At 67.3% G+C, this 55,126-nt stretch carries 56 protein-coding genes and 1 riboswitch (2 of these 57 running past the window's edge); of the genes, 19 read left to right on the top strand and 37 right to left on the bottom strand.

Features of this window, described 5'->3' with window-relative positions; genetic code table 11:
* Nucleotides 1–38: the 5' end (the start) of a histidine phosphatase family protein gene (locus CR156_RS22335; protein WP_089238474.1), read on the bottom strand. Its footprint begins 541 nt before the window's first position; only the first 38 of its 579 coding nucleotides appear in the window; its start codon is at nucleotides 36–38; its stop codon lies beyond the left edge, outside the window.
* A 176-nt stretch (nucleotides 39–214) separates the two neighbouring features.
* Nucleotides 215–435, top strand: a riboswitch (cobalamin riboswitch).
* A gap of 118 nt (nucleotides 436–553) precedes the next feature.
* Here CR156_RS22335 and btuB point away from each other — a divergent pair.
* Nucleotides 554–2,395 carry a TonB-dependent vitamin B12 receptor gene (btuB, locus tag CR156_RS22330; protein WP_100554642.1) on the top strand — a complete coding sequence of 614 codons (1,842 nt, stop codon included), beginning with the start codon at nucleotides 554–556 and terminating at the stop codon, nucleotides 2,393–2,395.
* Nucleotides 2,396–2,515: 120 nt separating this feature from the next.
* Here the strand turns inward: btuB and gph are convergent, their stop codons facing one another.
* From gph to CR156_RS22315, 3 genes are read right to left on the bottom strand one after another with little or no spacing between them, the layout of a single operon-like run.
* On the bottom strand, nucleotides 2,516–3,184 hold the full coding sequence (gene gph, locus CR156_RS22325; protein WP_100554641.1) for a phosphoglycolate phosphatase: 669 nt from the start codon (nucleotides 3,182–3,184) through the stop codon (nucleotides 2,516–2,518).
* A 50-nt stretch (nucleotides 3,185–3,234) separates the two neighbouring features.
* Entirely contained in the window at nucleotides 3,235–4,026 is a 792-nt protein-coding gene (locus tag CR156_RS22320) for a class I SAM-dependent methyltransferase (RefSeq protein WP_100554640.1), read from the bottom strand.
* Nucleotides 4,023–4,952, bottom strand: a complete 930-nt coding sequence (locus CR156_RS22315) for a LysR family transcriptional regulator (protein WP_100554639.1) — start codon at nucleotides 4,950–4,952, stop codon at nucleotides 4,023–4,025. Before CR156_RS22315 ends, CR156_RS22320 begins: the two co-directional genes overlap by 4 nt.
* A 105-nt stretch (nucleotides 4,953–5,057) precedes the next feature.
* On the opposite strand from CR156_RS22315, the gene CR156_RS22310 reads away from it, so the two are divergent.
* Together CR156_RS22310 and CR156_RS22305 are read left to right on the top strand one after the other, a co-directional pair.
* Nucleotides 5,058–5,696 carry an NAD(P)-dependent oxidoreductase gene (locus CR156_RS22310; protein WP_099821588.1) on the top strand — a complete coding sequence of 213 codons (639 nt, stop codon included), beginning with the start codon at nucleotides 5,058–5,060 and terminating at the stop codon, nucleotides 5,694–5,696.
* 179 nt (nucleotides 5,697–5,875) lie between these two features.
* Nucleotides 5,876–6,787 carry an MBL fold metallo-hydrolase gene (locus CR156_RS22305; RefSeq protein WP_100554638.1) on the top strand — a complete coding sequence of 304 codons (912 nt, stop codon included), beginning with the start codon at nucleotides 5,876–5,878 and terminating at the stop codon, nucleotides 6,785–6,787.
* 286 nt (nucleotides 6,788–7,073) lie between these two features.
* On the opposite strand, the gene dinB is transcribed toward CR156_RS22305, so the two are convergent.
* On the bottom strand, nucleotides 7,074–8,162 hold the full coding sequence (gene dinB / locus CR156_RS22300) for a DNA polymerase IV (RefSeq protein ID WP_100554637.1): 1,089 nt from the start codon (nucleotides 8,160–8,162) through the stop codon (nucleotides 7,074–7,076).
* A gap of 191 nt (nucleotides 8,163–8,353) precedes the next feature.
* On the opposite strand from dinB, the gene fabA reads away from it, so the two are divergent.
* Together fabA and fabB are read left to right on the top strand one after the other, a co-directional pair.
* Nucleotides 8,354–8,869 (top strand): 3-hydroxyacyl-[acyl-carrier-protein] dehydratase FabA, encoded by a 516-nt coding sequence (gene fabA, locus CR156_RS22295; protein WP_025878420.1) that lies wholly within the window; start codon nucleotides 8,354–8,356, stop codon nucleotides 8,867–8,869.
* Entirely contained in the window at nucleotides 8,869–10,077 is a 1,209-nt protein-coding gene (gene fabB / locus CR156_RS22290; RefSeq protein WP_025878419.1) for a beta-ketoacyl-ACP synthase I, read from the top strand. Before fabA ends, fabB begins: the two co-directional genes overlap by 1 nt.
* Before the next feature lie 99 nt (nucleotides 10,078–10,176).
* On the opposite strand, the gene CR156_RS22285 is transcribed toward fabB, so the two are convergent.
* From CR156_RS22285 to CR156_RS22275, 3 genes are read right to left on the bottom strand one after another with little or no spacing between them, the layout of a single operon-like run.
* On the bottom strand, nucleotides 10,177–10,860 hold the full coding sequence (locus CR156_RS22285; protein WP_100554636.1) for an HAD family hydrolase: 684 nt from the start codon (nucleotides 10,858–10,860) through the stop codon (nucleotides 10,177–10,179).
* Entirely contained in the window at nucleotides 10,857–11,558 is a 702-nt protein-coding gene (locus CR156_RS22280; protein WP_100554635.1) for a pseudouridine synthase, read from the bottom strand. Before CR156_RS22280 ends, CR156_RS22285 begins: the two co-directional genes overlap by 4 nt.
* A complete protein-coding gene (locus tag CR156_RS22275) occupies nucleotides 11,555–12,625 on the bottom strand; it encodes a class I SAM-dependent methyltransferase (RefSeq protein WP_100462787.1) in 1,071 nt (356 codons plus the stop codon). Before CR156_RS22275 ends, CR156_RS22280 begins: the two co-directional genes overlap by 4 nt.
* 156 nt (nucleotides 12,626–12,781) lie before the next feature.
* On the opposite strand from CR156_RS22275, the gene CR156_RS22270 reads away from it, so the two are divergent.
* Entirely contained in the window at nucleotides 12,782–13,045 is a 264-nt protein-coding gene (locus CR156_RS22270; RefSeq protein WP_025878415.1) for a hypothetical protein, read from the top strand.
* Between the two features lie 85 nt (nucleotides 13,046–13,130).
* Here CR156_RS22270 and CR156_RS22265 read toward each other — a convergent pair whose 3' ends face one another.
* Nucleotides 13,131–13,424 carry a DUF3247 family protein gene (locus CR156_RS22265; RefSeq protein ID WP_100554634.1) on the bottom strand — a complete coding sequence of 98 codons (294 nt, stop codon included), beginning with the start codon at nucleotides 13,422–13,424 and terminating at the stop codon, nucleotides 13,131–13,133.
* A gap of 51 nt (nucleotides 13,425–13,475) precedes the next feature.
* On the bottom strand, nucleotides 13,476–15,461 hold the full coding sequence (locus CR156_RS22260; protein ID WP_243382191.1) for an ATP-binding protein: 1,986 nt from the start codon (nucleotides 15,459–15,461) through the stop codon (nucleotides 13,476–13,478).
* A 250-nt stretch (nucleotides 15,462–15,711) separates the two neighbouring features.
* On the opposite strand from CR156_RS22260, the gene CR156_RS22255 reads away from it, so the two are divergent.
* Nucleotides 15,712–16,278: a DUF3016 domain-containing protein gene (locus CR156_RS22255; RefSeq protein WP_089238446.1), complete on the top strand. Its 567-nt coding sequence runs from the start codon at nucleotides 15,712–15,714 to the stop codon at nucleotides 16,276–16,278.
* Between the two features lie 151 nt (nucleotides 16,279–16,429).
* On the opposite strand, the gene alr is transcribed toward CR156_RS22255, so the two are convergent.
* Nucleotides 16,430–17,500, bottom strand: a complete 1,071-nt coding sequence (alr, locus tag CR156_RS22250) for an alanine racemase (protein ID WP_100554632.1) — start codon at nucleotides 17,498–17,500, stop codon at nucleotides 16,430–16,432.
* Complete coding sequence (locus CR156_RS22245) at nucleotides 17,479–18,783, bottom strand: D-amino acid dehydrogenase (protein ID WP_099821579.1); 1,305 nt, start codon at nucleotides 18,781–18,783, stop codon at nucleotides 17,479–17,481. Before CR156_RS22245 ends, alr begins: the two co-directional genes overlap by 22 nt.
* A 149-nt stretch (nucleotides 18,784–18,932) precedes the next feature.
* Here CR156_RS22245 and CR156_RS22240 point away from each other — a divergent pair, with 149 nt between their 5' ends.
* On the top strand, nucleotides 18,933–19,412 hold the full coding sequence (locus tag CR156_RS22240; protein WP_089241164.1) for an Lrp/AsnC ligand binding domain-containing protein: 480 nt from the start codon (nucleotides 18,933–18,935) through the stop codon (nucleotides 19,410–19,412).
* 57 nt (nucleotides 19,413–19,469) lie between these two features.
* On the opposite strand, the gene CR156_RS22235 is transcribed toward CR156_RS22240, so the two are convergent.
* Nucleotides 19,470–19,622, bottom strand: a complete 153-nt coding sequence (locus CR156_RS22235; RefSeq protein ID WP_025878408.1) for a hypothetical protein — start codon at nucleotides 19,620–19,622, stop codon at nucleotides 19,470–19,472.
* Between the two features lie 408 nt (nucleotides 19,623–20,030).
* Nucleotides 20,031–20,405 carry a classical arabinogalactan protein 4 gene (locus tag CR156_RS22230; RefSeq protein WP_100554685.1) on the bottom strand — a complete coding sequence of 125 codons (375 nt, stop codon included), beginning with the start codon at nucleotides 20,403–20,405 and terminating at the stop codon, nucleotides 20,031–20,033.
* A 137-nt stretch (nucleotides 20,406–20,542) separates the two neighbouring features.
* Here CR156_RS22230 and msrB point away from each other — a divergent pair, with 137 nt between their 5' ends.
* From msrB to CR156_RS22205, 5 genes are all read left to right on the top strand, one after another.
* Entirely contained in the window at nucleotides 20,543–21,010 is a 468-nt protein-coding gene (gene msrB / locus CR156_RS22225) for a peptide-methionine (R)-S-oxide reductase MsrB (RefSeq protein WP_089238439.1), read from the top strand.
* Between the two features lie 101 nt (nucleotides 21,011–21,111).
* Nucleotides 21,112–21,966 carry a flagellar motor stator protein MotA gene (gene motA / locus CR156_RS22220; protein WP_012509934.1) on the top strand — a complete coding sequence of 285 codons (855 nt, stop codon included), beginning with the start codon at nucleotides 21,112–21,114 and terminating at the stop codon, nucleotides 21,964–21,966.
* A gap of 3 nt (nucleotides 21,967–21,969) precedes the next feature.
* Nucleotides 21,970–22,944 carry a flagellar motor protein MotB gene (motB, locus tag CR156_RS22215; protein ID WP_100554631.1) on the top strand — a complete coding sequence of 325 codons (975 nt, stop codon included), beginning with the start codon at nucleotides 21,970–21,972 and terminating at the stop codon, nucleotides 22,942–22,944.
* A gap of 133 nt (nucleotides 22,945–23,077) precedes the next feature.
* A complete protein-coding gene (locus CR156_RS22210; RefSeq protein WP_100554630.1) occupies nucleotides 23,078–23,602 on the top strand; it encodes a hypothetical protein in 525 nt (174 codons plus the stop codon).
* Nucleotides 23,603–23,615: 13 nt separating this feature from the next.
* Nucleotides 23,616–23,891, top strand: a complete 276-nt coding sequence (locus CR156_RS22205) for a DUF4031 domain-containing protein (protein WP_059065859.1) — start codon at nucleotides 23,616–23,618, stop codon at nucleotides 23,889–23,891.
* Nucleotides 23,892–23,907: 16 nt separating this feature from the next.
* Here CR156_RS22205 and CR156_RS22200 read toward each other — a convergent pair whose 3' ends face one another.
* Complete coding sequence (locus tag CR156_RS22200) at nucleotides 23,908–24,450, bottom strand: DUF6630 family protein (protein WP_089238429.1); 543 nt, start codon at nucleotides 24,448–24,450, stop codon at nucleotides 23,908–23,910.
* Between the two features lie 90 nt (nucleotides 24,451–24,540).
* Here CR156_RS22200 and CR156_RS22195 point away from each other — a divergent pair, with 90 nt between their 5' ends.
* Complete coding sequence (locus tag CR156_RS22195; RefSeq protein WP_025878401.1) at nucleotides 24,541–24,789, top strand: DUF3297 family protein; 249 nt, start codon at nucleotides 24,541–24,543, stop codon at nucleotides 24,787–24,789.
* A 49-nt stretch (nucleotides 24,790–24,838) separates the two neighbouring features.
* Here CR156_RS22195 and CR156_RS22190 read toward each other — a convergent pair whose 3' ends face one another.
* The 4 genes from CR156_RS22190 to CR156_RS22175 form a co-directional block, all read right to left on the bottom strand.
* On the bottom strand, nucleotides 24,839–26,482 hold the full coding sequence (locus tag CR156_RS22190) for a Na+/H+ antiporter (protein ID WP_100554629.1): 1,644 nt from the start codon (nucleotides 26,480–26,482) through the stop codon (nucleotides 24,839–24,841).
* A gap of 110 nt (nucleotides 26,483–26,592) precedes the next feature.
* Nucleotides 26,593–27,249 (bottom strand): alpha/beta hydrolase, encoded by a 657-nt coding sequence (locus tag CR156_RS22185; protein ID WP_100554628.1) that lies wholly within the window; start codon nucleotides 27,247–27,249, stop codon nucleotides 26,593–26,595.
* Nucleotides 27,246–28,055 carry a dioxygenase family protein gene (locus CR156_RS22180; protein ID WP_100554627.1) on the bottom strand — a complete coding sequence of 270 codons (810 nt, stop codon included), beginning with the start codon at nucleotides 28,053–28,055 and terminating at the stop codon, nucleotides 27,246–27,248. The genes CR156_RS22185 and CR156_RS22180 overlap by 4 nt, the downstream gene beginning before the upstream one ends.
* Before the next feature lie 43 nt (nucleotides 28,056–28,098).
* Nucleotides 28,099–28,509: a DoxX family protein gene (locus CR156_RS22175; protein WP_100554626.1), complete on the bottom strand. Its 411-nt coding sequence runs from the start codon at nucleotides 28,507–28,509 to the stop codon at nucleotides 28,099–28,101.
* A gap of 94 nt (nucleotides 28,510–28,603) precedes the next feature.
* Here CR156_RS22175 and CR156_RS22170 point away from each other — a divergent pair, with 94 nt between their 5' ends.
* Nucleotides 28,604–29,485, top strand: a complete 882-nt coding sequence (locus CR156_RS22170) for a LysR family transcriptional regulator (RefSeq protein ID WP_100554625.1) — start codon at nucleotides 28,604–28,606, stop codon at nucleotides 29,483–29,485.
* Nucleotides 29,486–29,553: 68 nt separating this feature from the next.
* Here the strand turns inward: CR156_RS22170 and CR156_RS22165 are convergent, their stop codons facing one another.
* Nucleotides 29,554–32,616, bottom strand: coding sequence for a bifunctional diguanylate cyclase/phosphodiesterase (locus CR156_RS22165; RefSeq protein ID WP_100554624.1), 3,063 nt, complete (start codon nucleotides 32,614–32,616; stop codon nucleotides 29,554–29,556).
* Nucleotides 32,617–32,790: 174 nt separating this feature from the next.
* Between CR156_RS22165 and CR156_RS22160 the strand changes: the two genes are divergently transcribed.
* Nucleotides 32,791–34,902: a M13 family metallopeptidase gene (locus tag CR156_RS22160; protein WP_100554623.1), complete on the top strand. Its 2,112-nt coding sequence runs from the start codon at nucleotides 32,791–32,793 to the stop codon at nucleotides 34,900–34,902.
* A gap of 97 nt (nucleotides 34,903–34,999) precedes the next feature.
* Here CR156_RS22160 and CR156_RS22155 read toward each other — a convergent pair whose 3' ends face one another.
* Together CR156_RS22155 and CR156_RS22150 are read right to left on the bottom strand one after the other, a co-directional pair.
* On the bottom strand, nucleotides 35,000–36,175 hold the full coding sequence (locus tag CR156_RS22155) for an MFS transporter (RefSeq protein ID WP_100554622.1): 1,176 nt from the start codon (nucleotides 36,173–36,175) through the stop codon (nucleotides 35,000–35,002).
* Complete coding sequence (locus CR156_RS22150) at nucleotides 36,172–37,386, bottom strand: MFS transporter (RefSeq protein ID WP_100554621.1); 1,215 nt, start codon at nucleotides 37,384–37,386, stop codon at nucleotides 36,172–36,174. Before CR156_RS22150 ends, CR156_RS22155 begins: the two co-directional genes overlap by 4 nt.
* A gap of 133 nt (nucleotides 37,387–37,519) precedes the next feature.
* Between CR156_RS22150 and CR156_RS22145 the strand changes: the two genes are divergently transcribed.
* Nucleotides 37,520–38,107, top strand: coding sequence for a TetR/AcrR family transcriptional regulator (locus CR156_RS22145; RefSeq protein WP_100554620.1), 588 nt, complete (start codon nucleotides 37,520–37,522; stop codon nucleotides 38,105–38,107).
* Between the two features lie 181 nt (nucleotides 38,108–38,288).
* Here CR156_RS22145 and CR156_RS22140 read toward each other — a convergent pair whose 3' ends face one another.
* Nucleotides 38,289–39,218 (bottom strand): oxygenase MpaB family protein, encoded by a 930-nt coding sequence (locus tag CR156_RS22140; RefSeq protein ID WP_100554619.1) that lies wholly within the window; start codon nucleotides 39,216–39,218, stop codon nucleotides 38,289–38,291.
* Nucleotides 39,219–39,528: 310 nt separating this feature from the next.
* Between CR156_RS22140 and CR156_RS22135 the strand changes: the two genes are divergently transcribed.
* Nucleotides 39,529–40,143, top strand: coding sequence for a hypothetical protein (locus CR156_RS22135; RefSeq protein ID WP_033832034.1), 615 nt, complete (start codon nucleotides 39,529–39,531; stop codon nucleotides 40,141–40,143).
* Between the two features lie 39 nt (nucleotides 40,144–40,182).
* On the opposite strand, the gene CR156_RS22130 is transcribed toward CR156_RS22135, so the two are convergent.
* The 13 genes from CR156_RS22130 to CR156_RS22070 form a co-directional block, all read right to left on the bottom strand.
* Nucleotides 40,183–40,527, bottom strand: coding sequence for a hypothetical protein (locus tag CR156_RS22130; RefSeq protein WP_100554618.1), 345 nt, complete (start codon nucleotides 40,525–40,527; stop codon nucleotides 40,183–40,185).
* Between the two features lie 32 nt (nucleotides 40,528–40,559).
* Nucleotides 40,560–41,330: a LytR/AlgR family response regulator transcription factor gene (locus tag CR156_RS22125; RefSeq protein ID WP_100554617.1), complete on the bottom strand. Its 771-nt coding sequence runs from the start codon at nucleotides 41,328–41,330 to the stop codon at nucleotides 40,560–40,562.
* A complete protein-coding gene (locus tag CR156_RS22120) occupies nucleotides 41,320–42,579 on the bottom strand; it encodes a histidine kinase (RefSeq protein ID WP_100554616.1) in 1,260 nt (419 codons plus the stop codon). Before CR156_RS22120 ends, CR156_RS22125 begins: the two co-directional genes overlap by 11 nt.
* Nucleotides 42,580–42,790: 211 nt before the next feature.
* On the bottom strand, nucleotides 42,791–44,440 hold the full coding sequence (locus CR156_RS22115; RefSeq protein WP_100554615.1) for a M28 family metallopeptidase: 1,650 nt from the start codon (nucleotides 44,438–44,440) through the stop codon (nucleotides 42,791–42,793).
* A 395-nt stretch (nucleotides 44,441–44,835) separates the two neighbouring features.
* Nucleotides 44,836–46,482: a CsgG/HfaB family protein gene (locus tag CR156_RS22110; RefSeq protein ID WP_025878388.1), complete on the bottom strand. Its 1,647-nt coding sequence runs from the start codon at nucleotides 46,480–46,482 to the stop codon at nucleotides 44,836–44,838.
* Nucleotides 46,483–46,498: 16 nt separating this feature from the next.
* Complete coding sequence (locus tag CR156_RS22105) at nucleotides 46,499–47,173, bottom strand: hypothetical protein (protein WP_100554614.1); 675 nt, start codon at nucleotides 47,171–47,173, stop codon at nucleotides 46,499–46,501.
* A 133-nt stretch (nucleotides 47,174–47,306) separates the two neighbouring features.
* Nucleotides 47,307–48,407: a hypothetical protein gene (locus CR156_RS22100; protein WP_025878386.1), complete on the bottom strand. Its 1,101-nt coding sequence runs from the start codon at nucleotides 48,405–48,407 to the stop codon at nucleotides 47,307–47,309.
* A complete protein-coding gene (locus tag CR156_RS22095; RefSeq protein ID WP_025878385.1) occupies nucleotides 48,398–49,594 on the bottom strand; it encodes a hypothetical protein in 1,197 nt (398 codons plus the stop codon). The genes CR156_RS22100 and CR156_RS22095 overlap by 10 nt, the downstream gene beginning before the upstream one ends.
* Nucleotides 49,595–49,701: 107 nt before the next feature.
* On the bottom strand, nucleotides 49,702–50,964 hold the full coding sequence (locus tag CR156_RS22090) for an RNA polymerase sigma factor (protein ID WP_100554613.1): 1,263 nt from the start codon (nucleotides 50,962–50,964) through the stop codon (nucleotides 49,702–49,704).
* A gap of 45 nt (nucleotides 50,965–51,009) precedes the next feature.
* Complete coding sequence (locus CR156_RS22085; protein ID WP_100554612.1) at nucleotides 51,010–51,366, bottom strand: DUF1428 domain-containing protein; 357 nt, start codon at nucleotides 51,364–51,366, stop codon at nucleotides 51,010–51,012.
* Nucleotides 51,367–51,390: 24 nt separating this feature from the next.
* Complete coding sequence (locus CR156_RS22080) at nucleotides 51,391–51,801, bottom strand: VOC family protein (RefSeq protein WP_100554611.1); 411 nt, start codon at nucleotides 51,799–51,801, stop codon at nucleotides 51,391–51,393.
* A 37-nt stretch (nucleotides 51,802–51,838) separates the two neighbouring features.
* Nucleotides 51,839–52,261 carry a VOC family protein gene (locus CR156_RS22075; RefSeq protein ID WP_049454401.1) on the bottom strand — a complete coding sequence of 141 codons (423 nt, stop codon included), beginning with the start codon at nucleotides 52,259–52,261 and terminating at the stop codon, nucleotides 51,839–51,841.
* A 39-nt stretch (nucleotides 52,262–52,300) separates the two neighbouring features.
* Nucleotides 52,301–52,717: a YciI family protein gene (locus CR156_RS22070; RefSeq protein WP_100554610.1), complete on the bottom strand. Its 417-nt coding sequence runs from the start codon at nucleotides 52,715–52,717 to the stop codon at nucleotides 52,301–52,303.
* 733 nt (nucleotides 52,718–53,450) lie between these two features.
* Between CR156_RS22070 and CR156_RS22065 the strand changes: the two genes are divergently transcribed.
* On the top strand, nucleotides 53,451–53,858 hold the full coding sequence (locus CR156_RS22065; protein ID WP_089238385.1) for a YciI family protein: 408 nt from the start codon (nucleotides 53,451–53,453) through the stop codon (nucleotides 53,856–53,858).
* Here the strand turns inward: CR156_RS22065 and CR156_RS22060 are convergent.
* Nucleotides 53,836–55,126, bottom strand: partial view of an NHL repeat-containing protein gene (locus CR156_RS22060; protein ID WP_100554684.1) — the 3' portion only. 794 nt of this gene lie beyond the right edge of the window; the window shows 1,291 of its 2,085 coding nt (coding positions 795–2,085); the start codon falls outside the window, past its right edge — the gene reads right to left on this strand; it ends in the stop codon at nucleotides 53,836–53,838. The two genes, CR156_RS22065 and CR156_RS22060, sit on opposite strands and share 23 nt — an antisense overlap.

Here is a 55,126-nt window from a genome sequence, read left to right as displayed (position 1 = left end):
CGACCGTTGCCGGCATGGCGGACCAGGTCGAGGATCATGCGCGTGCCCAGTCAGGGCGGCGCGGGAACAGCGGAAAACAGACGGACATCGGCAACGGCACCACGATAATTCGAGCTGCATTCTAGGCGCTGGCGCAGGTCTGCTGCACCGTGCAGGCACATCCGCACCTGATCAGCCGAGCAGGTTCGACGCTACCGGCCGGTCGCGATGCCGTAGACTGCGCGCACTTCCAGGTGACCTGCGGCCCTGCCGGCAGGTTGAAACGGGAAGCCGGTGACGCGTGACAACACGCCATGCCGGCGCTGCCCCCGCAACGGTAAGCACGTCAGTTCCAGGCAACCCGCCACTGTGCCGCAGGCATGGGAAGGCGCCTGGACGGTGGCCTCGGGCCACCCGGCGGCGAGCCCGGAGACCGGCCCGGAAGCCTCAGGTCGCGATGCGGTGGGCATGGCGCTGGATGTCTGTGGCGATGGCCGCGGCATCGGCGCGTGCCTGCCTGTTGTGACTCCTCCCCTTCGCTGCGCGGGCGTGCGCGGCACCTGGAGTCCCCCCGATGAAGCTGCAGTCCCGAATGCTGTCCCTGGCCGTGCTGGCCGCTCTTCCTGCGCTGGCCCTGGCCGAAGATCGCGCCGCCGACCTCGATCAGGTGCTGGTCACCGCCACCCGCACGCCGATCGCCCTGCAGGACAGCATTGCGCCTGCGCAGGTGATCGACCGTGCGCAGATCGAATCCAGCCAGGCCACCTCGCTGCAGGAACTGCTGCAGGGCCGCGCCGGCATCAACCTGACCAATGCCGGTGGCCTGGGCAAGCAGAGCTCGCTGTTCCTGCGTGGCACCAACTCCTCGCACACCGTGGTGCTGGTCGATGGCGTGCGCATCAACAGCGCCGACCTCGGCCTGGCGATGTACCAGGATCTGCCGCTGGCGCAGATCGAGCGCGTGGAAATCGTGCGCGGCCCGCAGTCCAGCCTGTACGGTGCCGACGCCATCGGTGGCGTGATCCAGATCTTCACCCGCCGCAACCAGGGCGACTTCGCTCCGCACTTCCAGCTGGGCGGCGGCAGCAACGGACTGCGTGAAGCCAGTGGCGGCATCGGCGGTGGCACCGAACGCGGCTGGTTCGGCGCCGACATCGCCTACCAGCATTCGGACGGCATCGATGCCTGCCGTGGCTCGGCCACGCTGTTTGCCGGCTGCTTCGCCGATGAACCCGACCGCGACGGCTACCGCAACCTGTCCAAGAGCCTGCGCGGTGGCTACAACCTGAGCGACCAGTGGACCGTGGAAGGCAGCGCCCTGCGCGCCGACGGCAAGAACCACTACGACGGCTACTACAACTACTCCGAGACCCGCCAGCAGGTGCTGGCCGGCAAGGTGCGCTACACCCCGTCCGAGCAGCTGACGCTGACTGCCAATGTCGGCCGCAGCGACAACGAGTCCGACAACTTCGGCGATTTCGGTGCACGCGGCAGCGCACAGACACACCGCGACAGCGCCTCGCTGCAGGCCGACATCGGTGTGGCCGAAGGCCAGCTGCTCAGCGCCGGCGTGGACTGGAGCGAAGACAACCTGGACGGCAGCAGCGCCGGCTACCTGGTCGACAGCCGCCGCAATACCGGCGTGTTCCTGCAGTACCAGGCGCGCTTCGGCCGTCACCAGCTGCACGCCAGCGCGCGTAACGACGACAACCAGCAGTTCGGCAACCACGCCACCGGCAGCCTCGGCTGGGCGATGGAGCTGGGCGATGGCCTGCGCGTCAACGCCAGCTACGGCACCGCGTTCAAGGCGCCGACCTTCAGCGACCTGTACGACCCGTGGAGCGGCGTGCCGACGCTGGACCCGGAGAAGTCCAAGAGTGCCAACCTCGGCATCTCGCAGCAGGGCCAGGGCTGGCGCTGGGGCCTGGATGTGTACGAGACCCGCATCGATGACCTGATCACCTACGACGCGGCCACCTTCCGCATGCAGCAGGTGGAAAAGGCACGCATCCGCGGTGCGGAACTGACCGGCGGCGCCACCCTGGCCGGCTTCGACATCAACGCGCAGCTGAGCTTCACCGATCCGCGCAACCGCACCAGCGGCAGCGCGCAGTTCGACAACTGGCTGGCACGCCGTGCGCAGCAGACCGCGCGCCTGGACATCGACCGCCGCTTCGGCGACTTCCGCACTGGCCTGACCGTGCAGGGCGCGGGCAAGCGCTACGACGATGCCACCAACGCGGTGAAGGTCGGCGGCTACGGCACGCTGGATCTGCGCGCCGAATACGCGCTGACCCCGGCATGGTCGGTGCTGGCGCGGGTGGCCAATGTGTTCGACCGCGAGTACGAGACCGTGGCGTGGTTCAACCAGCCCGGCCGCGAGTACCAGCTGAGCGTGCGTTACCAGCCAAAGTGAAAAGAGGCGCCGGGCATTGCCCGGCGCCCCCTGATGCCATCGACGCATGGCGTCGATCTACTTGTAGAGCCGAGCCCATGCTCGGCTCAGGCATCGAAACAGCCGAGCGCAGGCTCGGCTCTACACCGGAATGCCTGCAGCCAACCCCGGCAGTTCGCGCAGGTCGTCGATCACCGCAACCGCGTGCGCGTTGTCCAGGTCCAGTCCGCGCGGATAGCCGTAACGCACCAGCGCGATCGGCATGCCGGCGTCTTCGGCGGCGCGGTAATCGGTAAGCGAATCGCCCACCATCAGGCATGCATCGACGGGCAGATCGAAGTGCGCGGCGATATGCCGCAACGGCTCACCGCTGGGCTTGCGCTGCGGCAGCGAATCACCGCCCAGCACCAGCGCGAAGGCCTCGGCGATGCCCAGGTGCTGCAGCAACGGCGGCACCAGCGCGGCCGGCTTGTTGGTGCAGATCGCCAGCGGTACGTTCAACGCGCGCAGTTGCGCCAGCGCTTCGACCACGCCATCGAACAGCTGCGGGCTGCGCAGCAGGCATTCGCGGTAGTGGACCATGAAGGTCGGCATCACCGCTGCCAGATCGATCTCGCGCCCGGCAGCCTGCACCGCCTGTTCGACCAGCCGGCGCACGCCGTCGCCGATCCAGCCCAGCACGGTGGCTTCGGGTACGCGTGCCAGGCCGATGTCTTGCAACGTGCGGTTCAGTGCTTCGGCGATATCGGCGGCGCTGTCGACCAGCGTGCCATCGAGGTCGAACACGACCAGCGGATAGGGATACGACAAGGGACGGCTCACTCGTGCAACGTGGGGCCGTCCATTGTACGCCCGCGCCTTCAGCCGACCCGGCGTGCGCGGGTGGCCAGGAAGGTCGGCAGGTAGCGGTCGATCAGGAAGCGCGGCTGCGGTTGCCAGTCTTCCATGAAGCGATCGATGACGAACCCTGCATCCAGCTGCCCGCCGATCAGATCACCCAGGCTGTGGCCGAATGTCAGCGCTTCGCCACGGGCCAGCTTGGCCTCGCGTGCGGCCGGCTCCAGGTCTTCCAGGTCGGAATAGGGAATCGCGTACTGCGGGCGGATCAGGCCCTGCTCGCTCAACTGCGCGTCACGCGCAGCGACGAACACCACCGGATTGTAGAAGCTGGCCATCAGCAGGCCATCGCGCGCCAGCACCCGGCGGCACTCGGTCCACACAGGGCGCACGTCGGGCACGTACAGGTTCGAGATGGGATGGAACACCACGTCGAAGCTGTCGTCGGCAAAGGCCTGCAGATCACGCATGTCACCCTGCACGGTGCGCAGTGACAGACCATCGCGGTCGGCCACAGCGCGGTCCTGCGCCAGCTGCCCGTCGGAAAGATCGAACACGGTCACCTCGGCGCCTGCCGCAGCAAGCACGGGCGCCTGCTGGCCACCGGCCGAGGCCAGGCACAGGATGCGCCTGCCCCGCACATCGCCCAGCCAATCCAGCGGCAGCGCACGCGGCGTCAGGTGCACCTGCCAACGCCCCTCGCGGGCGGCGGCAATCGTTGCGGCATCCACCGGTCGCGACCACTCCCGCACCTCGCTGGCCTGGCGGTCCCAGGCAGCACGGTTGTGGTCGATCAACGCCTGTCCATGGTTCATGTGTTCTCCTTGCCCGAAGGGCGCCAGTCCAGATCCTGGAAGGCCGGGCTCGCGAAGCATTCGGCGAGGAAGTCCAGGAATCGCCGCATGATAGCGGGCTGCTGTCGACGCGACGCGTACACCGCATGGATGCCGAGCTCGTCAAGGCTGTACGCGGGCAGCAGTTCGATCAGTTCGCCACTGCGCAGCAACGGTGCGACCTGGTAGGTCGGCAACATGGCGATGCCGGCATTGGCGCGCACGGCCTCCAGCAGCAGCGACGCTTCATTGGCACTGATGTTGCCGCCCACCGCAACCGACAACGAACGCCCTTCGCGATGCAGCTGCCATAGGCTCTTGCCGACGTAGTGATGGGTCAGGCAGTTGTGCGCGGCGAGATGTTCGGGTGCAGTCGGCGTGCCACGTGCCTGCAGGTAGGCCGGCGTCGCGCACAGCACCGAGCGGCAGATCGCCAAGCGACGTGCGATCAGGCTGGGATCGATCTGCCTTGCGATGCGCACCGCCAGGTCGACGCGCTCCTCCACCAGGTTGACCATGCGGTCGACCAGCAGCAGTTCGATGCGTGCGGCCGGATGGCGCTGCACGAACGCGGCCACCGCGCGCGCCAGATGGCTCTGCCCGAACGACACGCTGGCGGTAATGCGCAGCGTTCCGTGTGGCTCGGGATCGTCGCTGGCCAGCTCGCCCTGCAGTTCCTCGCCGATTGCCAGCATCTGCCGGAAACGCGCCAGCGCGGCTTCACCGGCCCCGGTCAGGCTGACCCGCCGCGTGGTCCGGTGCAGCAGCCGCGCGCCCAGCCAGCCCTCCACCTCGGCGAGGTAGCGGCTGACCATCGCCCGCGACATGTCCAGCACCTCGGCGGCGGCGGTCAGGCTGCCGCGCTCGGCAACTTCGACGAACACGGTCATGGCGGTCAATCGGTCCATCTACTCGATCCATGCAACAAACAAGCGCGTTATACGCTGTTTTTCGAGCGACTGCAGCGGCCTACAGTGGCCTCATTCCCCAGCCCCACCCCACGGAATCCTGCCATGAAGATCGCCCTCGTCGGTGCCACCGGCAATATCGGCCGCCAGATCGCCCGCCACGCGCTGGCCAACGGCCACCAACTGACCGTCATCGTGCGCAGTGCGCAGGACCTGCCGGCCGAGCTGGCCGGCGCCCATCCGGTCATCGCCTCGCTGGACGACCAGGATGCCCTGGTCGCCGCCATTGCCGGCCACGATGTGCTGGCCAGCGCCTACGGCCCGCGCCCGGGCGACGACATCGGCCGCGTCGGCGAAGTTGCCGCGCAGCTTGCAGACGCCGCCCGCAAGGCCAACGTGCCGCGCCTGGTGGTGGTCGGTGGTGCCGGCAGCCTGGAAGTCGCCCCCGGCGTGCAGCTGGTCGACACCCCCACCTTCCCGGAGGCCTACAAGCCCTACGCGCTGGCCCACCGTGAAGCCTTCAACCGCCTGCAGGCAGTGGATGACCTGGACTGGACCTTCTTCTCGCCGGCGGCCGAAATCGGCCCGGGTGAAGAGCGTGGGCAGTATCGCGTGCAGCCCAAGGCCTTCCTCGCCGATGCCAGCGGCCACAGCCGCATCAGCTACGCCGACTACGGCGCCGCGTTCGTCGCCGAACTGGAAGCGCGCAAGTACCCGAAGCAGATCATCACTGCAGCGTATTGATCATGGCGCCCGCCGGCCTGCCCGCCCGCCCGCCGGGCATGGCCCGGCGCTACCCACCTGTAAAGCCGAAGGCAACGGCAGGAGCCGTTGCCAACGTCGCTTGCGACGGCCCGTAGGGGGCCGGGCAAGGACGCCCGGCATAGCCGATGCTCGGCTCGATATCCCAAAGGACACCTCCCATGCGTACCGCTGCCCTGCTGTTCCCCCTCGCGCTGGCTGCAGGTTTCGCCAGCACCCCGCTGCTGGCCGCACCGGCCACGCCTGCGCCTGCCAGCGCCGCGAAATCCCAGCTGCGCCTGCAGACCTTCCATCCCGGCCCGCAGGCGATGTTCTCGGTGTCCTCGGTGCTGATCGAAGGGCGCAACGATGCGATCCTGGTCAACGCGCAGTTCGCTGCCGGCGATGCGCGCCGGCTGGTCGAGCAGATCCGCGCCAGCGGCAAGCAGCTGACCACCATCTACATCAGCCATGGCGATCCGGACTATTACTTCGGCCTGGCCACCGTGCAGGACGCGTTCCCGCAGGCGCGCATCGTCGCCACCGCGCAGACCGTGGCGCATATCCGTGAATCCCAGGCCGGCAAGCTGGCGTACTGGGGGCCGAAGATGGGCGCCGACGTTCCCGCACGCATCGTGGTGCCGGCGGTACTGGAAGGCGATGCACTGCAGCTGGAAGGCCAGCGCCTGCCGTTGATCGGCCTGGATGGACCGACGCCGGACCGCAGCGTGCTGTGGGTGCCGTCACTGCGCGCGATCGTCGGTGGCATTCCGGTGGTGGCCGGCGAGCATGTGTGGATGGCCGATACGCAGACGCCGAAGTCGCATGCCGATTGGCTGCGCACGCTGCAGCAGCTGCAGGCGTTGAAGCCGAAGGTGGTGGTGCCCGGTCATTACGCGGAGGGTGCGGCACTGGATGCCAGTGCGCTGCGCTTCACGGCGGAGTACATCCGTGCCTTCGATGTTGAAACAGCCAAGGCCAAGGACAGTGCGGCGTTGGTGAAGGCGATGCAGGCGCGCTATCCGAAGCTGGCGGGTGTGGCGTCGCTGGAGTTGAGTGCGAAGGTGGCCAAGGGCGAGATGCAGTGGCCGTAAGGTAGGGGTTTTCTTTTGCAGGGCTGCGCCCTGCACCCGCCGAATCGACGGCGACGGCAACAGCAAAAGCGGGCATTCCGTGGGTTGGCGGGGTGGGTCCGGTTGCGGGGGACGCTGCAAGTACGTCCATGTAAGCTCGGTCGCCGCATCCATGCGGCTCACGCCCCCGCAACCGGACCCACCCCGCCTTCGACAGTTTTCCGCAACCTGTCTGGACTGCATGTCCTGCTCTTGGTGGGTGTCGACCTTGGTCGACACGCAGATCCAGACATGCGTGGATGGACGATCAGGGAGGATCGGTCGGGGTGTGCTCGAACAATTCGCCCTGCACCACCGGCTCCTTTTCGCGGAAACCGCCGAGGCCGACGCCGACCAGGCGGTAACGGGTGTCGGCGGGCAGGTCGACGCGGGCGCGCAGTGACAGCGCGATGTCGCGCAGTTCGGCCATCGATTCCGGCGGGCGTTCCGGGGTGAAGCTGCGGGTGAGGAGGCGGAACTGCGCGGTCTTCAGCTTCAACACCACGGTGTGGCCGATGCGTTCGGTCTTGCGCGTGGCATGCCAGGTCTTCTCGGCCAGCTGCACGATCGCTTCAGCGAGGTCTTCCAGCAACAGGTCCTCGGCGAAGGTGTCTTCGGAGGAGATCGACTGCACCTGCTGGTCAGGCTCCACCGGACGCTCGTCGACACCGCGTGCGCGGTTGTACAGGCTGCGGCCGAAGCTGCCGAAGGCTTCTTCCAGGTCCGGCAGCGTCCACTGCCGCAGATCGCCGCAGGTGACGATGCCGCGCGCTGCCAGCTTGCCTTCCATCACCTTGCCGACACCGGGCACGCGGTTCACCGGCAGTGGCAGCAGGAATGCGTCCACCCGCTGCGGCGGAATCACGAACTGGCCGTCAGGCTTGCGCCAGTCCGAGGCGATCTTGGCCAGGAACTTGTTCGGCGCGATCCCGGCTGAAGCAGTCAGATGGGTTTCCTCGCGGATCTGCGCGCGGATGGTGCGGGCGATGTCGGTGGCCAGTTCGATGCCACTCTTCGGCTCGGTCACGTCCAGGTAGGCCTCATCCAAGGACAACGGCTCGACCAGGTCGGTATGGCGCAGGAAGATCTCGCGCACGTGGCGCGACACCGCCTTGTAACGTGCGAAGTCCGGCGGCACGAAGATCGCGTCCGGGCACAGGCGCTCGGCGCGCAGTGCCGGCATCGCCGAACGCACGCCGAACACGCGTGCCTCGTACGAGGCGGCGCACACCACTGAACGCGCGCCGCGCCATGCCACAACCACCGGCTTGCCGCGCAGTGACGGATCGTCGCGCTGCTCCACCGACGCGTAGAAGGCGTCCATGTCGACGTGGATGATCTTGCGCAGTGCGTTCATGGTTGGCCCACATGATACCTGCACCGTACCCGTCCAGACGCCGAAGTATGGTCGTTGTGCATCAACGGGATGCGTGGTTTCAGCTGAAAACACTACGCACGCGTACGGAGACGCGGTTTGATATCCGCCTGATCCGTCGTGCATCCTCGGGAACTCGTTGCCTTGTTTTCGCTTCCAGGATTGCGCTTTCCATGACTCGTCTCCACGCGTTCAACCGCGACCAGCTGCTGGCCAGCGCACGCGGTGAACTGTTCGGCGCTGCCGCCGGCCGGTTGCCCAACGACCCGATGCTGATGTTCGACCGCATCACCGAAATCCGCGAGGACGGCGGACCGCATGGCAAGGGCATGGTACGCGCCGAACTGGATATCCGTCCGGACCTGTGGTTCTTCGGCTGCCACTTCATCGGCGACCCGGTGATGCCCGGCTGCCTGGGCCTGGATGCCATGTGGCAGCTGACCGGCTTCTTCCTCACCTGGCTGGGTGCGCCCGGCAAGGGCCGCGCCCTGGGCTGCGGCGAAGTGAAGTTCACCGGCCAGGTGCTGCCCGATGCCAAGCTGGTGCGCTACGAGATCGACATCAGCCGCGTCATCAACCGCAAGCTGGTGATGGCCCAGTCCGACGCGCGCATGTACGTGGACGACCGCGAGATCTACAACGCCCGCGACCTGCGCGTGGGCCTGTTCACTGAAACCGGGAGCTTCTGATGCGTCGCGTCGTCATCACCGGCATGGGCATCACGTCCTGCCTCGGCAATGATCTGGATACCGTTTCGGCCGCCCTGCGCGAGAGCCGCGCCGGCATCACCGCGCTGGCCGACCACGCCGAAGCCGGCCTGCGCAGCCAGGTCGGCGGTCGCGTCGACCTCGACCTGGACGCGCTGATCGACCGCAAGCAGAAGCGCTTCATGAGCGATGCCGCCGCCTTCGCCTACCTGGCGATGGCCGATGCCATCACCGATGCGGGCCTGACCCCGGAACAGGTCAGTGGCCTGCGCACCGGCCTGATCGCCGGTTCCGGTGGTGGCTCCAGCGAATGGCAGGTGGGTGCGGTCGATCTGCTGCGCAGCCGCGGCGTGCGCAAGGTCGGTCCGTACATGGTGCCGCGCACGATGTGCTCGACCGTGTCGGCCTGCCTGGCCACCGCATTCCAGATCAAGGGCGTCAGCTACTCGCTGTCGGCCGCCTGCGCGACCTCCGCACACTGCATCGGCGCGGCTGCCGACCTCATCCGCCACGGCGCGCAGGACATCATGTTCGCCGGTGGCGGTGAAGACCTGCACTGGTCGATGAGCGTGATGTTCGATGCGATGGGTGCACTGTCCACCAGCTTCAACGACACCCCCGCCAGCGCCTCGCGCCCGTATGACAAGGACCGCGATGGCTTCGTCATCGCCGGTGGTGGCGGCATGCTGGTGTTGGAGGATTACGACCACGCCGTGGCACGTGGCGCGCATATCCATGCCGAGCTGATCGGTTATGGCGTGACCTCCGATGGCGCCGACATGGTCGCCCCGTCCGGTGAAGGTGCCGTGCGCTGCATGAAGATGGCGCTGCAGAACGTCGACCGTCCGCTGGATTATCTCAACACCCACGGCACCTCCACCCCGCTGGGTGATGTGACCGAGCTGGGTGCGATCCGCGAGGTGTTCGGTGATGCGATTCCGCCGCTGTCCTCGACCAAGGCGCTGTCGGGCCATTCGCTGGGTGCTGCCAGCGTGCATGAAGCGATCTACTGCCTGCTGATGATGCGCGACGGCTTCGTGGCCGGTTCGGCCAACATCGGCGAGCTGGACCCGAGGGTGGAAGGCTTCCCGATCCTGCGCGAAAGCCGCGAGCAGAAGCTGGACACGGTGATGTCCAACAGCTTCGGCTTCGGTGGCACCAACGCGGCGCTGGTGTTCGGCAGGGTGTGATCTGAAAGCGTGCCGACCAACGGTCGGCACCCACCAGAGGGGTTGCCATGGATGTAGAGCCGAGCCCATGCTCGGCTCAGTGCCAACCAAGGTTGGCAGCTACCTCGGCAACAGCGGCAGCAGCAGCGCGTGGGCGTCCACCAGCGAGCCGACGATGCGGTGGCCCAGCGCGCGCAGTTCTTCATCGGGATGCACCAGGTCCGGCACCTGGATCACGGTCATGCCCGCAGCCAGTGCGGCACGCGTGCCGGCCGGGGAATCCTCCAGCGCCAGGCAGCGTTCCGGTGCCTTGCCCAGCCGCTGCGCGGCCAGCAGGTAGATGTCCGGTGCCGGCTTGGCCCGCGCCACGTCGCCACCGGCGATCACCGCATCGAAGTACGGCAGCAGCCCGGTCGCCGCCAGCTTGCGGTTGGCCCGCGGCTGTCGGGTCGAGGTCGCCACCGCACGCGGCACCGCGTGCGACTTCAACAACTCAAGCAGTTCCAGGATGCCCGGGCGCAGCGGCAACCCTGTCTGCGTGCGTTCCTCGTACAGATCATGGCAACGCGCGGCCAAGGCCTCGATCATGCTGTCTTCGATGCCCTGCTGGCGCAGCAGCGCCTGGCTGTCGCGGTCGCCAAGACCGACCATGCGCACGAAGAAGCTGGCATCCAGCGGCAGGCCAAATTCCTCCGCCGCTTCGCTCCAGCAGGCAAGCGACACGCGCTCGCTGTCGATCATCAGGCCGTCCATGTCGAAGATGACGGCGTCGGGCAGGAACGGCAGCGCAGCGATGGAGGTCATGGAGCGAACAACGTATCCAGGTCGGTGGAGGTCAGCAGCCGCCATTGCCCTTCGGCCAGTCCCTGCAGGTCCAGGCCACCAACACGGCTGCGATGCAGTGCCTGCACGTGGTTGCCTGCGGCAGCGAACATGCGGCGTACCTGATGGTAGCGGCCTTCGTGCAGTATCAGGCGCGCCTTGCGCGGCCCGAGCACCTGCAGTTCAGCCGGCAGCAGGGGCGTCTTCTCCGCTTCCAGCATCAGCGTGCCGCTGGCAAACAGCGCCACCTCGTCACCACGCAGGTCGTCGGCCAGCTCCACTTCGTAGACCTTGGGCAGCTTCGACTTCGGCGAAATGATCCGGTGCAGCAGGTTGCCGTCGTCGGTCAGCAGCAACAGGCCGCTGGTCTCGCGGTCCAGGCGGCCGACGGTGGACAGCACCGGGTCGCGGTCGCGGAAGCGCGGCGGCAGCAGGTCGTAGATCAGGCGGCCCTTGTCCTTGGTCGAACAGGTGTAGCCGGCCGGCTTGTACATCGCCAGCGACAGGCCCACCGGCGGGTCCAGCGGCTCGCCATCGACGCGCACCGCTTCATGCGGCACCTGGTCGTCGGCATACAGCACCTCGCCGTCGGCGTCGGTGACGCGGCCTTCGCGGAACATCCACTGCACCTGCTTGCGGCTACCGTAGCCGAGGTTGGCGATGAGCTTGACCAGTTTCACCGGGCCTTCCCCTTGCCCTTCACTGCCTCGACCAGCTTGAAGCCATCGCGCTCGGCAACCACGCGCACCGCGCCGAAGCTCTCGTTGAGCGTGTACTCGTACGGCAGGTGACGGTTGGCCACCACGTACAGGCGCCCGCCCGGGCGCAGCGCCTGCGCGGCCACGGCGATGAAGCGCTGGCCGATGTCCGGACGGTCCGCACGCGAGGGGGTGTGGAACGGCGGGTTGCTGATGATGACGTCGTAGTCCGGCTCGATACCGGCGGTGACGTCGCGCCACAGGAAGCGCAGCGGTACCGGGCGCGGCGGCGGCGCCAGATTGAGTTCGGCCAGGTCCAGCGCGCGCTTCTCGGCCTCGTACAGGTCCAGCGCGGTGATCTTCGGGCAGCGCTCCAGCAGCTCGCGCGACAGGTAGCCGTAACCGGCACCGAGGTCGGCCGCACGCCCGGCCAGGTCGGCCGGCAGATGTTCGGCAAGCAGCGCCGAGGCCGGGTCGATGCGGTCCCAGGCGAACACGCCCGGGCGGCTGAGGAAACGGCCGCCGACGATCGGCCGCACTGCGTCCAGGCTGCCCCAGCGCTTGGCCACGTCCGCATCGTGCTGGCCCTGCAACGGCGCGGTCCAGAACACGCGGCAGTGGTTCTTGGTCAGGCTGCCGCCGAGGCCGGCCAACTGCTTGAGGTCGCCTTCGCCGGAGCGGGCGCCTTCGTTGTTGTGCTGGCAGGCCACGATGCGGCCACCCTCGGCGACCAGCGCCAGGGCGCGGGCGAACAGCGCGCGGGCTTCCTCGCGCTGGCGCGGCGGCAGCACCAGCACCAGCGGGTAACGGCCGCGGCCGGCAACATCATCCAGCTGGCCGCTGACGGTCCAGCCAGCGGCCTGCTGCAGCGGCTGCGCGAACGGGGCGAAGCTCTGCTCGCAGTCGACCTCGCGGCCGCCGGCCTGCTCGCGCAGGGGCCAGCCGTCACGGGCGCGCAGGAAGGCCACCGGACCCTCCGGCCAGCGCAGGGCGCCGCTGGAGAACGGCAGGAACAAGGTCTGCAGGGGGGCGTCGTCGCTGGATGCCATCGGCGCGGGTACTGGAAGCGTGAGGGCCGTCCATTGTACCGGCTTGTCCGGCCCGGCCCCGGCCGCCGCTTTGCGAAACTTCAACGTTGCCTTGATGCCGCAGCAACATGCCAGCGTTCAGGGTAGAAGCTCCCCCGCAACTCCTGGAGATCCTGCATGCGCGCCTTGTTCGTCGGAGGTGTTGTCGACAACAGTGAAATGGACCTGGAAGGCAGCCATCCCCCCGTGCATTACCCGGAGGACACCGGCGGCGGCCATTCCCGCTACCGCCTGCACCAGGTCGGCCACGGCGCCGATGGCAGCGTGGCCTACGCCGTCTATGGCGCGCCGGACCTGGCAGACGATGAAGTGACCCGGGTAGCCGAGGAGCGCGCCTATGCGCGCAGGTTCGAGGCGACGGCAACGCTGTTCGAGCATTGATAGGCCTGTAGCGCCCGAGCCAATGCTCGGGCGGCGGCGCAGCCGCGCGGACGGCAGCCGAGCATGGGCTCGGCTCTACATCGGATCAAGGCGCCGTGGGCGGCAGCTCGCGGATGCTGGCGATTTCATCCAGCCACACGTGATGCTGCTGCACCGGTGTATCGAGATCGTCCAGCCGCAGCTGGCCGTTGCTGCCTTCGTCGCCGGCCTCGTTGCGGTACTGCTGCAGCGTCGGCTGCACCGCGACCGTGCCCAGTAGGCGGCGGCCGTCGTGCAGGGTCAGCTGCACCTGAGTTTCCCCGTGCAACTGCGGCAGCAGGGCTTCCAGGCGCGCGATCTGCGCGGCATCGGTATGGATCCGGGGAGCAATACGGGACATCGACAACCTCCTGCGTGCAGACGTGCAGGGTCGCCGATTGGCCGTGAATGCTCAGTGCAGCAGGCTGTCCCCGCGCGTGGCCTGCACGCGCCGCACCACACCCACCAACTGGGCCACCGAATACGGCTTGGCCACATGCTCCTGGAAGCCCGAGGCCAACGCACGGCGACGGTCATCAGCACGCGCCAGTGCCGTCACCGCCACCGCAGGCAATGCCGTGGCATCCACGCCCAGGTCCTCGCGCAGCGTGCTCACCAGGCCATAGCCATCCATGCCCGGCATGCCGATGTCGGTCAGCAGCACGTGGTACTGCAGGTGGCCATTGTCGGCCAGCAGCGCCAGTGCCTCGCCCGCAGAGCTGGCCGCGGACACGCTGGCGCCCTGCTCTTCCAGCATGCGCCGCAGGTACTCCAGCACTTCTGGCTGGTCTTCCACGGCCAGCACATGCAGGCCGCGCAACGGGTACGGTTCGACCACCATCGGTTCCAGGATCGGACCGCTGACGACCTCACGCAGCGGACGCCGTTCGGCATCGGGCAGGTGCTGTGGCAGGCGCACGGTGAAGGTGGCGCCGTGACCATGGCCATCGCTGGCCGCACTGACCGTACCGCCGTGCAGTTCTACCAGCTGCTGCACGATCGCCAGGCCCAGGCCCAGACCGCCATGACGGCGGGTGGTGGTGCCGTCGGCCTGGCGGAAGCGGCTGAACAGATGGTTCAGGAACTCCGGTGCGATGCCGTCGCCGATATCACGCACGGTGATCGTCCAATAGTTGCCATCGGCCTGCAGCTGCACATCGATGCGGCCCTCGGCCGGGGTGAACTTGATCGCGTTGGACAGCAGATTCCAGAACACCTGCTGCAGCCGGGTGGCATCGCCCAGCACCTGGCACGCCTGCGGCGGCAGCTGCAGGGTGACGTCCAGCGCCTTGCCCTCGGCCACCAGCTCCTGCGCGCCCATCGCTTCGTTCAACTGGTCGCGCAGATCCAGCACTTCCACTTCCAGCTGCACCTTGCCCAGCAGCATGCTGCTGAGATCGAGCATGTCCGAGATCAACCGCTTCTGCGCGGTGGCGCTGTTGGCGATCACGCCCAGGCCCTTGTACAGCGGACTGGTGGAATCCACGCGCTGCAGCAGCAGTTCGCTCCAGCCCAGGATCGTGGTCAGCGGCGTGCGCAGCTCATGCGACAGCGTGGCCAGGAATTCATCCTTCAGCCGCGCCATGTTCTCCGCGGCACTGCGTGCGGCGCGCTCGGACTGCAGCAGCTCCTCACGCGCCAGTTCGATCTCGCGACGCTCGGTGACGTCCGGGCTGCTACCGGCCAGACCGATGAAACGACCCATCCGCGAGAAGCGCGGACGGGCGTTCATTTCCAGCCAGCGCCACTGCCCATCGGCGCGACGGGCGCGTACCAGAGCATGCATCGAACGCTGCGCTTTCAGCGCTTCCTGCAGTTCGTATTCGAACACCGACGCATCGTCGGGATGCACCAGACCGCGCCAGACATCTTCCGGCACGCGGTTCTCGTCGCCGCCGAAGAACTCGCTGAAGGCACTGTTGACGAAGCGGGCGTGGCCGCGCTCGTCCAGCACCCACACCGGCATCGGCAAACCATCGGCCAGTGCACTGAAACGCGCCTCGCTCTCGCCCAGCTCCACTTCCATCTGCTTGCGCGCGGTCACATCGAAGAACAGCACGCCCACCAGGTCATCGCCCGGCCGGCCGACACGCACCGCATCCACCGCGAACGAACGCCCGAGGGCACGGGCGTCCATCTCGAACTGCGCCGGTCGCCCGGTCCGCGCCACTTCGCCGTAGATCCGGAACCAGTCGCCTTCGTGCTGTGGCTCCAGCGCGCTCATGCGCTTGCCGCAGGCATCCTTCAGGCCGGTATGGCGCTCGAAGGCGTCGTTGACCTCGAGGAAGCGGTAATCGATCGCCTCGTCGCCGTCGAACAGCACCTGGATCACACAGAAACCTGCGTGGATGCGCTCAAGCACGCCATGGTGCAGGTCGGGTTCGGGCGTCGGCACCATCAAGGGTGAGCGCTCCACGAGGGGCGGCAATGTGGACAAGGGCGTGGGGAAGAAAAGACCGGATGGAGGTACAGCATCTTCCAGAGCGCGTATTCACAGCGTCAAGCGCCGTCAGTCAGGGTTGACGACCATGAATTGGCGGCAACTGCTGACGCATTTGACGCTCTTGGCCATTGCTGCGGCCCTGCGGCGGGATCACACTCGATCCGAGATCATCATCCTCCCCGCTTCGGGGACGCAGGAGACTGCCATGAAAGGTTCGCTTTCAACCGCCCTGCTGCTGGCCGGCATGCTTGCCGTGGGCAGCGTGGCCGCCGCGCCGCGGACGGTAACAGCGCCCGACGCGCCGCGCGCGCTGCAGGCCGATGGCCCGGTCAGCGTGAAGTGGGACGATCCGGCAAAATTCACCGAGCTCCGCCAGAGCAGCAACCGCTTCGAGGCTGAACGCGGTGACTGGGTGCAGCAGCTGGCACGCTACGTACAGACCAGCGCCGCCAAGCCGCTGCAGGCCGGGCAGACGCTGGACGTGACCCTGGTCGATATCAAGCGCGCGGGCGACTACGAGCCGTGGCACGGCCCGCGTGGCAGCGATATCCGGATCATGCGCGACATCTACCCGCCGCGGATCACCCTGCAGTACACGCTGAAGGACGCCAGCGGGCGCATCATCGATGAAGGCGACGCCCGCCTGAGCGACAGCGGCTACCTGCACAACATCGGCCTGAAGAGCGATACCGATCCGTTGCGCTATGAGAAGCGCCTGATCGACGACTGGGTGAAGCGTCAGCTGACCTCGCGCGTCACCGCTGCCCGGTAACCCCGCGCAGCGCGACGACCCACCGGTAGGTGTCGACCTTGGTCGACACACATTCACGGCGCCGACCAAGGTTTGATCGATCCGGTAGGTGTCGACCTTGGTCGACACACATTCACGGCGCCGACCAAGGTCGGCCGCTACCAGCGGCCGGTCAATCCTGGTAGACACGTGCCACGCGTTTGACGCCACACGGCAGCTGGTAGGCACTGACACCGCAGCGCGGGGCCAGCTCGGACAGCGTCGGCGCTGTGCCCCACAGTTCCACCACGCTGCCGACGCCGGCCTGCGCATGTGCGGTCAGGTCCACGGTCAGCATGTCCATCGACACGCGGCCGATCAGCCCACCGGGTTGGCCATCGATCAGCACCGGGGTGCCATTGGGCGCGAACTGCGGATAGCCATCGGCATAGCCCAGTGCGACCACGCCCACGCGTGTGCGTGCCTTGGCCACGAAGCGCGCACCGTAGCCGACCGGCTCACCGGCCTCGATCCAGCGCTCGGCGATCACCTTGGACTGCATCGTCATCACCGGGCGCAGGCGCGCGGTCAGCTCGCTGTTGTCCGGCAGCGGGTTTGCCCCGTACAGCATCAGGCCCGGGCGTACCCAGTCACTACGTACGTCCGGCCAGCCCAGCAGTGCTGGCGAATTGCAGACGCTGGTCTCACCTTGCAGGCCTTCGATGGCCTCGACGAAGGTGGCGGCCTGCTCATGGGTACGCTCGCTGTCCAGCTCGTCGGCGCGTGCCAGGTGGGTCATCAGTACGATGCGCGCCACCTGCGGCAATGCAGACAGACGTGCGTGCGCGGCGCGGAAACCGGCGACGTCCAGGCCCAGCCGGTGCATGCCACTGTCCAGCTTCAGCCACACCGTCAGCGGACGCGGGCTGTCGAACGCGGCCAGTGCTTCCAGCTGCCACGGCGAACCCACCGAGAACCACAGGTCATGCTCGGCCACCAGCGCCATTTCGCTGGCCTCGAAGATGCCTTCCAGCAGCAGGATCGGTGCACGGATACCGGCTTGGCGCAGCTCCAGTGCCTCTTCGATCGTGGCCACGCCGAAGCCGTCGGCCTCGCCTTCCAGTGCCTGCGCGCAGCGCACTGCACCGTGGCCATAGGCATCGGCCTTGATGATCGCCAGCGCCTTGCCACCGCCCAGTTCACGGGCCAGGCGGTAGTTGCTGCGCAGTGCGCCCAGATCGATCAGCGCGCGGGCAGGACGCATGTGCGGTTCTCATGTTGCGGGGCGTGGCGGTACTGGCCGTAGCGGAAGATATCCAGGCCTTCGGTGCTGATCTGCGGCTGACGCGCGCTCATCAGGTCGGCCAGGTAGCGGCCCGAGCCGCAGGCCATGGTCCAGCCCAGCGTGCCATGGCCGGTGTTGAGGAACAGGTTGCGGAACGGCGTGGCGCCGATCACCGGCGTACCGTCGGGCGTGGCCGGGCGCAGGCCGGTCCAGAACTCGGCCTTGGCCAGGTCACCGCCCTTCGGGTACAGATCGCGCACCACCAGCTCCAGCGTCTCGCGGCGGCGCGGCGACAGTGACAGGTCGAAACCAGCCACTTCGGCCATGCCGCCGACGCGGATGCGGTTGTCGAAGCGGGTCACCGCAACCTTGTAGCTCTCATCGAGGATGGTCGAGGTCGGCGCCATCGCCGGGTCGGTGATCGGCAGGGTCAACGAGTAGCCCTTCAGCGGATACACCGGCAGGCGCATGCCCAGCGGCGCAACCAGCGCCGGCGAATAGCTGCCCAGTGCGACCACGAAGCGGTCCGCGGTTTCCAGCTTGCCGCCGATGCGTACGCCGGTGATGCGGTCACCGTCGAATTCCACGCCGGTGATGTCCTGGTCGTAGCGGAACTCGACACCCGCTTCGGCCGCCATCTGCGCCAGGCGGCGGGTGAACAGCTGGCAATCGCCGGTCTGGTCGCGCGGCAGGCGCAGCGCGCCCACCAGGCCATCGACGTGGGCCAGCGCGGGCTCGGCCTTGATGATGCCGGCGCGATCCAGCACTTCGTACGGCACGCCGTACTGGGCCAGGATCTCGATGTCCTGCGCCGAGGCATCCAGCTGCTGCTGGGTGCGGAACAGCTGGGTGGTGCCCAGGTCGCGCCCTTCGAAATCGATGCCGATCTGCGCACGCAGCTCGTTCAGGCAGTCGCGGCTGTACTCGGACATGCGCACCATGCGCGCCTTGTTGATCGCGTAGCGCTCGTGGGTGCAGTTGCGCAGCATCTGCCACAGCCAGCGGTACTGGGCCAGGTCCATGCCCGGCTTGATCGCCAGCGGCGCGTGCTTTTCGAACAGCCAGCCGATGGCCTTCTTCGGTACGCCCGGGGCGGCCCACGGCGAGGTGTAGCCGAAGGACAGCTGGCCGGCATTGGCGAAGCTGGTTTCCAGCGCGGGACCGGGCTGGCGGTCGACGACCGTGACTTCAAACCCGGCCTGTCGCAGGTACCAGGCACTGGTGGTGCCGATCACGCCGCTGCCGAGAACTAGGACTCGCATGGAAATTCTCCAACCCGATCATTCCCTGCATTTGGGTGCGCAGGGGCCATAATCGGGGAAGTATATTCTTCCGTTCCTAGGTGATTTGCCTGATTTTAGGAATGCAGGCAGGATATTTTCCTCTGATTCATTCCCCAAGGTTGACGGCCATGACCACCCGCCCCCGCGAACTGGACAAGATCGACCGCAAGATCCTGCGCATCCTGCAGGGCGAAGGCCGCATTTCCTTCACCGAGCTGGGCGAACGGGTCGGCCTGTCGACCACCCCGTGCACCGAGCGCGTGCGCCGGCTGGAGCGCGAAGCGGTGATCACCGGCTATCACGCCCACCTGGACCCGTCGGCGCTGAAAGCCAGCCTGCTGGTGTTCGTGGAGATCAGCCTGGCCTACAAATCCGGTGACATCTTCGAGGAGTTCCGGCGGGCGGCGCTGAAGCTGCCCAACGTACTGGAATGCCATCTGGTGTCGGGCGATTTCGATTACCTGCTGAAGGCACGGATCAGCGAGATGGCCTCCTATCGCAAGCTGCTTGGCAGCACCCTGCTGACCCTGCCGCATGTGCGTGAATCGAAGAGCTACATCGTGATGGAAGAGGTCAAGGAGACCTGGTCGCTGCCGATTCCCGATTGAGTCGGCGGGCGGCAGCGGGGCCAGACCCCGTAGCACGGACTCTGGCCCCTGGCTGCATCAGCGCTGCTGCGGGTTCTTCATGGAACCCTGTTGCGGGTTCTTCTTCTGCTGCTCGTTCGGCTGCTGTTGCTGTTGCTGCTGGCGCTGCTGTTCCTGCGGTGTTTTGCCCTGCTGTTCCTTGCCGGGATGACGGTTCTGCTGGTTGGCCATGATCGTATTCCAAGGGGACGAGGGAAGCGCGGCGGCGGGGATGCCGGCGCAGGTCCACCGTGGTCCTGGCACGGTTAATCGCAGGCGAAAAACGGGTGATGCGGGGCGTGCAGGGTGGGGGGCTGTTTTCCGGCGTTCATGTGGGTTTCCTGCCAACGGCTGAGCCCCTCGTGGCTGGGGCCTGGTGCGGCGCTGCGCGTTGGCCGGGCGGGTGGAGTCAGGCGGGGACGCCGTGAACCCGTCCTTGGGGGCTTGGCCGCGGCATCCATGCCGCGGACACCCCGCCTGCCCCCACCCGCCCGGCCTCTGACAGGTTCACGCGGGCTCCAGCCACGGAAAGAAGAAAAAAGAGCGACAGCGGGTCGCTGCGCTCTCTTTGGGTTGCGCGATTGGTTGCGGGCGCTGGGGTCAGCGCTTGATCTGCTGGCCGTCGCCGGTGGGTACGCTGTCGTAGTAGCGGCCGGTGCGCGAGTCGAACACGCGGTTGGGGCCGACCGGTTTGACGCCGGGAACGATGCGGCCGTTGCGGTCGTAGACCTTGTCCGGCAGTGCCGGTGCGGGCGTGGGGGTCACCTGGGCCGGGCCGGTCGAGCGGATCGGCTGGGCCGGCTGCGGCGAGGGCAGCACCTGCGGCTGCGGGCGCGATGCCTGCGGTGGCGGGGCTACAGGCGGCGGTGCCACCGTCGAGCTGCTGCGGGTAGTGGTCGGATTGCCGGTGGGAACCTGCGCCTGGGCGAGCAGAGGCAGCAGGGCCGACAACAGCAGGACAAGGCGGGGTTTCATGGCGCGCTCCGGGGTGGTCCACATGCACCCTGCGCCTGCCCCTGTGTGCCGGCCATGAACGGCCATCACACTTGCAAGCGCGTGCCGACACCCCCACGTCTGCGGCATCCCAGGCCACAACCCCACGGAGAGCCGGCATGAGCGCTTTCGATCTGACGCCCCCCACCGCCACGCAGACCGAAGCACTGGTCGCCGGGCTCAGCGCCGAGGAGCGCCGCGTGCTGCTGCAGCACGGCACCGAGGCGCCCTTCTGCGGGGTGTTCCTCGACAACAAGCGTGAGGGCGTCTACTGCTGCCGGCTGTGCGCGCTGCCGCTGTTCCGCTCCAGCACCAAGTTCGATTCGGGCACCGGCTGGCCCAGTTTCTTCGCTCCGTTCGACCCGGCACATGTGCGCGAGATCCGCGACAGCAGCCACGGCATGGTCCGCACCGAGATCACCTGCGCCCGCTGCGGCAGCCACCTGGGCCACGTATTCCCGGACGGTCCGCCGCCCACCTACGAGCGCCACTGCCTGAACTCGGTCTCACTTTCATTCACCGGCAACGGCGAGCCGTGGCCCGATCCGCTGCAGCGTGGCGGCGCGGAAGCCGGCGTGGCGGGCTGACACGCGCCGGAATGGCCCGCTGACCGACTTCACAGAATTCCCTCTTCAGAAACACCGGTGTCAGGCCGACAAGGAGATATCCCCCCTCCTTGCGTCGCGCCATGCTCATCATCGTTGGATTCCTGGTCGTCATCATCAGCGTGCTGGGCGGCTACCTCGGCGCACACGGCCGCCTTGGGGCGCTGTGGCAGCCTTACGAACTGGTCATCATCGGCGGTGCCGCGCTGGGTGCGTTCCTGGTCGGCACCCCGGCCAAGACGGTCAAGCAGACGCTGCAGGCCATGGTCGGCGTGTTCAAGGGCCCGCGCTACAAGCAGCAGGACTACATCGATGTCCTCAGCCTGGTGTACGAACTGCTCAACAAGGCCCGCCGTGAAGGCTTCATGGCGCTGGAAGACCACGTCGAGCGTCCGGCCGAAAGCGCGCTGTTCGGCAACTACCCGAAGGTGCAGGCCGACCACCACCTGATCGACTTCATCACCGACTGCCTGCGCCTGATGATCGGCAGCAACATCGAGCCGCACGAGCTGGAGCCGCTGCTGGAGCTGGAGCTGGAAAAGCACCACGCCGAAGCGATGGCGCCGTCGCAGGTACTGACCAAGGTTGCCGACGGCCTGCCCGGTTTCGGCATCGTGGCGGCGGTGCTGGGCATCGTCATCACCATGGGCTCGATCGGCGGCGACATCGTCGAAGTGGGTGGCCATGTGGCCGGCGCGCTGGTCGGCACCTTCCTCGGCATCCTGCTGGGCTACGGCTTCGTCGGCCCGATGGCGTCGGCGATGGAAGCCCGCGCCGAGCAGGACAGCCGCATCTACGAGTCGGTGAAGACCGCCCTGCTGGCCTGCCTGCGCGGCTACAACCCGAAGATCGCGCTGGAGTTCGCCCGCAAGACGCTGCCGTCGAACGTGCGCCCGGCGTTCTCCGACTTCGAGCAGCACCTGAAGACGGTCAAGTAAGCCATGGCCGAGACCAAGCCCACCGTCATCGTCCGCCGGGTCAAGAAGGCCGGCCACGCCGCCCACCACGGCGGTTCGTGGAAGGTGGCCTATGCCGACTTCGTGACCGCGATGATGGCCTTCTTCCTGGTGCTGTGGCTGATGGCCAGCACCAGCAAGCCCGAGCGCGCGGCCATTTCCGAATACTTCCGCAACCCCAGCCCGCTGGTCGGCTCCAGCGCGACGCCTGCACCGGGCATGGCCGGACCGGGCGGCGCCAGTACCTCGATGATCAAGCTGGGCGGCGCCACCGACGTCTCGCGCGGCAACAGCAACGATCCCTTCCAGAACCAGCAGAAGGCGATACCGCAGCCGGTGGACGAACAGCAGCGCGACAAGCAGCAGCTGGAAGCGCTGATGAAGGAGCTGCAGGAGGCGATCAGCCGCAGCCAGGCGCTGGAACCGTTCAAGGACCAGCTGCTGCTGGACCTGACCCCGGAAGGCCTGCGCATCCAGATCGTGGACAAGCAGAACCGGCCGATGTTCGACCTCGGCAGCGCCACCCTGAAGCCGTACACACAGCAGATCCTGCACGAGCTGGCCGAGTACCTGAACCACGTGCCGAACCGGATCAGCCTGACCGGCCACACCGACATCACCGCCTATTCGGCCGCACGCGGCTACGGCAACTGGGAACTGAGCGCCGACCGCGCCAATGCCGCGCGCCGCGCGCTGATCGATGGCGGCATGGACGACAGCAAGATCACCCGCGTGGTCGGCCTGTCTTCGTCGGTGCTGTTCGACAGGACCGACCCGCAGAACCCGATCAACCGCCGCATCAGCATCGTGGTGATGACCAAGGCCGCCGAGGAAGCCGCACTGGCCGGTGCCGGGCCGCAGGTGGGCCTGTCGGCGCCCACCGTGGATCCGGACGTGCAGGCCGCGCAGGGGCAGGCCGGGGTCGGATCCCTTTCTGCTGGAAAGGGCTCTGCCCCCTGACCGGTTTCTGCCGGGCATGGCCCGGCGCTACCGGATCCCAACGCCCAAAGGTAGCGCCGGGCCATGCCCGGCGAGCGCGCAGCGCGGCACCCAGTACAATGGCGGTCTTTCCGATTTCAGGTGATCCCTCCCCATGTCCCAGTCCTCCAAGGCCAAGCGCGACAAGCGCAAGAAGCAGCAGGCCAAGCGCCCGTTCCTCCGTCTGAACGCCCAGCAGCAGGTGCAGAACCATGCCGTGCTGGTCAACGAAGACGGCCAGGCCGTGGCCGCCATCGGCCTGCAGGGCCGCGAGTGGCTGCTGGCAATCGGTGGCCAGACCATGGGCAACGCCGACAACCCGGTGCCGATGCTGGCCATGCTCAAGCACCTGTCCAACGTGCAGGAAGCCGAAGGCCGCAAGGTCACCCTGGAATATTCCGAGCTGATGCAGAAGCTGCTCGACACCCTGGCCGAAGAAGCAGGCCAGACCGGCGAGGAGTACCTGGACAAGCTGGTGGCAGAGTTCGCCAGCGAGCAGGCTGAAGACGCAGCGGCTGAAGACGCAGCGGCCGAAGGCGAAGCTGCCGACGAAGCGGCTGCGGATACTGCCGGCGCCGAAGGCGCTGCCGACGCGGAGGCCGCTACGGCCGCCGACGCCGACGGCAAGCCGCAGGCCTGATCCGGCTGCGGCGGTGTCGGTCTACGTCGATGACGCGGTGCATCCCTGGCGCGGCCAGCGCTGGGCGCACCTGATGGCCGATACCCTGGCCGAGCTGCACGCGATGGCGGCGCAGCTCGGCATTCCCCCACGGGCCTTTCAGAACAAGGCCAGTGGCGCGCACTACGATGTCACCGCTGAGCTGCGTGCGCAGGCGCTCGCGCTGGGCGCGGTGGCCATTTCCCGGCACGTGGATCGCGCGCAGGTGAAAGCGGTGATCGCCAATGCCAGGGCGCAGTACCGGCCGTAGGCGCTACCGGCGACTCTCAGAACGGGTCGCTGCCCAGCCGCACTTCCACGTTCAGCAGCGAGCACAGCGCCAGCAGGGCGTCGTCATCGCGGGTCAGCGCCATCCAGCCACTGAAGCCCTCGTTGCCGGCATCCACGCTCCACAGCGTGTAGTTGTGCTCGCGCAGGCGGTCGAAGGCAGTGCTCATCAGCTGCACGCCGTCCAGGTCTGCGGCGAAATCCTCATCGTCCAGGTCGCCACCCCAATCCAGCTGCAGGTTGAAGCGCGCTGACAGCTCGTTCACCGCCGACTGCAGCGAATCGAAGTCATCACGCTCCACCTCGAAGCCGGACTGCCAGGCGATGGCGGTGAACAGCGCCGGCAGCCAATCGCTGTCGGCTTCCAGCGGCTGGCCGTCCTCGGAGAGATGTTCGCGCCAGCGGTTGAACTGCTGCAGGGCCAGCTCTTCGTCGCCCGGATTGATCAGCACGAGCAGATTCCAGACCCGCGCCTCGAAGTCGTCCTCGTCGAAATCGTGGGCGTCTTCCTCGAAGTCGAAATAGTCGCTGTTGTCAGGCATGGCGGAACATCCTCGGGAGCAGGTGGGCATTCTACGGTTTATCCTGTACCGCTGAAGCCGGCCGTGGTGGCCGTCACTGTGAATGAAGCGATGAGCGATACCCCTCCCGACCACCTGGCGATCAACCCGGCCAGCCCCTTCCACGATGCGCAGGCCCTGGAGCGCGGCGTCGGCGTGCGCTTCAACGATGTCGAGCGCGACAACGTCGAGGAATACTCGGTCAGCGAAGGCTGGATCCGCGTGCAGGCCGGCAAGGCCCGCGACCGTCGCGGCAACCCGATGACCATCAAGGTCAAGGGCAAGGTCGAGGCTTACTTCCTGGAACAGAAGCCGGAATAAGGGCTGAAAGGTGTGCGGACCAAGGTCCGCACCTACCCGAGGTGCACGGTCACTCGCGCTTGCGCGATTCCAGCAGGTCGAGGTTGCGGATCAGCCGCCGTGCGATCTCGTCCGACACCACCCCGCGGCGGGTCAGCCGGAACAGTTCCTCGCGCTCGGCGTTGAGGCCGGCGCTGCGCAGCTGGCGGTAGCCGACCTCCATCCGGTTCACTTTCTCCGGGTCCACGTCGGGGTTGTCGCGGTCCAGATGCCGCTGGTACAGCATGCTCACCCGCGATGCGGCGTCGTTGTACAGCTGCACGTTTTCGGTGTTCTGGTTCAGCACCAGCTGCTGGCGCATGCGCTCCACGCCCGCCAACGCCGCCTTCGAGGACAGCTTGCGGGCCAGATCCTCTTCCTTGCGCTCACCCGAATCGGCCGGCAGCTGCAGGCCCTTCAACAGCTGCGGCAGCGCCACGCTGGCGCCGACCAGCGAGCACAGGATCACCGCGGCAGCCAGGAAGATCACCAGGTCGCGTGCCGGGAACGGGCTGCCATCGGGCAGGAACAACGGCAGCGTCAGCACGCCGGCCAAGGTGATCGCACCGCGCACGCCCGCCACCGAGGTGGCCACCACGATGCGCCAGTTCGGTGCCTCGCCATGCTCCAGGCCGCGGCGTCGCGCGCGCAGCAGGTTCCAGCGCAGCGACAGCCACACCCACAGCAGGCGCAGCGCGATCAGCGTCGCGTTGATCACCAGCACGTACACCAGCAGCCACCATGCGCTCTGGTGGCCGCTCTCGTTCATGGTGGTGGTGGCGCGTTCGACGATGCCCGGCAACTGCTCGCCCAGCAGCACGAACATGATGCCGTTGAAGCTGAACTGCAGCATGTTCCAGACGCCGGCGCGCTGCACGCGCATGCTGCCGGAGACACGGCCGGTCATTTCCACGTAGCTCATGGAAATACCCGCTGCGACCGCAGCGAGGATGCCCGAGGCGTTGATCTCTTCAGCCAGCAGGTACGCCGCGAACGGGATCAGCAGGTTGACCAGCATCGCCGCGCCCGGCTCTTCGCCGAAGCGGCGCCACAGCCAGCGCTGGAACGTGGACACGCCGAGGGTGACCGCCACGCCGACGGCCAGGCCGGCCACCGCCACCCACAGGAAGGTCAGCGAGGCGGTCGCCAACGAGAAGGTGCCGGTCATCACCGCCGCCACCGCGAAGCGGAAGCAGACCAGGCCGGAGGCATCGTTGAGCAGCGACTCGCCTTCCAGGATGTGCATCAGGCGCTTGGGGATCGGCGCCTTCGAAGCGATTGCACCAACCGCCACCGGGTCGGTCGGCGACACGATCGCGGCCAACGCGAAGCACACCGCCAGCGGCATCACCGGAATCATCCAGTGGATCAGCAGGCCGGCGCCGATCACGGTGAACACCACCAGCCCGAACGCCAGTTCGAGGATCGCGCCCTTGTCGCGGAACAGGCCCTGCTTGGGAATGCGCCAGCCATCGAGGAACAACAGTGGCGGCAGGAACAGCAGGAAGAACACTTCCGGTTCCAGCGCGTGGCCGCGGTTGAATACCCCGGCGATTACCGCACCGAGGCCGATCTGCACCAACGGCAGCGGCAACGAGAATGGCAGGACGCGAACCAGGTAACCGCTGGCGACAACGGCCACCAGCATCGCCAGGACGACTTCGATGGTGTGCATGCTTCTTCCACAGGAGCGGCGCGTGGGGCCGGAAAAACCGGAGTGCGCCGGGGGACGGGAAAAAACTTAACACAGCAGGCCGCCACTGCGGCCAGCCATCTGAATGCGCGTCAGGACCGCGACAGCAAGCGCCGCTCGAGCCACGCCAGCGTCTCCCGCTGCATGTCCGCGGACAACGCATGGCCGACCGGGTAGCCACGCAGCTGATGGGCCACGCCCAGTGCCTGCAACCGGTGCGATGCGGCTTCGGCCAGGGTGTAGGGCAGCTTGTCGTCGTCGTAGCCGTGCACCACCAGCGCGTCCAGCCCGGCCTGGCCCACATCAGCCGGGATGCTCGGCGCGATTTCCGGCAGGATGCGCCCGCACAGGATCGCGAAGGATGTCACCCGCTGCGGCTGGGTCAGGGCGACGCTGGCGGCCATGATGCCGCCCTGGCTGAAGCCGGCCAGCGCAGTCTGCCGCGCATCCAGTCCCAACCGCTGCTGTTGGCCAGCCAGCCAATCCGCCAGCAGCAGGCGCGAAGTCTCGGCCTGCGCCGGATCGATCACCGGCCCCTGCGCATCGAAGCGCACCGTGAACCAGCCGAACGCCTGTGGCCCGAAGACCACAGGACCGCGCGGCAGCAGCACGTGCAGGCGCGGGTCGATGGCCGAGGCCAGCGGAAGCAGCGACTGCTCATTGCTGCCCACCCCGTGCAACAGCACCACCAGGCCCTGCGCCGGTCCTTGCGCAGGGCGCTCCAGCACCGGTTGCAGCAGCGGGTTCACGCCGCATCCTGAGCGCGCTCGGCGCCATCGAAGCGGTACAGGTCCATCGCCAGGAAGCCGGCATCGATACCGGCATCGATGCGCTTGGCACCAAAGCCGCCCTCGCCCGCCGCGCCCATCGCGAAGTACAACGGCAGCAGATGCTCGTCGGTGGGGTGCGCACGCTCCGCAAACGGTGCCTGTCGGCGGTAATCGAACAGGGCATCGCGGTCGTTGGCCGCCAGCCGCTGCTCCACCCAGTCGATGAAGGGACGCACGTAAGGCGCTTCCTTGCCGTCGTGGTAGTTGCCCCAGTCGTGCAGGTTGTGGGTGATGCTGCCCGAGCCGATCAACAGCACACCCTGTTCGCGCAGCGGCGCCAGTGCGCGGCCCAGCGCGAACTGATGCTGCGGGCCCAGCATCGGCTGGATCGACACCGGTACCACCGGGATGTCGGCCTGCGGGTGCAGCAGGCGCAGTGGCACCCACGCGCCGTGGTCAAGGCCACGTTGCGGATCGAGTGCCACCGGCAGGCCTGCGGCGGCGATGCGACCCGCCACGTCTTCGGCCAACGCCGGATCACCGGGCGCCGGGTACTGCAGTTCGAACAGTTCGCGTGGGAAGCCCCCGAAATCGTGGATGGTGGGCGGGTGTGGATGGCTGCCGACCAGCGGCTGCCGGGCCAGCCAATGCGCCGAGGCGATGACGATCGCACGCGGTGCCGGCAGGTCGCGGGCCAGCTCGGCCAGGCGCACGCCGACCTGGCCCGGATGCAGGGCGGTCATCGGCGAGCCGTGGGAGATGTACAGCGAAGGCAGGCGGGACATGATCTTCTCCAATGACAGGAACAGGCAGCGGGCCAGGGGACGATCAGCGCGAACGCAGGGTCCAGCGGCCATCGCCAAGCAGGAACAGCACCACCAGGGCCAGCGCCCAGAACGCCGGGTATTCCCAACCGCCGCCCGTGTTGGCGAAGCTGAAACCGTTGGCGCCATGCACCGTCACGATGGTGCCCAGCAGCAGCGGCACACCGAGCAGGCCGATCCAGCGCGCGTAGATGCCGAGCAGCAGCGCTGCGGAAATCGTCAGCTCAACGGCGATGGTGAGGTAGCCCAGGACGCCGGGCAGGCCCAGCGACTCGAAGAAGGCAGCGGTACCTGCCGGGGTGAACACCAGCAGCTTGGTCAGTGCATGGACCAGGAACAACACACCCAGGGCCAGCCGCAGCAGGGTCGCGGCATACGGGGCAAGCGGGGACAGGGGAGTGGCGGTAGCGTTCATGGGGCACCTCGGTGGGGACAGGGCACAGGTTATTGCGCTCTTCCCCACCGATAAATACGATGAATCGACCGTATTTATTTCAAAAGGCGCAACAATGGACACCCTGGATGCCATGCGCGTGTTCGTCGCGGTGGTCGAACGCAACGGCTTCAGCGCCGCCGCACAGGCGCTGGACATGTCCACGGCCGGGGTCACCCGCCAGGTCGCCGCGCTGGAAAAACGCCTGTCCACCCGCCTGCTCCACCGCACCACCCGCCGGGTCAGCCCGACCAGTGCCGGCGCCGCCTATTACGCGCAGTGCGTGCGCCTGCTGGCCGAGTTCGATGCGCTGGAAGCCAGCATCGGCGCACAGGCGCTGGAACCGTCCGGCATGCTGCGCATCAATGCGCCGGTCAGTTGGGGCATCGCCCGCCTCGGCCCCTTGCTGGCCGGCTACCGCGAGCGCTTCCCGCAGGTCGAACTGGACCTGGCACTGTCCGATCGCCTGGTGGACATGGTCGAAGAAGGCTACGACGTGGCCATCCGCATCACCCGCGAGCCGGGCCCGACGTTGATCGCACGGCGCCTGGGCCAATCGCGGATCAGCCTGTGTGCCGCACCGGCCTACCTGTCCGCACACGGAACACCACAGGCACCAGAGGATCTGCAGACGCATGCCTGCCTCGGCTACAGCTACTGGGCAGCCGGCGACCACTGGCCACTGCAGGGACCCGGCGGCGAAGTAAAGGTTGCAGTGACCACCCTGCTGCGCGCCAACAACGGCGATGTCCTGCGCGAAGCGGCGATTGCCGGCATGGGCGTGATCCTGCAACCCGACTTCCTGTTGCACGAGGCCCTCGCCGATGGCCGCCTGGTGCGCATCCTGCCCGAATGGGAAGCCGCGCCGATCGGCATCTTCGCCGTCTACACCAGCCGCAGCCACCTCGCGCCGAAGGTGCGCAGCTTCATCGATTACCTGGTGGAAACCGGGGTGTGAGGGCGCTACCAGAGACGCGCCCATGACACGGTAGCGCCGGGCCATGCCCGGCGAGCGCGCAGCGCGGCCTAGGCGGCCACCTCATCCAGCTGCGCAATGATCTTCTCCAGCGGTGCCGGCCGCCCCAGCAGGTAGCCCTGCACCTGGTCGCAGCCATGCGCGGCCAGCCAGTCCAGCTGCCCCGGCGTCTCCACGCCCTCGGCGATGATCGTCAGCCCCATGCTGTGGCCCAGCGACAGCAGCGCCCGGCAGATCGACGCGTTGCGCGGATTGGTCTCCACGTCGGCGACGAAGCTGCGATCTATCTTGAGGATGTCCAGCGGCAGGTGCTGCAGATAGGACATGCTCGAATAGCCGGTACCGAAATCGTCCAGCGACACGCTGATGCCCTGCTCGTGCAGGCGCTGCATGGTCTGCATCGCCTGTGCCGGCTTGCGCATCAGGCTGCTCTCGGTCAGCTCCACGTGCAGTGCACCGCGGGCCAGGCCGAAATCCTGTTGCGCGCGGGCGAACTCGGCCACCAGATCGCTGTTGAAGAACTGCACCGCCGACACGTTGACCGCGATCGACAGCTCGCCCCACCCCGCTTCCACCAGACGCCGCTGCGCCTGTGCCGCCGCGCGGATCACCCAGCGTCCCAACGCCAGGATCAGGCCGGTGTCCTCGCACAACTGGATGAACTCGCTGGGCGGGATGAAACTGCCGTCGGCCTGCGGCCAGCGCAGCAGGGCCTCCAGTGACGCCGGGCTGCCATCGCTGGCGTGCCGGATCGGCTGGAAGTACAGCTGGAACTCGTTGTCGATGGCCGCGTGGATGCGACCGGCCAGGCGCAGGCGGTCGGCCAGGCGGGTGGTCACCGCCGCATCGAACCAGGCCACGACGTTGCCTTCGGCGCGGGCCGCGTGCGCCGCCTGCGCGGCCATGCCGATCGCCTGTTCCGCACTGTGGCCTGCATTGGCGTCATGTACCGCCACACCAATGCGGGGTTCGAACTGGTGCAGCGAATCCTGGCCGCGCATCGGTGCCGAGACGATCTGCAGCAGATCGTCCAGCACGCGCTGGGTGTTGTGTTCCGGGGCGATCGCCAGCACGAAGTCTTCTGCCGGCTGGAAGGCCAGCAGGCCGAAGCGCGCGCCCAGCCCGCCCAGGCGCGAGGCCATCGACTGCAGAACCGCATCGCCGATCTCGCGGCCCAGCGTATCGGCCACCAGCTGCAGGCCGCGCAGCTGTACATAGGCGATGGTATAGGCGCCGGACTGCTCGTCCAGCTGTTCGCTCAGCGCGCGTACGTTGAGCAGGCCCGTGGCCGGGTTGTGCCGCGCGTGATAGGCCAGGTCGCGTTCGTAGGCCAGGCGCTCGCTGACATCCTCGGCCAGCACCAGGCATGCGGGCTGGCCATCGAAATCCAGCTGCGACAGGTGCACGCGCACTTCAAACACCGTGCCATCCTTGCGCTGGTGCAGGCGCACCGCAGCGTCCTGCAGTTCACCACTGCGCACCTGCGCGATGGCGCCCTTGACCTCGTCCCAACCCTCGCGCGGGCGGATGTCGAGGATGCTCATCTCCAGGAATTCATCGCGGCTGTAGCCGTACTGCTGCACGGCCGCCTCGTTGACCTCGATGAAGCGCAATGTGTCCGGATCGAACACCCAGAACGGCGCGGGGTTGCGATCGAACAGCAGGCGGAAGCGGCGCTCGACCTGGCGCATCTGCTCGCGCGCCTGGTAGCGCTCGCTGAGGTCGGTCAGTGCACCGATCATGCGCCGCTGCCGATCGGCCACCGCCACCCGCTGGCCGCGCGCGGCCACCCAGCGCACGGCACCGCCGGGCAGCACCAGGCGGAATTCTTCGTCGAGTACCGCGGTGCCGGCGAAGGCCTGGTCGAAGGCCTGCTGCATGCGTGCGCTGTCATCGTGGTGCACGCGGGCGAAGAAATCGGCCACCGGCAGCGCATCGGTCTGCACACCGAAGATCTCACGCGCCAGCGGTGACCAGCGCAGCAGCGCAGCGTCTTCGTCGACATACCAGGTACATACGCGGCCCACCTGATGGGCCAGGCGCAGCTCGGCGTGGCCGGTCCGCAGCTCTTCGGCCATCGACTGCTGCCGGTAAGTGCTGCGGCGCACCGCATACAGCAGCACCAGCAGCAGCGCCACGTACGCCAGCACGATCACGATCGCCGCCTGCAGATACGGCCACCAGGGCTTCAGCACATCTTCGTTGGCCAGGCCGACCTGCACCGCCAACGGGCTGCGTTCCAGGGTACTGATGGTGGAGATGCGCGGAATGTGGTCCACCGCGCCGGGAATGCTGCCCAGTTCAACCACGGCCTGCCGGCCCAGCAGCTTGCGTGCCGGCAGCGTGTAACGGCGGCCGACGGTGCCATGCGGATCGGGGACACGGGCCAGCATGTAGCCATCGGCGTCGCTGATCGAGGCCAGGCCACTGGGCCCCACATCCAGACCGCCCACGATCCGCTGCAGTTCGCCGCAGCGCAGCCGCGCCAGCAGCCAGCGATCACCCTCCATCGGCAGCGCCAGCGGCACCACCCAGCCACCGTCGTTGGCACGCTGCGGCGGCCCGATGTACAGCGCGCTTCCCTGCCCGCGTCGCTGCGGATCGGTCCACAGCGGCAGCTGCAGGTCGCCCTTGCCGGCCGTCAGGGCGCGGCCGTAGGTATCGAGCACGACAATGCTGTGCAGTTCGGCGTGCCGGCGCAGCACGCCGGCAATGGCGGCATCCAGCAGCGCGGGTGCCTGCGCAGGCACCGTGCGGAACAACTCGGCCGCATCGGCGGCGATGCCCCCCATCGCCCGCTCCAGGTTGCGCAGTTCCAGTGCCAACAGGCGCTCGCTGCCTACCGCCAACGCCCGGCTCTGCCGCTGCGCGGCTTCCAGCCGACGCTGGTAATCGTTGGCCAGCATCGCGGCCAGGCCGACCGCCAGCAGCACGCCCAGCACCACGCCGCCCCAGGTAATGGCACGCAACGGCCGGGCCAGCGCGTGTCTCAGCGCCGGCATCGGTCGGTCTTCCCTGGGCAGTCGGCTGGCTTCATGCGCGAACGATTCCTCCACGTCCCCGACCTCAACGGCCGGCGGACGCCATTCTTGACGCCTCAACCTGTCCTGCATGCGCCCTCCCCCGGGTGCTGCAGACATCCAGCCCGCAGCATGCACCACGCCGATGACCGCGTGAAGGTCGCTGCTGCGTGTTCAGCCAGATCACGCACAGTGCTGGCCCTGCCGGGCACGTCCAGCCGGCCCGCAGCGGATTAGACTTGGAGTTTTCCGCCGCAAGAGAAGTCCATGTCCAAGCTGCGCCGCCCCACCCTGGCACTGGCCATCGTTGCCAGCCTGTCCCTGGCCGCCTGCGACCGCCCGGCCGATCCCGCCGCCGGCACCGCCGCACCGGCCGAGGCGACACCCGCTGCCGCCAAGCCGATGCTGGGCAGCTTTGGTTTCGATGCCAGTGGCATGGACCGCAGCATCGCCGCCGGTGACGACTTCTTCGGCTTCGCCAACGGCAGCTGGGTGAAGAACACCGAGATCCCGGCCGACCGCTCGCGCTTCGGCAGCTTCAACGTGATCGCCGAGAAGACCCAGGCCGATACCCGCGCGATCCTGGAAGGCGCTGCCGGCAACGCCCAGGCCAGCGGCGAAGACAAGCTGATCGGCGACTACTACGCCGCTTACATGGATGAGGCAGGCATCGAGCAGCGCGGCCTGGCGCCGGTGCAGCCGCAGCTGAAGAACATCGATGCGATCGCCGACAAGGCCGGCCTGGCCCGCGCCCTGGGCGGCGACGTGCGCGCCGATGTCGACCTGCTCAATGCCACCAACTTCTACACCGACCGCCTGTTCGGCCTCTGGGTCTCGGTGGACCTGCTGCAGCCCGACCGCACCGCGCCGTACCTGGTGCAGGGCGGCCTGGGCATGCCGGACCGCGATTTCTACCTGGGGGGTGGCCGCATGGCCGACCTGCGCAAGCAGTACCAGGCCTACATCGCGCAGGTGCTGCAGCTGGCCGGCGTGGCCGACCCGGCCGGCAAGGCGCAGCGCATTCTCGCTCTGGAAACGAAGATCGCGCAGGCGCATGCCACCCAGGAAGAAACCAATGACGTGACCAAGGGTGCCAACCCCTGGACCCAGGCCGACTTCAACGCCAAGGCGCCGGGCATGGACTGGGCCGCGTTCCTGGACGCAGCCGCACTCGGCAAGCAGCAGGACTTCATCGTGTGGCAGCCCAAGGCCGTGGCCGGCCTGTCCAAGCTGGTGGCCACCGAGCCGCTGGATGCCTGGAAGGACTACATGACCTTCCACGCGCTGGACCGTGCCGCCGCCTATCTGCCGAAGAAGTTCGCAGATGCGCGCTTCGCCTTCCATGGCACCGCGCTGAGCGGTACGCCGCAGCAGAGCGATCGCTGGAAGCGCGCTGTGGATGACGCCAACCATGCCGTCGGCGAGGCCATCGGCAAGCGCTACGTCGAAAAGCACTTCGATGCCAAGACCAAGGAACGTGCCGACGAGATGGCGAAGAACATCATCGCCGCCTTCGCCAAGCGCATCGATGCACTGGCCTGGATGTCACCGCAGACCAAGGCCAGCGCCAAGGCCAAGGTCGCCGGCCTGACCGTGGGCATGGGGTATCCGGACAAGTGGCGCGACTACAGCGGCCTGGAAATCCATCGTGATGATCCGCTGGGCAATGCACAGCGCGCCGAACTGTTCGAGTACCAGCGCAACATCGCCAAGCTGGGCAAGCCGGTCGACCACAGCGAGTGGGCGATGCTGCCGCAGACCATCAATGCGATGAACGTGCCGCTGGAAAACCGCCTGGTGTTCCCGGCGGCGATCCTGCAGCCGCCGTTCTTCGACGGCGCCGCCGACGACGCGGTGAACTACGGTGCGATCGGCGCGGTGATCGGCCATGAGATCAGCCACGGCTTCGACAACGCGGGCGCGCTGTTTGACGACACCGGCAAGCTGCACAACTGGTGGACGGCCGAAGACCTCAAGCAGTTCAACGCTGCCGGTGATGCGCTTGCCGCACAGTTCAGCAGCTACGAGCCGTTCGCCGGCGTGCACGTCAACGGCAAGCTGACTCTGGGCGAGAACATCGCCGACGTCGCCGGCCTTGGCACCGCCTACGACGCCTACCAGTTGTCGTTGCAGGGCAAGCCGGGCCAGACCCTGGAAGGCTTCACCCCCGACCAGCGCTTCTTCCTCGGCTTCGCCCAGGCCTGGCGCAGCAAGAGCCGCGAGCAGGCGCTGCGCAATTCGCTGCTGACCGATGTGCATGCACCGGGCCAGTTCCGCGCGCTGACGGTGCGCAACATCGACGCCTGGTACCCGGCGTTCGACGTGAAGGAAGGCCAGAAGCTGTACCTGGCCCCGGACAAGCGGGTCAAGGTCTGGTGATGTAACGCGAACGGGCGCCAAAAGGCGCCCGTTTCGTTTTCATAGGTAGACGCCAACCTTGGTTGGCGCTTTTCCGCCATCCACGCATGGCGTGGATCTATTGCCTGCGCATACCCGCCACGACCAACGTCGCCGCCGCCGCGAACCCGGCCGCCGCCCACAGGTTGGCGTGCAACCCGAGGCCATCCAGCAGCAGCCCCCCACCCCACGCGCCCAGCGCGATGCCGATGTTGAACACGCCCACGTAAAGCGCCGTAGCGATCTCCACGGCCGTGGGAGCAGCCGCCATCATCCATGTCATCAACCCCACCGATACCCCGCCATAGGCCAGGCCCCACACCAGCAGCACCACCACACCGCTGGCTGGCGTGCCGCCGGTCCACAGGAACAACAGCGGTGTCAGCAGCAACCCCAGCGCAATGGCCAGCAGCAACCCGCGCGGACGTCGCGCCGCCAGCAGGCCAACCATGAAGTTGCCGACGATGCCGGCCATGCCATAGGCAAACAGCAGGCCTCCGATCCATGTCGCATCGATGTGTGCCAGCGTGGTGAGCAACGGCCGCACATAGGTGAACGCGATGAAGTGCCCCGCCACCAGCAGCAGGGTCAGCAGCAGCCCTTGCTGCAGGCCGCGGTTGCCCAGCTGCTGCACGAACTGGCGCGCGCGCACCGAGCCGTCCACCGGCAACGCCGGCACCACCCACAGGTGCAACAGCAGGACGGCTGCACTGAACGCAGCCATCACCACAAAGGCCCAGCGCCATCCCAGCGCCTCGCCGATCAGCGCACCCAGCGGCACGCCCAGCACCGAGGCCGCGGCTACGCCACCGAAGATGATCGAGGTGGCCAGGCCGATGCGCGCTGACGGCACCAGGCGCGCCGCCAGTCCGCCGGCGATGGCCCATATGCCGCCCATGCAGAAGCCCACCAACACACGCGCGGCCAGCAACCATGCGATGCCTGGCGCCAGTGCCGAGGCGACGTTGGCCACCAGCAGCAGGCCGAGCAACGCGCACAGGATGCGGCGACGATCAATGCCACCGGCTGCAATCACCACCAGCGGTGCGAACAGCGCCGCCAGCAGTGCCGGCAACGAGATCATCAGACCGGCGGTGCCTACGGACGCACCGAGGCTGTCGGCAATGGGGGTCAGCAGTCCGACCGGCAGCATTTCGGTGGTGACTACGGAGAAGGTGGCGAGGCCGACGGCGGAGATGGCCCACCACGGATGGCGGGGCACAGGCGCCGCGTGCGCGGGCGATGAAGTACTCACGGGACCATCCCTGCAGAGGAAGTGGACGAAGCAGAAGTGCGTAGCGCACCCTGCGCGAGCAGGGCGACCAGCAGCACGACACTGCCTGCCACCAACGCGACGACGAAGCCGCTGCGCACACCACCGGCATCGACGCTCTGCCCGGACAACGCAGCACCCAGTGCCACGCCGATGTTCAGGCCAGCCAGCAACCAGGTCATGCCTTCGGTGAGCCGCCATTCGGGCACGCGCTGTTCCACCAGCGACATCGCCACGATCATCGTCGGCGCGAAGGACAGCCCAGCCAGCAGCACCGCAGCGGCCAGTGCAGGAAGGGTGCTCACCGACAGCAGCGGCAATGTGGTCAACGCGGTGGCTCCTGCACCCAGCAGCAACAGGCGCCGCAATGGCACCTGCAGCTTCAGCGCACCAAACAGAAGGCCTGCCACGCAGCTGCCAAGTGCGTAGGCCGACAGCACCGCGCTGGCTGCCAGTGGCTGCCCTCGCTGTTCGGCAAAGGCCACGCTGGTGATGTCGACCGTGCCGACGATCACACCCATCGCCAGCATCAGCAATGCGAGCAGGCAGATCTCCGGTTGTCGCAGCAGGGAGCGCGAAGGTGCGGCGCCCTCGCAGGTCTGCAACGGCGGTTCGGTGCCACGCTGCAGCACCAGCAAGGCCACGCCGACGACCAGCAGCAGGGCGGCAGCCAGCACGCCAGCCTGCGGCCATACCGCCACCGACAGCCCGACCGACAACGGCGGCCCGGCGATGAAGGTGACCTCATCGAACACCGTCTCCAGCGAATAGGCCGTCTGCAGTTGCGGGCGGCCGCGGTGGATCGCGGTCCAGCGCGCCCGCACCATCGCCGACACGCTCGGCATGCAGCCGGCCAGCATCGCCGCAGCGAACAAGGTCCAGTCCGGCGCCTGCAGCACTGTACAGGCCAGCAGGAGCAGCAGACCTGTCGCGCTGGCCGCGGTGGCCCACGGCAGCACCCTGCCCTGCCCATGGCGGTCGACCCAGCGCGACACCTGCGGCGACAGCAATGCATAGGTGAGCACGAAGGTGGCCGACACCGCGCCGGCCAACGCATAACTGCCGCGCAGCTGCGACAGCAAGGTGATGAAGCCGATGCCGGTCATCGGCAGCGGCAGGCGTGCCAGCAGCCCGGCCAAGGCAAGCCCGGTGGTGCCGGGGGCTGCGAACAGGTCGCGGTACGGGGTGGCCATCGAAATCTCCAGGGCAGCGACTTGCCTGGCGCACGCGGCGCCACGACAATACATACAGAGCGTATGAATAAGAGCCTACATTCATACACCGCGTATGTAAATAATCATGCACTTCGTATGTAAGGAGTTCCGGATGGTCCGTCGCACCCGCGCCGAGATGGAAGAAACCCGCGCCAGCCTGCTGGCCACCGCCCGCCGCGTGTTCAGCGAACAAGGCTATGCCGCCACCTCGATGGACGATCTGACAGCCCAGGCTGGGCTGACCCGCGGTGCGCTGTATCACCATTTCGGCGACAAGAAGGGGCTGCTGGCGGCGGTGGTCGCCCAGCTCGACGCCGAGACGGACGCGCGCCTGCAGGCGATCAGCGATGGTGCGGCCGATACCTGGGACGGCTTCGCGCGGCGCTGTGGTGCCTACCTGGAGATGGCGCTGGAACCGGAGATCCAGCGCATCGTGCTGCGCGACGCACGTGCGGTGCTCGGTGGTGCATCACCGGAATCGCAGCAGCACTGCGTGCACTCGATGCAGCGATTGATCGAACAGCTGATCGCGCAGAGCGTGGTCGCACCGGTGGATGCGCAGGCACTGGCTTCGCTGATCTACGGCAGCTTGGCCGAAGCTGCGTTCTGGATAGCGGAAGGTGAAGATGGCGATGCGCGCCTTCGCCAAGCAACGGCGGCACTGGAGATGCTGCTGCGTGGGCTGAAGTCGACCGGGTAAGGCCTATCCACGCATGGCGTGGATCTACTGTGGGCCATCCACGCATGGCGTGGATCTATCGTGTGCCGTCCACGCATGGCATGGATGCGCCGTGTCATCGGCGCATGGTGCCGGCGTGCAGTAGATCCACGCCATGCGTGGATGCGGCGCCGCGCGGCGGCGCGCCGACCAAGGTCGGCGCCTACCGCGGCAATGCTGGCCACTCGCGCAACACGTCCACCGGCACACCCACCCGTGCGCAGGCACGGGTCGCCAAGCCATCGGGCAGCGCGCGGCGGAACAGCGGTGCCATGCCCTGCATCAGTTTGGCCGACGCCGCTGCCTGCGCACGTTGGCGCGTGCTGCGCTCGAGCATGCCCTCGGCCCAGTCCGGCAGCAGCGCGGCACCGGCACCGAGGAAAATTTCGCGTGACAGGCCCGGCACCGGCACCGGCAGGCGCACGCCGGACAGCACCTGCAGCACTTCGCGCGAGCGTTCGTCCACCACCAGCTCCGGCTGCCGCGCGCAGAAGTACGCGTCCACTTCCGCCGCACTGCGCGGCACATCCACCGCTCCCAGCGCTTCGGCCACGCAGCGGTATTCGTCGTAGTAGCGGTCGGCGATCGCGGCAGGCACTTCACGCCCGTAGCGGCGATAGCCCTGCAGGAAGCCGTAGGCCTCGGTCACATGCACCCACGTCAGCAGGTGCGGATCATCAGCGGCATAGGGCTCGCCCTGCGCGGTATGACCGCGGATCTGCGCGTGGATGCGCCGCACCTTGGCCACCAGCGCTTCCACCTCGCCTGCCGGCGCATAGCTGGTGCCGGCCACGAAAGCGGTGGTACGGCGCAGGCGGCCGACCAGGTCCTGGCGGAAATTGGAATGATCGTAGACACCGGCCAGCGCGCGCGGGTGCAGGGTCTGCAGCATCAGTGCACACAGGCCGCCGGCCAGCATCGAGGGAAGTTCGGCGTGCATCCGCCAGGTCACGCTGTCCGCACCGAACCAGCCGGGATCGCCCAGCGGGTGGTCGTAGTCGATGCCACTCTGATCACGCGGAAACGCATCCAGTACCCAGCGTCGGATCGGGGCGGTGACGGGGCGGGAAAGACGGTGCAGCAACGGCGGCATCACGGGTCCAGATCGGCGGAGGGACGGACCGCGTCCTGCGCGGTCCACCCCGATTCTGGGCGATCACGACAGGCACGGCGAGCCCGGCCGCTCAGCGTCGGTTTCATGTGCGCGCGCAGCACGTTTCACCCTGCGACATCTTGTCGCAGGCCGCGCGAGCAATGTTGCGACGCACCAATATTCACCTGTTCAGACAGAACCCTTGTGCCGCGTGGCCTTGAGGCCATTGCACCGCTCGCTGGAAGTGCTAGAACTGAACCCGCCACACCGTCCACTGCAGATCGCCGCACGTTCCACCAAGGAGCCAGCCATGATTGCTTTGTTCAAGGGTTTGGGATTACTGCTTCGCGACAACGAGCTCTACAGCAGCCCGTTCGAAAAACAGGTCGCGCACTGGCGCACCCTCAGCGAACAGCAGATCCGCGATGAAGTGGCGGTGCTGGCCCAGGCCAAGTGCCAATGGCTGATCACTTCGATCGTCGGATGGCAGGCGGCTTCGCTGCTGATCCTCGGCCTGATCACCAATTACCTGTGGCGCGACGATTACCACATCACCTTCACCCGCGTGGTCGTGGTGTTCGGCTCGTGGATCTCGATCCTGTTCGTGATCTGGTTCATGGCCAACATGTTCGACCGCACCGCCGGCTTCGAGCGCTGGATGAAGGCCTTCAACAGCCGCGCCCGCATCACCTCCAAGGCTGACAGCGTCGAGCACGTGGCCGAAGCGCTGGACCTGGCTGAACACTATCCGGAAGTGCTGGACTACAAGCAGGCGGTCACCGCCAAGCGCGAGCTGCGCCACGAGGACATCCGCATCATGACCGAGATCGGGCGCATGAAGCAGCACTCCGAACTGGTGGGTCGCCTGAATCATGTCGGTGAAACCGAACACCATCACGACATGACGCTGCAGCCGGCTTACTGAGCCGAACGCAATCCGGGGGGAGCCACAATGCCACCGTGCTCAGTCACGGTGGCATTGTTCTTTCTGCACGTCGCTGACGCACTGGCGGAAGTCCTTCGGCAGGTTACTGACCTGCTCGGTCTTGCCTACGGCCACCGCGAAATGGCGCAGCGGCGGCGTCGCACAGGCGGTGTCGGTGCTGCAGCCCGGGGCCAGCACCAGGTAATGGCATTGCCCACTGCTGCTGGCGATGCATTCAAAACGCGCCACGCCATCGACCACCGTGCTCTTGCTGTACAGCGTGTCCACGCCATTGGCGTTGGTGCGGGTGATCGAGGTGTTGCTGGAGTTTTCGCAGCCGGCGATGGCCAGCACGGCGGCAGCTGCAAGCAGGATACGGCGCATGTTCGTTCCTCGGTGAATGGCAAAAGCCACGGCTACATGCCGCGGAACAGGCTCATGAATGGCTGGCTGACCACCAGCGTTTCCGCACGCTGGCGCAGGCGCAGCACACCGCGCCCGGTGTCATCGCGGCTGACCGCTGCGACGGCCTTCATGTTGACGATGGTGGAGCGGTGCACCTGGCGGAAGTGCTGCGGATCGAGCACTTCCAGCAGCTCGCGCAGCGGTGTACGCAGCAGGCTTTCGCCGGCAGCGGTGACCACCGTGGTGTACTTGTTGTCAGCGCGGAAATAGACCACATCGTCGAGCATGATCAGTTGCGTATCGCGACCGTTGCTGGCGGTGATCCAGGCCAGCGGCGGCCGATCGTTGGCGACCGGGCCTGCACCCAGGCGCTGCAGCAGGCGCTCCAGCACCGCATCGTCCTGGCGCGTGGATGGCAGCCGCGAAAGAATGCGGTCGCGCGTGGCCAGCAGCCGCTCGTCGCTGACTGGCTTGAGCAGGTAATCCATCGCGCCCTGCTCGAAGGCATCGATGGCGTACTGGTCGTAGGCGGTAACGAACACCACCTGGGTTCGCGGGCTCAGTTCGGCCAATGACCGCGCCACTTCGATGCCGCTGATGCCGGGCATGCGGATGTCGAGGAAGGCGATGTCCGGCTGCTTCTCGGCCAGCTGTTCCAGCGCACTGGCACCGTCTTCGCATTCGGCCACCAGCTTCAGCTCCGGCCACAGCCGCCCGAGCTGCTCGACCAGCGAGTGCCGCAGCAGCTCTTCATCTTCGGCAATCAGCGCTTCAAGCGGCATGGCGGGGTTCCTTGGCCGACTGCGGCAGGGTCATGGTGGCGGCTACACCGCTGGGGAAATTGGCCACGATCGCTACCCCAGCCTGCTCTCCGCAGGTCAGGCGCAAACGTTCGCGCAGGTTCTTCAGACCGATGCCGGTACCGCTGGTGCCCTGGCCGAAGCCGAGCCCATCGTCGGCAACGGTCACGGTGACGTGGTCATCGAAACCGCGCGCGAGGATCCAGACCGTACCGCCACCGGGCTTGGGTTCCAGGCCGTGCTTGATCGCGTTCTCGACCAATGTCTGCAGCGCCATCGCCGGCAGCTTCACTTCGTGCAGTTCGGTGGGCACCTGCACTTCCACCGCCAGCCGTGCGCCCATGCGGATGCGCAGGATTTCCAGGTAGGCGCGGGTACGTTCCAGCTCCACGCCCAGCGTGGACATCGATTCATCCACCTGCGGCAGCGAACTGCGCAGGTACTGGATCAGGTGGCCCAGCATCTGCTCGGCGCGCGCGGGGTCGGTGCGGGTCAGCACCTGGGCGTTGGCCAGCGAGTTGTACAGGAAGTGCGGCTCGACCTGCGCGTGCAGCAGGTTCAAGCGCGCGACGGACAGTTCCTTTTCCACCTGGGTCTGTTCGGCGGCGGCCTGCTCGTCGCGGCGCTGGTCGGCCACACGGCGGCTGATCGCACGGGTCACCGCTTCGGCGTTCTCATAGTTGCTGCCTTCATCCAGTGCCAGCAGATCGGCCCACCAGCCGGCGTCCGGTTCGAACAGCAGGGTGACGGTGCTGGTGCCCTGCCCCGGCGTAACCGTGGCCAGCACGCTGTTGCGCTTGATCGCCAGCCGCGCAGGCAGGTTCCAGCGCGATGGTTGCCGACCGTTCCACAGGTCGACGCGCCGCACATAGGCACGCACCTGCAGGCTGCCGGCAGAACTCTCCACCTCTTCCACCCGTGGCAGTTCGCCGACGGCTGCTTCGACCACCGCAAAGGCCTGGCCGGCATCCATCGGCAGTTCGATCTGCCGGCGCTGGCGGCCGGACAGCGTGGCGCCATCGAGGCGACCGGCCACCAGCCAGACCCGGCGCACGTGGGTGATCGCGCTGCCCAGCGCGGAGATCATCAGGAACATCACCAGCAGCCCGAACACCCAGCCCGGGCCGTCGTTCATGCCGCTGAAGATGCCGCTCCAGACCATGCCGGCAACGAACAGCGCCGCGGCCCAGGCCAGCAGGTGACGGATGATGAGGGAGAAGCTGGCGATCACGGCGGCGCCTTGGTGGAAGGGGTGAGCCGAGCATAGAGCGGCCCTTCGGGCAAACAAGCGGTGTGCGACGAAGGGCGGGAAAGGGTGGATGGAAGCCCCGTACGTAGTGCCGGCCGCTGGCCGGCTCCCCATTGCCTCCGCAAGCACCACAGGGTTGCCGGCCAGCGGCCGGCACTACCTGGGAGGCGCCGGGCGGACCCGGCGCCTTCCCTTATTTGCGCTGGTCGGCGCTGGCGTCACGCACGGCGCGGAACGCCTCGTCCTTGCTCCAGTTCGGCCAGCTGCGCGAGTTGGCCAACTGGTTGCCCAGGGTGTACAGCACTTCCAGGTCGCGCGCGGCGCCGGCGAACACCCAGTCCGGCTGCCACTCGTCGCCCTGCTGGTGGTAACGCTTGGCGGTGTAGTCCTCGGACGCCTTCTTGCCCGCCGCGACGCCACCGTCCACCCAGTCCTGCCCTGCCGACCAGGACAGCGCCGGCACGCCACGCTTGGCGAACGGGAAGTGGTCGGAGCGGAAGAACAGGCCGGCCTCCGGCTTCGGGTCCGGCGTGTAGCGGATGTCCCAGCCCTTGGCCACATCCTTCAACTGGTCCAGCAGTTCGAAGCGCGCCGCGCCGTAGATGCCGAAATCGCGCGACGGACCGAACGGCGCCATGCCATCCATGTTGATCATCGCCACGGTCTTTTCCAGCGGATACAGCGGATGCGTTGCGTAGTACTCCGAACCCAGCAGGCCCTTCTCCTCGGCCGTCACTGCCAGGAACACGACCGAACGCTGCGGACGCGGGGCCTTGGCGAAACCGCGCGCCAGTTCGATCAGCGAGGCGGTGCCGCTGGCATTGTCCAGCGCGCCGTTGAAGATGCGGTCGCCGCGTGCATCCGGTTCGCCCACGCCGATGTGGTCCCAGTGCGCGCTGTAGATGATGGTCTCGTCCGCATGCGTGCTGCCTTCCAGGCGCGCGGCCACGTTGTGCGAGGTGATCACTTCGGTCTTGACCGCGTACTTCGCATCCAGGCTGGCGCCGGTCAGCGTGACCGGAGTGAAGTCGCGCTGCTGCGCCTTCTTCTTCAATGCTTCGAAATCCTGCCCGGCCGAGCGGAACAGTTCCACCGCCAGATCGCGCTGGATCCAGCCTTCCAGCAGCGGGTGGCTGTCGGCCGGGTTGTCGCGCACCACGTCGAACATGGTGTTGGTGTTGGAGCCGGCCACCGTGGCCCAGCCATACGAGGCCGGTGCGGTCTCATGCACGATCAGCACACCGAGTGCGCCCTGGCGTGCGCCTTCTTCGTACTTGTACGGCCAACGGCCATACCAGGTCATGCCCTTGCCATCGAAGTCGCCCTTGCCGGTCTCGAAGTCCGGGTCGTTGATCAGCACGACGGCGATCTTGCCCTTCAGGTCCACGCCCTTGAAGTCGTCCCAGTTGCGCTCCGGCGCCTTCACGCCATAGCCGAGAAACACCAGCGGTGCCTTGCTGATATCCACGTTGGTGGCGCCGTTCATGGCTGCACGCACGGCAATCTGCTTGCCCTGTTCCAGCGTGATGGTCTTGCCGCCCTGCTGCAGCGACAGCTGCGGGGTACCGACGATGTCGCCCTTGCGCAGCGGCACGGCCTGGGTCCACAGGCGCTTGCCGTCCTTCAGGTCACCACCGGGCTGCAGGCCGGCATCGGCGAACTGCTTGCTGAGGAAGGCGATGGTCTTTTCTTCGCCGGCGGTGGCCGGTGAGCGGCCTTCGTAGGCGTCGGAGGCCAGTTCCTTGACGTCGGCGGAGATCCGCGCGCCATCGAATTTCGGGGTGGCCGCCATCAGTGCGCTCGACACCGACAGGGCCAGCACGCCCAGTACTACTCGCTTCATTGCTCTCTCCAGCAGGGAAATCGTTCTGGAGTGTAAGGGGTTCGCCCGGGCGGCGCCCGGGACCCGCCGAAACAACGGCAACAGCCGAAGCAACAGCAGAAGCTGGTTTCCTGAGGGTAGGCGGGGTGGGGCAGCGTGCGGGGGCCGCTGCAAGTACATCCATGTAAGCTCGGTCGCCGCATCCATGCGGCTCACGCCCCCGCACGCTGCCCCACCCCGCCTTCGACAGTTTCCCGCTGCTGCTGATACCGCTGCTGTTGGTAGGTGTCGACCTTGGTCGACACGTAGATCCACGCCATGCGTGGATGATGTCGTGGAAACGAAAACAAGAAGGGGTCAGATCCCTTTCCCGGCGGGAAAGGGATCTGACCCCATCTGTGTGTTGCTTGGACGTGTTACCAGTTCGGGTCTTCAGCCGGGGCGGCGGCGGGCTTGGGCTTCGGCTTGCTGGCCGGGCGCGCTGCGGCGGCCGGGGCGGCCGATGCGGTTGCGCCGGCAGCTGCCTTGGGCTTGCTGCCCAGCTTCTGGCGCAGTTCGATCTGGCCCGGGCGGAAACCACCGCGCATCGCGTCCACGCCCTCTTCCAGGGTGCCGTAGGAGGTCTGCGCGGCAACACGGTCGATGCGGATGGTGCAGCACGGATGCTCGCTGCGGCCGAGCGAGCGGCCGGTCTGCGGGTCCTTCAGCTCTTCGCCCAGGCGCACGGCCTGCCAGCGCTGACCGACCTGCACGGTGTCACCGCCCTGGCTCAGCACGACCTGGTCGCCATCGACGGACACCACCGACACCGGGAACAGCGTGGTGACGATCGTGCTGCCGATCTGGCCGGACAGCGAATCCATCATCGAGGCAGCCATGCTGCGGCCGTTGACCACGCGCGGCAGCGTGCTCGGGCCGGTCGAGGCCAGCTGGTGGTCGAAGCTGTCGGACATCACCACCTGGCCGGTGGTGGCGTTGACCAGGCGCAGGGTGATGCGGCCGCCACCGGAGTACGAGGTCACCTGGCGATCGGACATGCGCAGGTTGCGCACGCTGCGCGGGTACTCGAAACGTTCGATGGTCGGAATCAGGATCAGGTCGGTCGCCAGCTGCTGGCCAACGCGTGCGGTGTCCTGCAGGCGCACGTTGCCACTGTTGATGTGGTCGATCTCGGCCTGCAGTTCGTCGCCGAACTCGCGGTCCAGCACGATGAAGCGCTGGGTCTGGGTAAGCGTGTCGGACAGCCGCGCGCGGATCGCCTGGGCGACCTCGTCGGCATTCACCCGGCCATCGCCAACGGCATAACTGCCCGACTTGGTACGCGGCAGCGCCACCACGATCTTCGGCTTGCCCTCTTCATCCGGTGCACGGTACTGGGCAATCTGCGCGCGTACACGCACCTTCCAGTAGCTGCGCATGCTGCGCCGGGTGACGTCCGAATCGAAGGAGCTGGCACCGCGCTTGGCGTCGACCTTGACCTGTTCTTCGTAGTTTTCCTTGACGCTGGCCGATGCCGAGCCGCCCTTGGCGGAGGCTTCGCCGGAGGCGCTGGCCGAGGCCGAACCCTTGAAGCTCCAGCCTTCGTCGCTGGCGCGCACGCGGGCGATGGTTTCTTCGTCGAGCTGGCTCACTTCATCCTGCGAGAGGATTTCATAGCCCAGCACCGCGCCCTGCGAGCCGGCAATCATCTGCTGGGAGAACGCGTCGGCGCGGATATCGCCGACGTGTTCACCGTCCACGTCCACATGCAGGCCTGCGCGCAGGCTCTGCATCTGGCTGGCCACGCGTACGCCGTTGACCTGGGCCACGGCCGACTGCAATGCCGCCAGCACCGCCAGTTCCGGGGTGCTGCCGATACCGTCGGCTTCGCGCGCGACCTGGGTGGTGCCGCCGAAATCCGGCGTGCCACGCAGGGGTGCTTCCTGCACCGGCGCATTGCTGGCCAGTGCACTGGCGGCCTTGTCCTTGGCGGGTGCGGTTTCTGCCGGTGCATCCTGCTTGCCGCAGGCTGCCAGCAGGGCCGCGGCCAGGCCCAGGCCGATCAATCGAGTCGTCGTACGCATGCGGAGCTGCCTCTTATCAGAGCGAATCCAGCATCGAATCGGCGTTGGACGGCACCTTCACCTTGCTCTTCTTGGCGAAGGTCACGGCCGACTTGGTCGAGCCGTACAGGCCCTTGATGAAGCCCGGCGATTCCTTCGCAACCCAGGCACCCGCAGCCAGCTTGCGGCCAACGGTGGCCATCTGGGTGGCGCCCAGGTTCTTCATGCCGGCCGCAAAGCCGCTGGCTTCGCCGCTCAGCTTCTGGGCTTCGGCAGCCGAGGACAGCAGCGAGACCAGGCCTTCGGCGTAGTGCTGCTTGGATTCAGCGTTCAGTTCCGGCTGTGCGGCCTGGCGCTCGTCGATGGCGGCCTGTGCAGCCTGGCTGACCGAGACCGACTTCTTCATCGCATCAACGTTCACCGAACCCGACGACAGTGCCTGGCGCTCGGCTTCCAGCAGCTGCACCTGCTCGGCCAGACCGAAGGCGCGGGCGAAGGAGGTCTGCGCCTGCAGCGAGTGCGACTGCGAGCTGACGAAACGACGGACCAGCGCTTCCTGCGCGGCTTCGTCCGGGGCGGCAGCGCTGGTGCTGCTGCTGGAGGTGCCGGTAGCGGCGCCGGCGATGTCCTTCAGCTTGCCGAACTGGGCGTGCGCCGGCATCGACAGGGTAGCGGCCGCGATGGCAACGACGAGAGCGGTATTGCGGATCATGGAAGATTCCTTTGGGAGAGACGGCCGCGATGCGGCACGTGGAAAGACGCGAATTTGGCGGCGATGCCGAGCAGGCTCGGCACCCACCAGAGCCGGTAGCGCCGGGCCATGCCCGGCGAGCGCAGCGGTAACGTCAGCGGACCGCCTTGACGTTCAGCTCGTTGATCATCTGCTGGGCAGCCTTTTCGGCGGCCAGCTGCAGCGCATTGGTACGGGCGACGGTTTCGTTCGGGCCGGTACCGGAGAACTGCACCGGGCCCACCGACGACACGGTGCGCGGGAAGCGGCCGGTCACGTCCAGCACCTTGCCGGTGACGGTGACGAACACGCGGGTGTTGCCGCTGGCCGGATCACGGTCGCGCATGCCGACGTCGAGGGTGCCGACGGCGATGTACGGGATGTTCGCCGCGCGGATGCCGTTGGCGGTATCGCGCAGGGTGGCGGCGGACAGATCGTTGCCGGTGCTGAAGTCCTTGCGGATGCGCTCGATGCTGAGCAGGCCGCGCGATTCGCCTTCCACGTATTCGGCTTCAACCACTTCGTAGCCGGCGGCGCTGAAGGCACCGGTCATGGCCGTGTTGACTTCGGCAGCGTTGGCCACCTTCCAGCTGATGTTGTCGCTGCGCGCGGTGGTGCTGCCGCCGCTGGTGACCGACACCGAGCCGTTCTGGTTGATGCTGCCGTTGGTGCTGACCGAGTTGCCGCGGAAGCTGTCGCCTTCACGGGTGTTCTCGCTGTAGCTGCTGCTGGCATCGACGCGACGGTATTCCTTGTCCTGGAACGACTGCACGGTGTCCTGCGAGCGCGCCATGAACAGGAAGGTCAGCAGCGAGCGCTGCGCCGCGGTGGCACCGGCCACGGCCGAACCGGCATCCAGCTTGGTCTGCAGCAGAGTGGTGTTGATTTCGGCGCGGACGGTGACGCTGTAGGTCTTGGCCTTCTTGTCTTCGTTGTCCGACAGCTGCACGGCGCTGAGCACGTAACGGTCGATTTCACCGAGGAATTCGGCGCGGCGCGATTCGAACAGGCGCAGCTTGGCCGCACCGGATTCGGCGATGTACGCCTCCAGTGCATTGGCCTTGGCCTTGTTCAGGGCCTGGGCACGGGTATCGGCACTCAGGCGCAGGCTGTAGCTGGCCGAACCGGTACCGCGCGAGCTGGCGGTCTGCGCGGCGACCGGCGAGGCCACCGCCAGGGCAATGAGGATGAGCAGGATGGTACGCATCAGCGACATGATTTGATCAACTCCTGGAGGGCTTGGGTCTGTTGCTGCAGCGGGCGTCCGCCCGGCTTCTGCTCGTCCAGCCAGGCGCGCGAATCGGCACGCTTGGCGGCGGCGCCGGCGAAGGCATCGAAGCCGGCCAGCAGGGTTTCGTAGCTGGCCGACCACTGGTCGACCTGCCACTGCGTGACCGGCACCACCTTGGTGGCGCCCTTGCGCAGCGGTTGTTCGAAGTACACCTTGCCGGAGAACGGCTCGGTGACCTTGGCAGTGAAGAAGGCGCCGAACAGCATCGTCTTCATCGCCGGCGTTTCACTGATGACACCGTTCTTCAGCGCATCCACCTGCAGGCTGATGACGTAGTCCGCTTCGGGGATCTTCAGCTGGTAGACCTTGCCGTCGGCAAAGCGCGCAGCCATGGCACCGCCGATCGCCTGGCCCGAGGCCGGCGGCAGCAGGCCGACACCGGTATTGGACGACAGCGTCTTGGACAGTTCATGGGCCAGCGTGGCACGCAGCGGACCGGCCCACTTCGGGTCGGGCAGCTTGGCCAGCGTGGCGTCGGACAGGGTCACCGCACCCACCTGCAGGCGCCGCGTGGCCGCTTCCGGCAGCTTGGCCTGCGCCAGGGTCGTGGCCAGCACCTGCGACAGGCTGGTATCGGCACCGCCGTACAGCAGATCGGCGACGATCGCGTCGATGTCGTCGCTGTCCGGGCGGTACTCCTGCACGTCGATACGCTGCAGGGTGAGCGGATAGGAGGCGATCACCTGGCGCTCGCGGAAATCGAAGAACAGCGCCTGCAGGGCCACTTCCACCAGCACCTTGTACTGGTCGCCGATCGGTTCGACCGACACCAGTTCGCGGTCCAGCGCAGCGGCCAGGACCACGGCACTGGTGGTGCCGTCGAGCATCGCCACCGGCTGGTCGATCAGTTCCAGGTTTGCCGGCGCGCGGCGCTTGAGCGCCTGTGCCAGGGTCTGGTTGAGCGGGATCAGGCCACGCTTCTCCAGCACTGCATGCGCATGCGGAGTGGTCGCCTGCACGGCGGCGGCGTCAGCGGTATAGGCAAAACCGGCCCAGTAGGCCTGCTGCGATTTGTCTGCGGCCTGGCTGGCCAGCGGCCATACGGCCAGGCACAGGGCATAGGCAAGCAGGCGCGCAAAAGCGCGCGGTGCGCTCTTCGTCCTTGAAAACATCCAACCGCTCCTCGGTCACGACACACGAAAGACAGGCGCGAACACGCCCGCTGGGCGCGAAACATAGCCGCTCCGGGGCAAACCGACAAGTGCTGACCCTGCCGGCTTCAATTTTCCTGCGGCAGGCCGGCCCGTTGCCGCAGCAGGGTCCGCTCGGCCAGGTTCTGGCTCAGGGCCGCCGCCGAGGCAAATGCGTCACGGGCGTCCTGCTCCCGCCCCAGCTGCTGCAGCAGCTCACCGCGCACCACCATCAGCGGTGCGTAGCCCTGCAGTCGTGGCTCGTCCAGCAAGGGCTGCAACAGCGCCCACGCAGCGAACGCACCTTCGCTGCGCGACACCGCCACCACCCGGTTCAATGCCACCACCGGCGACGGCATCACCTGCAGCAACTGCGCATACAGTGCGGCGATCCGCGCCCAGTCGGTGTCTTCGGCGCGACGCGTACTGGCATGGCAGAAGGCGATCCGTGCCTGCAGCACATACGGATCATCGCCGCCGCCTGCGGACACTGCGCGCGTCAGTGCCTGCTGGCCGCGTTCAATCTGCAGCCAATCCCACTGCGCCCGGTTCTGCTGGTCCAGCAGGATCGGCGCGCCCTGCGCATCCACCCGTGCCGCCGCGCGCGAGGCCTGCAGTTCCATCAGCGCCAACAGGCCAAGCACCGGTGGCGCCGGCATCCGATGGGCGAGGATGCGCGCCAGTCGCAGCGCCTCGGCACACAATGCCGGTCGCATCCAGTCGTCGCCCGCACTGGCCGCATAGCCTTCGTTGAACACCAGGTAGATCGCCTCCAGCACCGAAGCCAGTCGCTCCGGCAATGCATCGGCACGCGGCACTTCATAGGGCACCTGCTTCTGCGCCAACGTACGCTTGGCGCGCACGATGCGCTGGGCGATGGTCGGCTCCGGCTGCAGGAATGCGCGGGCGATTTCGATCGTGGTCAACCCGCCCAGCAGGCGCAGGGTCAGCGCCACCCGCGCGTCGGCAGGCAGGACCGGATGACACGCCACGAACATCAGCCGCAGCAGGTCATCGCCGATGTCGTCTTCCAGGGCCTGGCTGTCATCGGGCGCGGGCAAGGCGGCCGGATGCAGTTCCTCTCCCCATTGCGCATGCTGCTGCGCCACCCGCTGGTGCTGGCGCAGCACATCGATGGCACGGTTGCGCGCGGTGGTCATCAGCCAGGCTCCGGGATTGTCCGGGATACCCTGCACCGGCCAACGCTCCAGCGCGGCCAGCCAGGTGTCCTGGGCCAACTCTTCGGCACGACCGACGTCGCCGCCGAGCAGCCGCGCCAGGCGCGCGATCAACACTGGCGATTCCATCCGCCAGAGGGTGTCCAGGCGCTGGCTCAGGGCGGGCTCGTGCATGCAGCGATCACAGCATGCGGGCCCGGCCTGCACAAGCGCCGGCGTTCACGCGTCCACGATCGGCTTGAAGCCGCCCCAGAACATGCGCCTGGTATCGAACGGCATGTCCTTGGGGCCGATATGCGCCAGCCGCGGGTCGGCCATCACCTTCTTGTTGATGCGATCACGCGCGGCGCGCGTGCGGAACACCACGAAGGCCACGATCACCGTTTCGCCCGGCTTGAGCTTCACCGCCTGCGGGAACGATGTCGATTTCCCGGGTTGCACGTCATCGGCCACGCATTCCATGTACTGCAGCGCGCCATGATCCTTCCATACCGCGCCGGCCTGGCGGGCAAGGCGGCGATAGGCCGCCACCTTGTCCTGCGGGCACGGCAGCACGTAAGCATCCACGTAAGCCATGGGGATTCTCCCTGCGGTGGCCGGTCAGCCCGGCTCGCCGTCCATGTGTGCGATTTCCCAGAGATGCCCATCCAGGTCCTGGAAGCCGCGCTGGTACATGAAGCCGTAGTCGCGCGCCGGCTGCGGTTCGCTGGCACCGGCGGCCAGCGCCTTGTCCACCATGGTGTCCACCGCCGTACGGCTGTCGGCCGACAGGCAGGTGATCACTTCGGTATGCGTGTGCGCATCGGCGATGCCCTTGGCGGTGAACTGCTGGAAGAACGGCTTGACCAGCAGCATCACGAAGATGCTATCGCTGACCACCATGCAGGCGGCGTTCTCATCGGTGAAGGCCGGGTTGAAGCTGTAGCCCAGCGCGGCGAAGAACGTCTTGGCTTTTTCCAGATCCTGCACGGGCAGGTTGACGAAGATCATCTGCGGTTGCGGTGTACTCATCGGTGCGGTTCCTTGCGATGGATCGAGAAAAGGAAAATCAGGGCTGCTTCATGCAATTGACCATCCATGGCTTGCCGTAGCGGTCGATCAACATGCCCCAGCGGTGCGCCCAGAAGGTTTCGGCGATCGGCATCTGCACCTGGCCACCTTCGGCCAGCGCGGCGAACACGCGTTCGGCTTCCTCGATGCTGTCGACATCAACATTGATGGTGGTGGAACCACCCTCGCCGCCACCGGGGCCATCGGCCGCCATCACGATCGCGCTGCCGATCTCCAACTGGCTGTGGGCCACATGGTCGAGCGTGTCGGCCGGCATCTCATTGCAGCCCGGCGAACCGTCGGACGGCGGCATGTCGCGGTACTTCATTTCCGACGTGACCTGGCCGCCGAGTGCCTTGGCATAGAACGCCATTGCGTCGTGGGCCTGGCCGCTGAAGCCGAGGAAGGGAATCAGTTTCATGGGAATGCTCCGTCGATTGGGATGAATGCGCGACCGTGCTCAGGCGCGGTCGAGCTGCTCACGCAGACGCTGTTCCTGCTGCTGTAATTCAGGGGTGAAGGCTTCACCGAAGTCTTCGGCGGAGATCAACGGGCGCAGTTCCAGCGCACCGCCCGCACTGAAGGGCGCGCGGCTGGCCCATTCAGTGGCCTCGTCCAGCGAGCGCACCTCCCACAGCCAGAACCCCGCGATCTGCTCGCCGGCCGGGCCGAACGGGCCGATCTCGACCCGCGGCGCGCCACTGCCGAAATGAATACGGCGGCCACGCTGGGTGGCATGCAGGCCTTCCCCGGCGAGCATGATGCCGGCGGCCACCAGTTGTTCGTTGTAGGCGCCCATGGCGGCCATTTCCTGTTCGCTGGGCATGCGCCCGGCTTCAGAATCGGCGTTGGCTTTGACGATCACCATCACTTTCATTGCGGTCTCCGCTGGGCTGCGGGTGCGTGCCCTTCTCTCTTACAACGAACCAGGGGCGCGAGGATCGACAGGTTCCGGGAAATTATTTTTGTCGCGGAGAGCGCGCCTTCGGCGGGGATCGGCGAACGGCGGGGCCCCTCCGTGGTGGCGGTTGGTCGTGAAGAGCTGCATCTCTGCGGGTTGGCCGGGCGGGTGGGCTGCGCAGGGGACGCCGTGAATACGTCCCTGTAGGCTCGGGCGCGCCATCCATGGCGCTTACGCCCCTGCGCAACCCACCCGCCCGGCCACGGACAGGTTCCTGCCTCCGATCCACCACGGGAAGATCAAGAAAAAGGCAGAAGCAAGAGCAAGATCAACAGCAACAGCAGTTGGCTGGCTGCCTTGGCTTTGCGAGCGAAGCGACCCGCTTTTGCTCTTGCTTGTGATTTCCCGTGGTGGTGCGGCCACCGGAATCTGTCTAGGGCCGGGCGGGTGGGGTTGGCGGGGTATCCGCGCCATGGATGGCGCGGCTAAGCCTCCAGGGACGGATTCACGGCGTCCCCGCCAATCCCACCCGCCCGGCCCACCCTCATGAAGCCAGCTTTCAGCGACCAACCCACCCCACCACGGAGGGGCCCCGCCGTTCGCCGATCCCCGCCGAAGGCGCGCTTCCCGCTCTGCCTTTCGCAGTGCAGCATGCCCCCGTGCAAACCTGCGCGATCATGGACCCCCGCCCCCCCGCCAGGACTCCGCCATGCAGCAGTACCTGCTTCTGATCTACATCGACCCGTCACTGCTGCGCACACTGCCCATCGACGACTTCAATACGTTGATGCGCGACTGCCTCGCCCATGCCGACAAACTGCAAGCCGAGGGCACGTTGCTGGCCGCGCAGAAACTGCAGCCGATCGAATCGGCGCAGACCCTGCGCGTGCGCGATGGCCACAGCCGGGTGCTCGATGGTCCCTTCGCCGAAACCCGCGAACTGCTGGCTGGCTTCAACCTGATCGTCGCCCACGACCGCGATGAGGCCATGCGTATCGCGCAGGGCTTCCCATGGGCCCGCTTCGGCAGCATCGAGGTGCGGCCGCTGGAGGACATGGACGCCGAGCGCGAACGCTGCGGCGCCCCCGCTGCGGCTATGGCAGCAGCCGTACCCTGATCTCGCGCGGGCCTACGCCTTCGTTGCCGCTGTAGTCGCGCGCACTGGCACGCACGATGTACTCGCCCGGCGGCAATGCCGCCGGCTGCCAGCGACCGGTTTCCATCAGCCCGTCGCGCACGGTGTTGGTCACCAGATAGCGGAAGCGGGTAACCGCGCTGCCATGCACGGTGATGCCACTGTCAGGGGCATAGGCCACTTTCACTGCCTGCTTCTGCGGCGGCATGCGGTTGAAGACGATGTTCCAGCGCGGTTGCTCGTAGCCCTGCAGTGGCTGCCCGGCGGCATCCAGGATCTGGTAGCCCACCTGGTACGGCCCCAGCCGGCGACGTGGCAGGTTGTTGTCCACCTGGTCCCAGGCTTCCACCACGATCTGCACGCCGCGTCCCTGCCGGGCCAGCATCACCACGCCATCGGTGCCGGCAGCCAGCGGTTGGTCGTTGTCGTCCAGCAGCGCCACGTCGGTGATGCGCGGCGCAAAGTGGTCGGCGTAGTCCTTGAACCCCAGTGCCACAGCGTTGGTCTCGAAACCACCATTGCCCACGGCCAGGTGCACGTGCGCCTGGCTGTTGATGCTGCCCAGACGGTCGCCCACGTGGATGCGCGTGCCACGCCGTACGCGGATGCGCTCCAGCGTGCCGTCTTCGGCGTACAGCGGCTGCCAGCGCGCGTCGAACGGTTCGCCGCGTGGCGTACGACCGACGCGCATGTGGATGTACTTCAACCGGTCCACGGCCAGGCCTTCAGCCTGCCCACCCAGGCTCCAGGCGGCAATCGGGCTGCTGATCTTGCCCTCGGCTATCGCCAGCACGGTCTGGCCGACATCGCCGCGTACGTCGAAGCCGCCGTGCAGGTGGTGGCGGCTCTCGCCCTGGAAGGTGCCGCGCACCTCGCCGAGCGTGCCGACCACTTCATGCCAGCCGTCCTGTGGTGCCAGCGGCCAGCGCCCACCGCTGTCCGGCAGCGCCGCGTCTGAGGCCGGGCCCACCAGCGCCGGTGCAGGCAGTTCACCCACCGGCAGCGGGCGCAGGCGATGCAGGCGATAGCCTGCGGAGTCGGCCACCAGCAGAGCACCGTCGGCCTCCACGGCCAGGCCACTGGGCCGCGCCAGGCGTGGCAGGCGGTCATTGCCCAGCAGCGCCAGTTGATGGCCCTGCGGGGTCACCTGCACGATGCGCCCGTCCAGGTCACCCACATACAGCACACCGTCGTGCGTGGTGGCCAGTGACAGCGGGCCGTTGATGACCTCACCCTTGCCGACTGCGGTA

It is taken from the genome of Stenotrophomonas lactitubi (assembly GCF_002803515.1).
Taxonomy (GTDB): domain Bacteria; phylum Pseudomonadota; class Gammaproteobacteria; order Xanthomonadales; family Xanthomonadaceae; genus Stenotrophomonas; species Stenotrophomonas lactitubi.
Note: the sequence above shows the minus strand (reverse complement) of the source record. Positions and strands in the feature narration are given on the sequence as shown.

Bases quoted from the DNA above. Each gene is read 5' to 3' on its own strand.
- motA (WP_012509934.1), top strand. From the start codon at position 21,112: ATGCTCATCATCGTTGGATTCCTGGTCGTCATCATCAGCGTGCTGGGC.
- CR156_RS22240 (WP_089241164.1), top strand. From the start codon at position 18,933: ATGACCACCCGCCCCCGCGAACTGGACAAGATCGACCGCAAGATCCTG.
- CR156_RS22315 (WP_100554639.1), bottom strand. From the start codon at position 4,952: ATGGACCGATTGACCGCCATGACCGTGTTCGTCGAAGTTGCCGAGCGC.
- CR156_RS22230 (WP_100554685.1), bottom strand. From the start codon at position 20,405: ATGAAACCCCGCCTTGTCCTGCTGTTGTCGGCCCTGCTGCCTCTGCTC.
- CR156_RS22150 (WP_100554621.1), bottom strand. From the start codon at position 37,386: ATGGCCACCCCGTACCGCGACCTGTTCGCAGCCCCCGGCACCACCGGG.
- CR156_RS22095 (WP_025878385.1), bottom strand. From the start codon at position 49,594: ATGTTTTCAAGGACGAAGAGCGCACCGCGCGCTTTTGCGCGCCTGCTT.
- CR156_RS22130 (WP_100554618.1), bottom strand. From the start codon at position 40,527: ATGCGCCGTATCCTGCTTGCAGCTGCCGCCGTGCTGGCCATCGCCGGC.
- CR156_RS22255 (WP_089238446.1), top strand. From the start codon at position 15,712: ATGAAAGGTTCGCTTTCAACCGCCCTGCTGCTGGCCGGCATGCTTGCC.
- CR156_RS22105 (WP_100554614.1), bottom strand. From the start codon at position 47,173: ATGATCCGCAATACCGCTCTCGTCGTTGCCATCGCGGCCGCTACCCTG.
- CR156_RS22320 (WP_100554640.1), bottom strand. From the start codon at position 4,026: ATGAACCATGGACAGGCGTTGATCGACCACAACCGTGCTGCCTGGGAC.
- dinB (WP_100554637.1), bottom strand. From the start codon at position 8,162: ATGAACGCACTGCGCAAGATCATCCACGTCGACATGGACGCCTTCTAC.
- CR156_RS22145 (WP_100554620.1), top strand. From the start codon at position 37,520: ATGGTCCGTCGCACCCGCGCCGAGATGGAAGAAACCCGCGCCAGCCTG.
- CR156_RS22235 (WP_025878408.1), bottom strand. From the start codon at position 19,622: ATGGCCAACCAGCAGAACCGTCATCCCGGCAAGGAACAGCAGGGCAAA.
- CR156_RS22085 (WP_100554612.1), bottom strand. From the start codon at position 51,366: ATGGCTTACGTGGATGCTTACGTGCTGCCGTGCCCGCAGGACAAGGTG.
- fabB (WP_025878419.1), top strand. From the start codon at position 8,869: ATGCGTCGCGTCGTCATCACCGGCATGGGCATCACGTCCTGCCTCGGC.
- msrB (WP_089238439.1), top strand. From the start codon at position 20,543: ATGAGCGCTTTCGATCTGACGCCCCCCACCGCCACGCAGACCGAAGCA.
- CR156_RS22110 (WP_025878388.1), bottom strand. From the start codon at position 46,482: ATGCGTACGACGACTCGATTGATCGGCCTGGGCCTGGCCGCGGCCCTG.
- CR156_RS22100 (WP_025878386.1), bottom strand. From the start codon at position 48,407: ATGTCGCTGATGCGTACCATCCTGCTCATCCTCATTGCCCTGGCGGTG.
- CR156_RS22135 (WP_033832034.1), top strand. From the start codon at position 39,529: ATGATTGCTTTGTTCAAGGGTTTGGGATTACTGCTTCGCGACAACGAG.
- CR156_RS22245 (WP_099821579.1), bottom strand. From the start codon at position 18,783: ATGCGAGTCCTAGTTCTCGGCAGCGGCGTGATCGGCACCACCAGTGCC.
- CR156_RS22195 (WP_025878401.1), top strand. From the start codon at position 24,541: ATGAGCGATACCCCTCCCGACCACCTGGCGATCAACCCGGCCAGCCCC.
- CR156_RS22140 (WP_100554619.1), bottom strand. From the start codon at position 39,218: ATGCCGCCGTTGCTGCACCGTCTTTCCCGCCCCGTCACCGCCCCGATC.
- CR156_RS22310 (WP_099821588.1), top strand. From the start codon at position 5,058: ATGAAGATCGCCCTCGTCGGTGCCACCGGCAATATCGGCCGCCAGATC.
- CR156_RS22115 (WP_100554615.1), bottom strand. From the start codon at position 44,440: ATGAAGCGAGTAGTACTGGGCGTGCTGGCCCTGTCGGTGTCGAGCGCA.
- CR156_RS22090 (WP_100554613.1), bottom strand. From the start codon at position 50,964: ATGCACGAGCCCGCCCTGAGCCAGCGCCTGGACACCCTCTGGCGGATG.
- CR156_RS22190 (WP_100554629.1), bottom strand. From the start codon at position 26,482: ATGCACACCATCGAAGTCGTCCTGGCGATGCTGGTGGCCGTTGTCGCC.
- CR156_RS22175 (WP_100554626.1), bottom strand. From the start codon at position 28,509: ATGAACGCTACCGCCACTCCCCTGTCCCCGCTTGCCCCGTATGCCGCG.
- CR156_RS22275 (WP_100462787.1), bottom strand. From the start codon at position 12,625: ATGGCATCCAGCGACGACGCCCCCCTGCAGACCTTGTTCCTGCCGTTC.
- CR156_RS22305 (WP_100554638.1), top strand. From the start codon at position 5,876: ATGCGTACCGCTGCCCTGCTGTTCCCCCTCGCGCTGGCTGCAGGTTTC.
- alr (WP_100554632.1), bottom strand. From the start codon at position 17,500: ATGCGTCCTGCCCGCGCGCTGATCGATCTGGGCGCACTGCGCAGCAAC.
- motB (WP_100554631.1), top strand. From the start codon at position 21,970: ATGGCCGAGACCAAGCCCACCGTCATCGTCCGCCGGGTCAAGAAGGCC.
- CR156_RS22170 (WP_100554625.1), top strand. From the start codon at position 28,604: ATGGACACCCTGGATGCCATGCGCGTGTTCGTCGCGGTGGTCGAACGC.
- CR156_RS22200 (WP_089238429.1), bottom strand. From the start codon at position 24,450: ATGCCTGACAACAGCGACTATTTCGACTTCGAGGAAGACGCCCACGAT.
- CR156_RS22270 (WP_025878415.1), top strand. From the start codon at position 12,782: ATGCGCGCCTTGTTCGTCGGAGGTGTTGTCGACAACAGTGAAATGGAC.
- CR156_RS22160 (WP_100554623.1), top strand. From the start codon at position 32,791: ATGTCCAAGCTGCGCCGCCCCACCCTGGCACTGGCCATCGTTGCCAGC.
- CR156_RS22210 (WP_100554630.1), top strand. From the start codon at position 23,078: ATGTCCCAGTCCTCCAAGGCCAAGCGCGACAAGCGCAAGAAGCAGCAG.
- CR156_RS22070 (WP_100554610.1), bottom strand. From the start codon at position 52,717: ATGAAAGTGATGGTGATCGTCAAAGCCAACGCCGATTCTGAAGCCGGG.
- btuB (WP_100554642.1), top strand. From the start codon at position 554: ATGAAGCTGCAGTCCCGAATGCTGTCCCTGGCCGTGCTGGCCGCTCTT.
- CR156_RS22260 (WP_243382191.1), bottom strand. From the start codon at position 15,461: ATGGTGCCGACGCCCGAACCCGACCTGCACCATGGCGTGCTTGAGCGC.
- CR156_RS22125 (WP_100554617.1), bottom strand. From the start codon at position 41,330: ATGCCGCTTGAAGCGCTGATTGCCGAAGATGAAGAGCTGCTGCGGCAC.
- CR156_RS22075 (WP_049454401.1), bottom strand. From the start codon at position 52,261: ATGAAACTGATTCCCTTCCTCGGCTTCAGCGGCCAGGCCCACGACGCA.
- CR156_RS22285 (WP_100554636.1), bottom strand. From the start codon at position 10,860: ATGACCTCCATCGCTGCGCTGCCGTTCCTGCCCGACGCCGTCATCTTC.
- CR156_RS22180 (WP_100554627.1), bottom strand. From the start codon at position 28,055: ATGTCCCGCCTGCCTTCGCTGTACATCTCCCACGGCTCGCCGATGACC.
- CR156_RS22265 (WP_100554634.1), bottom strand. From the start codon at position 13,424: ATGTCCCGTATTGCTCCCCGGATCCATACCGATGCCGCGCAGATCGCG.
- CR156_RS22080 (WP_100554611.1), bottom strand. From the start codon at position 51,801: ATGAGTACACCGCAACCGCAGATGATCTTCGTCAACCTGCCCGTGCAG.
- fabA (WP_025878420.1), top strand. From the start codon at position 8,354: ATGACTCGTCTCCACGCGTTCAACCGCGACCAGCTGCTGGCCAGCGCA.
- CR156_RS22165 (WP_100554624.1), bottom strand. From the start codon at position 32,616: ATGCAGGACAGGTTGAGGCGTCAAGAATGGCGTCCGCCGGCCGTTGAG.
- CR156_RS22065 (WP_089238385.1), top strand. From the start codon at position 53,451: ATGCAGCAGTACCTGCTTCTGATCTACATCGACCCGTCACTGCTGCGC.